The sequence below is a fragment of the Bradyrhizobium sp. SZCCHNS3016 genome (genome assembly GCF_032484535.1).
Classification (GTDB): domain Bacteria; phylum Pseudomonadota; class Alphaproteobacteria; order Rhizobiales; family Xanthobacteraceae; genus Bradyrhizobium.
In genome coordinates this window covers 1-56838 of the sequence record NZ_JAUETE010000008.1, presented here as the reverse complement: position 1 = coordinate 56838, position 56838 = coordinate 1, and the positions used below count along the sequence as shown (strand labels likewise).

The following is a 56838-nucleotide window of genomic DNA, read 5'->3' as shown; positions in this document are numbered from 1 at the left end:
CTCCTTCATACGCCGGCGCATCGAATCGATGATCGCGCCGCGCGTCATGATGTTCTGGTGCAGCTTCTCGCGACGCAGATCGAGGAAGCGGTATTTCAGCCGGATGTCCTCGGGGTACTCCTGCTCGCCGAACACCGGCAGCGGCAGCTCGTCCGCGGGGCCGAGCACCTCGATGTCGGAGACGTACAGCTCGATCTTGCCGGTCGGCAGATCGTCATTGTCGGTGCTCTTGTTGTCGGCGCCGGCCGGGCGGCGGCGCACCTTGCCCTCCATGCGCACGACCCATTCCGAGCGCAGCTTCTCGGCCAGGCTGAACGCCGGCGAGTCCGGATCGACCACGCATTGGGTGATGCCGTAATGGTCGCGCAGGTCGACGAACAGGACGCCGCCATGGTCGCGGATGCGATGGCACCAGCCGGACAGCCGGACCGTCTCTCCGATGTTGCTCTCGCGGAGCGCGCCGCAGGTGTGGGTCCGGTAGCGATGCATGGTCGTCCTGAATGGTCGTCGTGAGGAGAAGGAATCGGCGCAGCCCTTAAAGGCGCGCTCCGAATGCGCGCAGGGTTTAGCCGAGCCGCCCCGGCGCGGCAACCGCAGGAACGGCTCCTTTTCCGCCTCGCAGCGGGGAAAAGGCCGCCTCGCTCGAGCCAGCGATGCAACCAGGCGCGCTGCCGCCGAATTGAGCTGGCGCTGAAACGCTCATCTGGCGGCCGTTTGGGCTCGAAAAGCGGCCTCCTCGCGCCTATCTTAGAAGGTATGACCGTGCATTTCCCCTTCCAGAACTCCTACGCCACGCTGCCGGACAATTTCTTCGCCCGGGTGGCGCCGACCCCCGTCGCAGCGCCCCGTCTCATCAAGCTGAACCGGCCTCTCGCCGCGGAGTTGGGGCTGAACCCGGCCGAGCTGGAGACGCCGGAGGGCGCCGCGATCCTGGCCGGCAAGACCGTGCCGGAGGGCGCCGAGCCGATCGCGATGGCCTATGCCGGCCACCAGTTCGGGCATTTCGTGCCGCAGCTCGGCGACGGCCGGGCGGTCCTGCTTGGCGAGGTGGTCGACCGCAACGGCGTGCGCCGCGACATCCAGCTCAAGGGCTCCGGGCCGACCCCGTTCTCGCGCCGCGGCGATGGCCGTGCCGCGCTGGGGCCGGTGCTGCGCGAATACATCGTCAGCGAGGCGATGGCGGCACTTCGCATCCCGACCACCCGATCGCTGGCGGCGGTCGTCACCGGCGAGCAGGTCTATCGCGGCACGGCGCTGCCCGGCGCGGTGCTGACGCGGGTCGCCACCAGCCACATCCGGGTCGGCACGTTCCAGTATTTCGCCGCGCGCCAGGACACCGACGCCGTGCGCCGGCTCGCCGACCACGTCATCAGCCGGCACTACCCTGACCTCGCCGGCACCGAGCGGCCCTATCACGCCCTGCTCGATGCGGTGATCGCGCGCCAGGCCCGGCTGATCGCCGACTGGCTGCTGGTCGGCTTCATCCATGGCGTCATGAACACCGACAACACCTCGGTGTCCGGCGAGACCATCGATTACGGCCCCTGCGCCTTCATGGACGGCTATGACCCGAAGCAGGTGTTCTCCTCGATCGACGAGTTCGGCCGCTATGCGTTCGCCAACCAGCCGCGCATCGCGATGTGGAACCTGACCCGGCTCGCCGAATGCCTGCTGCCGCTGTTCGGCGACGACAAGGACCAGGCGATCAAGGAGGCCGAGGCGGCGCTCGACGGCTTTGCCGCCCAGTTCACCGACGCTCACCAGGCGGGGCTGCGCCGCAAGCTCGGCCTGTTCATGCAACGCGAGGGCGACCAGCCGCTGGCGCAAGCATTGTTCGATGCGATGGCGGCGGCCCGAGCCGATTTCACGCTGACGTTCCGCCGTCTCAGCGACGCCGCCGGCAGCGGCGATCTCAGCGAGGTCCGCGCCCTGTTCGAGGATCCCACGGACTTCGACGAATGGGCTCAGCGCTGGCGCCGGCGCCTCGCGGAGGAACCGCAGACCGCGGCGGAGCGGGGCGAGGCCATGCGCAAGGTCAATCCGGCCTTCATCCCGCGCAACCATCGCATCGAGGCGATCATCACCGCGGCGGTCGAGAACGACGACTACGCGCCGTTCGAGGAGCTGCATGCGGTGCTGGCCCGGCCGTACGACGACCAGCCGGACCAGGCCGCCTATGCCGAGCCGCCGCAGCCCCAGGAACGCGTGCTACAGACGTTCTGCGGCACGTAAACGGCAAGTTCCCTGCCTTAACCTCGCGTCCACCATCGCCGGCGTCACGCCCGGGTCCTTAAGAAACGATCAACGCAGCCCCGACAAGTTGAAGCAACAAGTCGGGAGGTCGCGCACGTGGACGCGCTGGTGTTCGAATTCATGGGTCTGGCGATGATCGCCTTGTGCCTGATCGTGCTCGCGGTGCCCTCGGCGCGGCGGCCGTCGGGCCGCGTCCGGCATCACTGAGGCCCCCCCCGGACCGCCCATCGTCAACCATAGAGCGATCAGCTGACACCGGAGCGCTTGCGTTCCGGGCGGATTGGGCCGACAAGCGAGGACGAATTTCGTTCCTTCCCCTTTGCCGACACCCTTGACTTGTCAGCGTTTTCGGACGACGGCGTAAGTGCCTCGTCATGGATCGTTCATGGACTTGATCACCACCACCGCGGACCTCGCGGCCGCCTGCGCCCGCCTCGCCCAGCACCCGGTCGTCACCGTCGATACCGAGTTCCTGCGGGAGACCACCTACTACCCCCTGCTCTGCGTCGTGCAGATGGCGAGCCCGGACGAGGCCGTGGTGATCGACGCCCTTGCCGAGGGCATCGATCTCAAAGCCTTCTTCGAGCTGATGGCGAACGAGAAGGTCCTGAAGGTCTTCCACGCCGCCCGCCAGGACATCGAGATCATCTGGCACCGCGCCGGCATCGTGCCGCACCCGATCTTCGACACCCAGGTCGCCGCGATGGTGCTGGGATACGGTGACAGCATCGCCTACGACCAGCTGGTCGAGCGCATCACCGGCCACCGCCCCGACAAGACCCACCGCTTCACCGACTGGTCGCGGCGGCCGCTGACCAAGGAGCAGGCGCATTACGCCGAGGCCGATGTCACCCATCTGCGCGACGTGTTTGCCGCGCTCGATGCCGACCTGAAGAAGCGCGGGCGAAGCGACTGGGTCAGCGAGGAGATGGAGATCCTGACCTCGCCGAAGACTTACGACTTCCATCCCGAGCGCGCCTGGGAGCGGCTGAAGACGCGGGTCCGCAAGCCGAAGGAGCTCGCGGTGCTGATCGAGGTCGCGGCCTGGCGCGAGCAGGAGGCGCAGAGCCGCGACGTGCCGCGCAGCCGCGTGATGAAGGACGACGCGGTCGGCGACATCGCCACCCATGCCCCGACAACGATCGAGAAGCTCGGCAATCTGCGCTCGCTGCCCAAGGGCTTCGAGCGCTCAAGATGGGGCTCCGACATCGTCGCCGCCGTGCAGCGCGGGCTGGCGCGCGATCTCGCCGCCCTGCCCAAGCTGGAAAAGCCGCGCAACAACTCCAATGGCGCTGCGATCGTCGAGTTGCTCAAGGTCCTCCTGCGCATGACCTCGGAGCGCCATGCCGTGGCGAGCAAGGTCATCGCCACCGTCGACGATCTCGAGCAGATCGCCGCCGACGACAATGCCGACGTTGCTGCGCTGCAGGGCTGGCGCCGCGAGCTGTTCGGCGAGGCCGCGCTGGCGCTGAAGCACGGCAAGCTCGCGCTCGCGATCGAGAAGGGCCGCGTCGTCCGGGTCGACCGGGCCTGACGGGCATCGCAGCGGCTACGGCCGGCTACGTCTTCCGGAGTTTGCCCAGTTGATTGCAGCAGGCGGCACGGCCGCCCATAATACTGCCCATCATTCGGCGCTGGTCTGCCCCCTCAACTCCGCCTCGATTGTCTGAGACACCTCAACCAGAGCCATCGAAAGAATGTAGGCGCTGGTCGGCAGATTGAGCTGGCGCGCTTTCGCGATGGCCGCCTGGAGGCTGCTCGCCAGCTCTTTGAGCTCTTCCTCTCGGGTCATGTCGTGGTCTCGGTCCTGGAGCTGCCGCGTGAGCAAAGACGATTGCGAACCGCCGGAACAGAAGCTGCTGCGGCTGCTCAGCGAGAATCCGGTCGACCTGCACGTCGTCGAGGCCCTTCGCCTCGTCGTCGCATTCAACAAGATCAGCGATCCGGCCGATCGCCGTATGATTATCGATCTGGCCGAACGACTCGCCTCAGGATGATACCGCCAATATCCGCCGCGGTCACACCGCGAGCCGGCCGCCGGCGCCGATAAGCTCGGCACTGTCGAGGACGCCGGCAAAATTGCCAATCACCTTGGTTACAACCAGCTTGTACAACGCAGCGTCGCCGGCGCAAGCCAGCCGGCATGCGACGGCGTCTCCGATCACCTGATAGCGGTGGCTGCGGTGAAAACCGTCCACCACCGTCGAGAGAATCGTCTCGTCCAGCGAGAAGCCGAGCAGCACGCAGCGCATGCTGCGCATGTTCGCCATGTACTCGGCGAACCGAGCCGAGCTATAGGCCGACGGCAGTGGATGCTCGAACGCAAGCTCCCCCGGGGTCGGCTTGAAGTCCGGAAGCCAGTTCGTCAGGTTGGAGGCCGGGTTGAACCAGGCCGCCTGTGCGATCCGCTTGAGATGGACGACCGGCCACAGGTTGTCGCGCCAGAGCGCGATCAATTGCCGGCACCGCGCCGTGACGACGTCGCCATCGGCGATCAGATGCCTGCGTCCCTCGGCGAGATATTCGCATTGCAGATCGGCGCAGACGAGAACCGGCGGATCCACCTCGGTGGCACCGAACAGATCTCGGCTCGACATCACTGTCTCGCTGCGGCGAAGTCGCGCAAGGGCGAGGACGCCGGCCGGCCGGCCGAGAGATCGAGCACGCCCGGCCGGTCCCAGTCCCCTTCCGGACGAATGATCATGTAGGGATCGCTGTCGAGCGTGATCGCATCGTCGCACGGCTCGAGGTCCAGCACCATCTCAGTGTATGAGAAATCCGAGAATGTGAGCTTGCGATTATGGCCGAGCGGCTTGGCGCCGAAATGCGCCCAGAAATCGACGAGACGATCCTGCGCGTGGCCATAGGCCTTCTTGAAGCCCTTGCGCCTGCAATAGTCGAGCGCCTCGCGAACCAGCTTGAACGACAGTCGCGAGCGCCGGTACTGATGGCGCACCGCGAGCCGCTCGACCTTGGCGAAGTCGCCGAAGAAGCGCACGCGCACGCATCCAGCCGGCTCGTTGCCGACGAAACCGAGGAAGTGGGCTGCAACCAGATCGTTGCCGTCGAACTCCTCTTCCATCGGACAATCCTGCTCGGTCAGGTAGACCGCCGAGCGGATCGCCGTGACGAGCATGAGGTCATTCGGATCACGCGCGATGCGCACCGTGATCGCGCGCGGATTTGTCTTTGCCGCCCTGGCCGAACTAATGCTTTGCATCCGCAATGCTCCCTTGTCCGAAACTCTTCATCGACTGGATCGAAGGCGCGATCATCTCGGGCAGCCGGTTCCACGGCCGCTGATACCACCAGAGATCGGGCTGAAAGCTTGGAACCGGCGTGAAGCCGAGTGCGCCGAGAAACGCGCGCCCTTCCGGACTCGACGGTTGTGCGTAGTAATCGGCGGCGCGAAATCTCGCGCCTCGCAGCGCCTGCGCGACGTTGCCGAGGCCGATAGCTCCTCGCCCTTGCGCGACGAGCGCCCAGACATAGATGGCAGCTACGTCTTCGTCCGGCCGCGCCAGAAATCTGCGCGGCGGATCATTCAAATTGAACTCATCCAGGAGCAACGCATCGAGGCCTGAGCAGTTGAGATAGAGGAAGGCGATGCCGCCGAGCAAGTTCCTGCCGCGGTAGAGCGCGAAGATCGAGTCCGAATCGTGCCGCAAGAACTCCGCAAGTTCGTGTTCCGAGGCACGAACGCCCGGTATTTCCCGGCGTGCGAGCGCCGCGAGCTCGCCGAGCCGATCGAGCGTGACCGCCTGAGCCGTGACCCGATCCGTCCGCGGCAGCGCGTCGAGCTGATGTCGCAGCGTGAATTCTGTGCTTCCGCGGTGCAGGTTCTGCATCTATGTTTCCAGCTTGGCTTTGATAACGTCATCATACTTGTCGGGGCTGGAGTGTATGCGGCAACATTTGCATCGGGGTGCTGCATCCACGCAGCACAGGAAGTCTGACGAAACGCTTAACCCTTCATGGGAGGATTTGAGAGCATTTCTGCTTTGTACGCGTCACCGCAGCTTCCGAAACGCGGCGGATGTTCTCGGACTGACCGGCACAACCCTGATGCGCAAGATCGACCGGCTCGAGGACGAGCTCGGATTCAAGCTCTTCATCCGTGATCAATCCGGCCTGTCGCTCAGCGACGAGGGACGATCGTTGCTGTTCGACGTCGAGCAGATGGAGCGGCTGAGCTTCAACATCTTCCGGCGCGCCTCGCTGTCGACCGACACTCAGGGGTCGGTGCGCGTCGCCGTGACCGAAGGCCCCGGCAATTTCTGGATCCTGCCGCGACTGATCGATTTCCAGAAGACCTATCGCAGGATCACGGTCGATCTGAGCTGCGCGATGCAGCAGGCCGACGTGTCGCGGCTGGAGGCTGACATCTCGATCCAGTTCGAACGGCCGACCAACCCCGACGTGATCGTTGTGAAGCTCGGCCGTCTGCACATCTACGGCTTCGTGTCGGAAGCCTATCGCGACGCGCATGGATTGCCGACATCGCTGGCGGATCTCAAGAACCACCGCATCATCAAGCAGCACGGCATGCAGCTCGACGAGACGGGCTATGCGCGCATCCTCGGCTTGGAGTCGCTCGAGGGCATCGTCGGCATCTCCACCAATTCCAGCGTTGCCGTGCTCTACGCGGTCGAGCGCGGCGCCGGCATCGGCTTCCTGCCGACATCGGCGGTCGCGCTCGGGGCGCCGCTCGTTCCGGTCGATCTCGGCATCAACTACCACATGGATCTGTGGCTGACTTATCACAAGGAGTTTCGCAACTCCGACCGGCACAAGGTCGTCATCGACTGGCTGAAGCGCATCTTCGATCCGAAGGTCCATGCCTGCTTCCGGGACGAGTTCATCCATCCGCTGGAGCTCGTGCCTCTGATGGCGTCCGCGCGGGATGTCGTCGGCTTCGGCGGCTACGTCGCGCCGAAACCGGTCTGACGACCTACCACTTCAACTCGACGCCGAGCGTCCCCTGATGCGACTGCAGCGCCGAACGCAGCTTCGCATCGTAGTTCAGATAGAGGCGTGACGTTCGGTTCAGGGATAGCGACAGTGCCGCGCCGGCGTCGGCGCCGTAACGGCCCTCGCCAAGGCCCTGCAGCGTGATGCTCTGCGGACCGAGGCTCACGGTCACCGCGCCGAGATTCTGGCTGAAATTGTCGACGAGCTTGCCATAGGCCGAGACGTCGAGGACCCTGCCGTCGACGATGAAGTAGTGGCCGAATTCGGCGCCGACGAGAACGCGGGCGCGCTCCAGCGACGTGCCGCTGACCGACAGCGGATCGAGCCCGCCCGATTCCTGGAATGCCGCGGTCGTGGCGCGGGTGTATTCGAAGGCGAGCTTCGGAACGATCCGGCTCTCACCGATGCTCCAGTAGTAGTCGAGCTCGCTCAGCACGCCCGTGATGTGGGCGCCGTAGACTGACGTCGCCGCACCGAGGCTGGTGTCGCGCCGCGCATTGATCCCGCCGAAGCCATGGACGATCGCGATCGCCCAGGTCCAGGGTCCCTGGTCGACCGAGGCGTTGAACCCGAACTGTGTGACATCGAGCGTCGCCGATTGCAGCGCCAGCGGCACATCGACCCTGGTCCGGCTCTGGTCAACGGATAGTCCGACGTTCACGCCCGGCACGAGGCGCATGCCGATACCGGCGACCCCGCCCCAAGTCGTCCTCTTGTCGCCGACGAAGTCGCCTTGCGCATTGCTGCGGACCGTCACGCCATACGTCTCGCCCCAAGTCCGGAACCGAGGCTGTCCCGAAGCCTCCGGCGCACCACCGCCCCCCGGATTGCTCCGCTGCAGCCGGGTGACGCCCTGCGTGGCCTGGGTGCCGAGCCGTTCGAGGAAGCTCGAGCCGAGATCGAGCACGGCTTGGCCGGACGAGCGTTCGGAACTGATCGCGCCGGGTGCAGGACTGGGCAATGGGCTCGGCGTTGGTGTCGGGCTAGCGGCTATGCTCGGCAGGCTGGCCTGCGCGGCGCACGGCGAAGACGCGACGGCCATACCGAAGGCGACGATGGCCAGCAGCGCCGCCCCGGGTACACGGGTGCACTGTCGCCTGCCCCGCTTGGCCTGAGATGCCCCGCGCATCGATGCCCCGTTCGCCGCCCGCTCGAATTCGCCTCAATATTGCCGCGTCGATTTGTCCGCAGTTCCCGATCACGGTCAATGAGATTGACCATGCCGCGGCTGCACCGCAAGGATTTGTGGTTCCAGCGCCACAAGCCACGCAGTTGCAGCAGCAGCCGGTGACGCGACGTCGCGACGCGTTCTCATCGGTCCGCCAAACTTGATATCGGCGGAAAATCGTGTTGCAATCTTCAGTACAATCGGATTGGCCGTTCGACTGTGCGTTTCGCGACTTCGGAAATTGAGCAGATCCCCGGAAGCCCGTTTGTGGCGTGGCACGCGTGGGCGTGGCCGCGTCTTTTTTTTGTCTAGACGAGGAGACAGCGATGCCGACCTACAAGGGCAGCGTGAAGTGGTTCAACCCGACCAAGGGATATGGCTTCATCAAACCGGCTGGCGGAGACAAGGACGTGTTCGTCCATATCTCGGCCGTGGAGCGTGCTGGACTGACCACGCTCAACGAGAACCAGACGATCGAATATGATCTGGTGGAGAGCCGCGGCAAGACGTCGGCAGAGAACCTGAAGCTCTCGTGAGCATCGTCCCGGCGGAGGGCGCCACAGCGCGCGTTCGCAAGCCAACTCACGAGCTCCGCGTCACGCTCGCTCGCCGCGGATGATCAGACTTCGTCAACCTTGATGTACCCCGGCCCCGCCGGGGATTTTTTTCGTCCGGCGCAAGCTAACGGACGACGGGCCAGATCAGCGCGTCATCGGCCTGCACCACCGACGACGTCCGGCAGAGATCGCCTTCGAGCTGCACCAGGCCCTTGGCCAGCAGCTTCAGCGCCTCGGGATAGATGCGATGCTCGACGCCAAGAATGCGCGTCGACAGCGTGTCCGGCGTATCGTCGTCCCTGACCACGACCGCGCCCTGCATCACGATCGGACCTGCATCCGTCTCCGGAATGACGAAATGCACGGTGGCGCCTGACAGCTTGACGCCGGCACGCAGCGCCTGGCCGTGCGGATCGAGGCCGGGGAACGATGGCAGCAGCGACGGATGAATGTTGAGCATCCTTCCGTACCAGCGCTGCACGAACTCCGCCGTGAACAGGCGCATGAAACCGGCCAGGCAGATGATCTCGATGCCGCGTGCATCGAGCGCCTGCTGCAGTCTGGCTTCGAACCCTGCGCGGTCCTTGCCGAACGGCTTGCTCTCGATGATTTCGATCGCGACGCCGCTCTCCTGCGCTTTCTGCAGTCCGGCCGCATCGGCTCGGTTGGAGATCACGATGGCGACCTCGGCCGGAAAATCCGGCTGCGCCGCCGCGTGGATCAGCGCGGCCATGTTCGACCCACGGCCCGAGATCAGGATGGCGACGCGGCGCTTCATCGGCTCACTCGTCTCACAGAGCCAGATCGAGGGCGCCGGTGTAGATCACCCGCTCGTCGCCTGTCGCAGCAACGACCTCGCCGAGCCGGGCGACGTGCTCGCCATTGGCGGTGAACACCTCGATGACGGCCTCGACGGCCTCGGCCTTGACGATCGCGATCATGCCGATCCCGCAATTGAAGGTGCGCAAGAGCTCGCGCTCGGCAATGCCGCCCTGCTCCGCCAGCCATTTGAAGACCGGCAGCACCGGCAGGCCCGTCAGATCAATCGAGACGCCGAGATGCTTCGGCAGCACGCGCGGAATGTTGTCGGTGAAGCCGCCGCCCGTGATGTGCGCGAGCCCCTTGACCGCACCGGTCTCGCGGATGGCGCGAAGGCACGACTTCACATAGAGCCGGGTCGGCGTCAGCAGCGCCGCGCCGAGAGTCAGGACCGGCGCGAACGGTGCCGGCGCATCGAAGCCGAGGCCGGACTGGGCGACGATCTTGCGCACCAGGGAGTAGCCGTTGGAATGCACGCCGGATGAAGCGAGGCCGAGGACCACGTCGCCGGCCGCGATGTCCGGCGACGGCAGCAGCGTGCCGCGCTCGGCGGCGCCGACCGCGAAACCGGCAAGATCGTAGTCGCCGTCCTTGTAGAGGCCCGGCATTTCCGCGGTCTCACCGCCGATCAGCGCGCAGCCGGATTCCCGGCAACCTTCGGCGACGCCGGCGACGATCGAAGCCGTCGCCTCCGGGTCGAGCTTGCCGCAGGCAAAGTAGTCGAGGAAGAACAGCGGCTCGGCGCCCTGCACGACGAGATCGTTGACCGACATGGCGACCAGGTCGATGCCGATGCCGCCATGCAGCCCGGTCTCGATCGCGATCTTCACCTTGGTGCCGACGCCGTCGGTCGCGGCGACGAGCACCGGATCCTTGAATCCGGCGGCCTTGAGGTCGAACAGGCCGCCAAAGCCACCGATCTCGGCATCCGCGCCGGCGCGGGCGGTTGCGCGCACCATGGGCTTGATCAGATCGACCAGACGGTTTCCGGCATCGATATCGACGCCCGAATCTGCATAAGTGAGCCCGTTCTTGCGCTCGGTCATGGTAAAAACCCCTAATCTGGCCGCTGGTTACGTCGGAATCCGGCCGCGCGCAATGGCTCGCAAGGGGCTCGTCCCCATACTATCTAGGAACCGTACCGGTTCGCCTTGTTTCGGAATCGGGTTGTCTTTTGATCGTTGTCGTCGGGACCCGCTGCGTGACCATTCCCCACAGTATCCCCAATCTGATCACGCTCGGTCGAATCCTGCTGGTTCCGATCGTCGTCTGGGCCATTGCGGCCGGCGAGATGGAGATCGCGTTTCTGGTCTTCGTGGTCGCGGGGGTGAGCGACGCCGTGGACGGCTTCCTGGCCAAGCGCTTCAACCTGCGGTCCGAACTGGGAGCCCTGCTCGATCCCCTCGCCGACAAGGCGCTGCTGGTCTCGATCTTCGTCACGCTTGGCATCTGGGGCGCGATCCCGCGCTGGATTGTCATCCTGGTGGTCTCGCGCGACATCATGATCGTCTCGGCGGTGATCGTGTCCTGGCTGTTCGACCGGCCGGTCGCGATGAAGCCATTGATGGTGTCCAAGCTGAACACGGTCGCCCAGGTGGGATTCGCAGCGCTCGTGCTGGCCTCGCTCAGCTTCGGCTTCGAGCCCAAGCCCTACGATGTGGTGCTGATGGCGCTGGTCACGGTCTTTACCCTCGTGTCGGTCGGGCTGTATCTCGTCGACTGGGTGCGCCACATGAGCACCATCGAGGTCCGGTGATCCTCCGCTGAGAGCCCGTCCTGACCTCACGCACCCCACGATACGGAGCAATTCGACCTTGGCCGGCCATATCCCCCCTCGTCAGCTGGCCTTCGCACTGCCGCATGCGGAGAGCCTGACGCGGGACAATTTCTTCGAAGGTCCAGGCAACGCGGCCGGGCTCGCTCTGGTCGACGCCTGGCCGGAATGGCCGGCGCGGACCATGTTCCTGGTCGGCCCCGACGGCTCCGGCAAGAGCCACCTCGCCGCGATCTGGGCCGAGCAGGCTGGAGCCCGATCCCTGTCCGCGCATGCCCTCGAGGCGAGCGCGGTCCCTGGGGCGCTCGCCACCGGCGCGCTGGTGCTGGAGGATCTGACGGCAACCGATCTCGACGAGCGGGCGCTGTTTCACCTGCTGAACCTGGCCCGCCAGGACGAGGCTTTCGTGCTGATCACGGCGCGCGAGGCCCCGGCGGCCCTGCCCATCGCCTTGGCCGATCTGAGGTCGCGCCTGCGCGCCGTCCCGGTCGTCACGCTGCTACCGCCCGACGACCAGCTGTTCCGCGCCTTGATCGTCAAGCTGGCCGCGGACCGGCAACTGGCGATCGACGAGACCGTGGTCAGCTATCTCGCAAGCCACATCGAGCGCTCCTATGCGGCGGCACGCCAGACCATCGCGCTGCTGGACAACGAGTCCCTGCGGCTCGGACGGCCGGTCACCCGGGCGCTGGCGGCGGAGCTGCTCCGGCCACTGTGACCGGCGGCTATCTTGACGGCGGTTGGTGACGGAACCTCAATGGTGCCGGCAACGTCATCCCCTGGTTACCCAGATTGGGCTACGGTCGACCATTCGCGACTGGATGGATATGGATCGAATTCCGATGGATACCGAGCAAGTTACTGAAATTTCAGAGAAAGAACCGGTCGCGGCGCCGTCCTTCGAGATTGCCTCGAGCCCCGAGCGATTCATCAACCGGGAACTGTCCTGGCTTCACTTCAACCGCCGCGTTCTGGAGGAATCGGTCAATCCGCGCCATCCCGCCTTGGAGCGGGTGCGCTTCCTGTCGATTTCCGCCAACAACCTTGATGAATTCTTCATGGTCCGCGTCGCCGGCATCCGCGCCCAGGTCCGCGAGGGCATCGCCGAGCGCAGCCCGGATGGGCTGACACCCACCGAGCAGTTGAAGCTGATCAACGAGACCGTCTCACAGCTCGCGATCGACCAGCAGGCGATCTGGCGCGACCTGCGCAAGTTTCTCGGCGAGCTCGGCATCGTGCTGGTCGACGGCCAGGACGTCACCAAGAGCGAGCGCGCCTGGATCGAGGATCACTTCCTCGCCAACATCTTCCCGCTGCTGACGCCGCTGGCGATCGATCCGGCGCATCCGTTCCCGTTCATCCCGAGCCTCGGCTTCACAGTGGCGCTGCAGCTGATCCGCTCCGCCGACGGGCGTCCGATGAACGCCCTCATCCGAATGCCCGGCAAGATCGACCGCTTCATCCGCTTCCCCGGCTCCAAGGATGGCGTGATCCGCCTGATCACCCTCGAGCAGGCGACCGGCCTGTTCATCGGCCGGCTGTTTCCGGGCTACACCGTGAAGGGCCAGGGCGCCTTCCGGATCATCCGCGACAGCGAGATCGAGATCGAGGAAGAGGCCGAAGACCTGGTGCGGCTGTTCGAAACCGCGCTGAAGCGGCGCCGTCGCGGCTCGGTGATCCGGCTCGAGATCGAGGCCAACATGCCGGAGGAGCTACGCCGCTTCGTGCAGAATGCGCTCTCGACCACCGATGACGAGGTGTTCCTGGTCGACGGCGTGCTGGCGATGAACGAGCTGTCGCAACTGACGCGGGTCGACCGGCCCGACCTCGAATTCGTGCCCTATGTGCCGCGCCATCCTGAGCGTGTCCGCGACCATGGCGGCGACATCTTCGCCGCCATCCGGCAGAAGGACCTGATCGTCCATCACCCTTACGAGTCGTTCGACGTCGTCGTGCAGTTCCTGCAGCAGGCGGCGCGCGACCCGGACGTCGTCGCGATCAAGCAAACGCTGTACCGCACCTCCAACAACTCGCCCATCGTGCGCACGCTGGTGGAAGCTGCCGAAGCCGGCAAGTCGGTGACGGCGCTGGTCGAGCTCAAGGCGCGTTTCGACGAGGAGGCCAACATCCGCTGGGCCCGCGATCTGGAGCGCGCCGGCGTGCAGGTGGTCTACGGCTTCCTGGAGCTGAAGACGCATGCCAAGCTGTCGATGGTCGTACGCCGCGAGGGCGGCAGCCTAACGACCTATGTCCACACCGGCACCGGCAACTATCACCCGGTGACGGCGCGCATCTACACCGACCTGTCCTACTTCACCTCCGACCCGGTGATCGGCCGCGACGTGACGCGGGTGTTCAACTACATCACCGGCTATGCCGAGCCGATCGACATCGAGAAGATGGCGGTGTCGCCGCTCACGCTTCGCAAGCGCATGATCGAGCACATCCACGGCGAGACCAGCTTCGCCCGCCAGGGCAAGCCCGCCGTGATCTGGATGAAGATGAACTCGCTGGTCGATCCCGACATCATCGACGCGCTGTATGAGGCCTCGCAGGCCGGCGTGTCGATCGAGCTGATCGTGCGCGGCATCTGCTGCCTGCGTCCCGGCCTCCCCGGACTGTCGGAGAACATTCGCGTCAAATCGGTGATCGGCCGCTTCCTCGAGCATGGCCGCATCTACTGCTTTGGTATGGGTCAGGGCCTGCCGAGCGCCAAGGCCGCCGTCTACATCTCCTCGGCCGACATGATGCCGCGCAATCTCGACCGCCGCGTCGAGGTGCTGTGCCCGCTTCAGAACCCTACCGTGCATCAGCAGGTTCTGGAACAGATCATGGTCGCGAACCTCAAGGACACCGAGCAGAGCTGGCAATTGTTGCCGGATGGGTCGTCAACGCGTATGAAGGCCGCGAAGGGCGAGGAGCCGTTCAACCTGCACAATTACTTCATGACGAATCCGAGTCTGTCCGGCCGTGGAAAGTCGCTCAAGGAATCATCGCCGCGCCGGCTCACGCGCCGGAATGAACGCCCTCCTTCATAGGGGCTGTCTGCACCAGGGCCTTCTGCAACGGGACATGCCGTGGTGAAGCGGCCCGGCACGAGGGCCGCGAGCGTCGGTGTCATCGACATCGGCTCGAACTCGGTCCGTCTCGTCGTCTACCAGGCGATGGAACGCAGTCTCGTCACCGTGTTCAACGAGAAGGCGCTGTGCGGACTCGGTCGCGAGGTCCAGACCACCGGCCTGCTCGCGGCCGATGCCGTCGACAAGGCGCTGACCGCGCTGAAGCGCTTCCGCGCGTTGTGCAAGGTGCAGCGGGTGGGGCAAGTTCATGCCATCGCGACCGCCGCCTGCCGCGATGCTTCGAACGGCGCTGATTTCATCGCCAAGGCCGAGAAGATCTGCGGCGCCCCGATCCAGATCCTCACCGGCCCCGAAGAGGCGCGCTATTCGGCGCTCGGTGTCATCTCCGGCATCCACAAGCCCGACGGCATCGTCGGTGATCTCGGCGGCGGCTCACTTGAGCTGATCGACGTGCGCGGGCACCAGGTCCGCAGCGGCGTCACCCTGCCGCTCGGCAGCCTGGCGCTGCAGGATCTCGCCGAGAAATCGCTGAAGAAGGCGGAGCGGATCGCGCGCGAGGCGCTGACCGACCTGCCGCAACTGCTGGCCGGCCAGAACCGCACCTTCTACGCGGTCGGCGGCACTTGGCGCGCGCTGGCGCGCATCCACATCATCCAGAGCGGCTATCCGCTCGGGGTGATGCACGGCTATGCGATTCCGGCGGCCGATGCGCTGGCCTTCGTGCGCCGGCTGCGCCGTCTCGTCGCCGCCGACATGCTGGCCGACATCGAAGCGATCGCCGAGGCGCGGCGCCCGCTGCTTGCCTATGCCGCGCTGGTGCTCGAGCACATCATCCGCGTCGCCAGGCCGACGACCGTCGTGTTCTCGACCTTCGGCGTGCGCGAGGGCCTGCTCTACTCCAAGCTTCCCGACGCCGAGCGCGCCAAGGACGGGCTGCTCTGCGCGGCGCAGGGCCTCAACGAGCTGTTGTCGCGCTCGGCCCAGCATGCCCGCGAGCTGATCGACTGGACCGACCGCCTGTTCCGCGTGATGCACATCCGCGAGACCGAGGACGAGCGCCGGCTGCGGCACGCCGCCTGCCTGCTGTCCGACATCGGCTGGCGCATGCATCCGGACCATCGCGGCGAGCAGACCTACGGCATCGTTCTGAACGGCAATTTCGGCTCGATCAACCACGAGGGCCGCATCTTCGTCGCGCTGTCGGTGTTCTTCCGCTACGAGGGCCTGCGCGACGAGGCGGCGGCGCCTGCCCTCACCGAGCAGCTGAGCCCGGCCCAGATCGATCGTGCGCGCCTGCTCGGCACCGCGTTTCGGGTCGCGCATCTGATCTCGGCGGCGCGGCCCGGCGTGCTGCCCGCAACGCATTTCCGCACCCAGGATCGCAAGCTGATGCTGGTGTTCGAGCACCAGATGGTCGACCTCGTCGCCGATCGTGTCGGCGGGCGCTTCAAGCAGCTCGCGCGTCTCGTCGGCCGCTCCGGCTCGATCGTGCGCAGCTAGATCCGGATCAGGGCCGCCGAGCGCCGACCGAAATTGCGATCATCCGCTGGGCGATGATGCCGTAGACCTTGCGCCAGGCCTGCTCCACCTCATCATTCCAATGCGGACCAAGCCCCTTGGCGAGGCTCCACAGCAGCGCCTCCCCGACCACCGGATAGTACTCCGGCTTGACGCCGTAGCGCGCATGATTGCGGCCGAGGATGTCGGTGCTCGACAGAAGTCCGGTCATCTGATCGAGGCTGCCGACGAGCACCGCGAGCGTCGCGATGAAATCGCGCTTCAACACGTCCATGTCGGCTGGAAACATCGCGCGGCATTCCGGCAAGAGCTCGAACACGCGATCATAGAACGTCGTCGTCATCTGTGTGGCATTGGCAAATACCAAGTCGAACGACGACTTGACGTGCGCAATCTCATCTGCAGTCAACATGCGCAAGTCCAATTCGAAACAATTCCAATCAGGGCCCGACCAGTGGAGCTCGACGTAGTGGTGTCGCGGCGACGCGAACGGGTTCATTATAAGAAACAGACGACCACGCCCCGCGGTACTTGTCAAAGGCGCGGCACCGTGCCGCAGCACTGTGGATTGGCTTGCGATCCTGCCGCGACGATTGCTGACCGACTCAGCGATCGGAGACGGCAACGGCAACAAACACGACGGCCATCGCGCTTCTCACAGGCCATCGGAGACGCCGACACGCCGGCCGCCGACCGGCGCCAAGGCCGACTGATCCGTTGGATCGCGCAGACGGCCGCCGATGCGAATGGCGGCGGTCCGCGTCAACCGACGGTTGGATCACACCGCGAGGTTCATCCAGACGGACTTCGGCTCCGTGAAGTTGTCCAGCGCGGCCGTGCCGTGCTCGCGGCCCAGTCCGGAGTCACGATCGCCACCCCAAGGCAGCCGCACATCGGTGTAGCCATAGGTGTTGATCCACACGGTGCCGGCGCGCAGGCGCTTAGCGAAGCGATGGACGCGCCCCATGTCGCGGCTCCAGACACCCGCGGCCAGGCTGTAAGCCGTGCCGTTCGCCATCCGCAGCGCCTCGGCCTCGTCCCTGAACTTGATCACGCTGACCACGGGTCCGAAGATCTCCTCCTGCGAGATCCGCATGTCGTGCGTGACGCCAGCGAAGACGGCGGGGCTGACGAAATAGCCGCGGGCGGCCGCGCGCTGGCCGCCGGTGACGAGCGTGGCACCTTCGTTGCGTCCGATGTCGACATAGTCGAGGATCGTCTTCATCTGCCGTTCGGAGATGACCGGTCCGAGCGAGGTGGCGCGATCGAGCGGATCGCCGATCCGCAGCGCCTGCGCCCGCGCAGTCAGGCGATCGACCACCTCGTCATACACGCGCTCGTGCACGAGCACCCGCGATCCGGCCGAGCACACCTGCCCGGTGTTGAAGAAGATGCCGCTGGCCGCAGCCTTCGCGGCGGCCTCGATGTTCGCATCGTCGAAGATGATGTTGGCCGACTTGCCGCCGAGCTCGAGCGACACCCGTTTGAAGTTGCCGGCCGCCGCCTTCATGATGCCGCGGCCGACGCCGGGCGAGCCGGTGAACGTGACCTTGTCGACATCGGGGTGGTTGACCAGCGCCTCGCCGACGGTGCGCCCGGGGCCGGTCACGATGTTGAGAACACCGGGCGGCAGTCCGGCTTCGAGCGCGAGCTCCCCGATCCGCAGCGCCGACAGCGACGTCAGCTCGGCGGGCTTCATCACGACGGTGCAACCGCAGGCCAGCGCCGGCGCGAGCTTCCACATCCCGATCATCAGCGGGAAATTCCACGGCACGATTGCCGCGACCACGCCGACCGGCTCGCGCACGGTATAGGTCAGCGCATCATCGCGCGTAGAGACGACTTCACCGCTGATCTTGTCGGCCCATCCGGCGTAATAAGTGAGCGTATCGATGGCGGCGGGAAGATCCTGGCGCTGGATCGCCGACACGGGCTTGCCGGCATCGAGGCTTTCGAGCTCGATGATCTCGTCGGCATAGTCGCGCAACAGCTGCGCCCATTTCAGCAGGATCGCGCCGCGCTCCGCCGCACGCATCGTTCGCCACGGCCCTTCGAAGGCCTTGCGGGCCGCGGCGACCGCGAGATCGACATCCTCGGCATTGCCCTCGGCGACCGTCGCAATCGCCTGCTCGGTTGCAGGATTGAGCGAGGTGAAGGTGCGTCCCGAAACCGAGGGAACATGCCGGCCGCCGATCAGGAGCTGGAGCGGCTTCGTCAGATAAGACGTCGTCCTCGAGCCGCGCTCGTAATCATATGCAATCGACATCATATTTCCTCCGTTTGTTGTATACCAATGAAGGTAAGAACAAATATCTGTTCGTAAATATGATATCTGTTGCCTATGGCCGGCGGTCATATGAAGCCGACTTCACAAGCGGGCCCTGATGTTGCGGATCGCGATCGAACCTGTCTGGCGTTTCTACAAGGACGACGGCCCGCAGAGCATCGTCGTGATGCTCCGCGTGCTCAGTGAAATCAGGAGGACGGGTAAGATCACCAGCGCGGCCAGCGACGCGCATCTGTCCTATCGTCACGTCTGGAATCTGATCGAGCAGTGGTCTGAATTCTTCGGCGTGCCGCTGGTCGAGACCCAGCGCGGCAAGGGATCGAAGCTCACCACGTTCGGAGACAAGCTGGTCTGGGCCGGTGAGCGCATGCACGCCCGCCTCGGCCCGCAGCTCGACAATCTGGCGCAGGAGCTGGTGACCGAGATCAAGCCGTTCCTGCAGCCGCATCCCGGCGTGATCCGCGTTCACGCCAGCCACGGCTTTGCCGTCGCCAAGCTGCGCGAGCTGTTGGATCGCGAGCCAGGCGTCGGGGTCGATGTCCGCTATGTCAGCAGCCAGCATTCGCTGGCGTCGCTGGCGCAAGGCGAATGCGACCTGTCGGGACTGCATCTGCCGCGCGGCGAGCTGCGTGCCCAGAACATCCAGGCCTGCAGGGATTGGCTTGATCCCAAGCAGGACTGCGTCATCAGCTTCGTGACCCGTGAAATGGGGCTGATGGTCAAGCGCGGCAATCCGCTGTCGATCCGTTCATTGGCCGATCTTGCCGACGGCAGGGCGCGCTTCGTCAATCGCGATCATGATTCCGGCACCCGCCTGGTGTTCGATCAGTTGCTCGCGTCACAAGGCATCGATGAAGCGCGCATCAATGGCGCGCAGCAGATCGAGTTCACCCACGCAGCCGTCGCCGCCTATGTTGCGAGCGGCATGGCCGACGTCTGCTTCGGCGTCGAGGCCGCCGCGCGGCAGTTCGGACTCGACTTCATCCGTATCCTCACCGAGGACTATTTCTTCGCCTGCCATAAATCGTTTCTGGAAACCGACCCGATGCGGCGGGTGCTCGAGGTGATGAAGGGCGACGAATTCCATCGCGCCGTCGCTGCCCTGCCCGGCTACCAGCCAGCCGCCACGGGATCGGTCCACACCGTTCGCGAATTCCTCGATCGGCTGGATGCGGAGTCCTGACGCCGCCCGGTTGGACCCGACGCCTCCTGACGATCAGCTACGGCAGATCGACGCCGCGCGCCGGCACCAGCTCGCTCTCGGCCTGACGCTGCAGCGCGCGGCCGCGCCAGATCGAGCCGGCGATCAGCACCACACCGGCGCCGATCAGCGACATCAGCGTCTCCATGACATCGACGTGGCTCGCGAGATTGGTCTTGCCGGCGAACAGCGCCGAGGTCGCCTCGATGTTGATGACCACGGTGCCGTCGAGGAGATGGTGCAGCATCGGCTCGATCGCGGGATCGGTCGCGATCACCTCGCCGGCCACCCAGCCGAGCAACATCGCGCCGAGCCAGACCAGCAGCGGGACCCGATCGAGCACAAGCATGATCAGCGCGGCGCCCGCGATGATCAGCGGGATGCTCATGGCGAGGCCGATGATCAGCAGGGACGCCTGGCCGTTCGCGGCCGCAGCCACCGCGATCACGTTGTCGAGGCTCATCACGAGGTCGGCAAGCGCGACGATGCGGACCGCATGCCACAGCGTCGTGCCGGCCGCGATCTCGTCGTTCTCGTCCTCGGGCACCAGCAGCTTGGCGGCGATCACGATCAGCGCCAGCCCGCCGATCAGCTTCAGGTATGGCAGTGCCATCAGGGTGGCGACGATGCCGGTAAAGGCGATGCGCAGTGCGACGGCAATGCCGGAGCCGGCCACCATGCCCCAGAAGCGATGCTTGCCGTGCAGGCCGCGGCAGGCGAGCGCGATGACCAGCGCATTGTCGCCCGACAACAGCACGTTGATCCAGACGATCTTGCCGAGCGCGAGCCAGAAGCCCGGGCTCTGCAGGTCGGCCTCGAATTGAGCGAGCATGTGGCCGAAGCTGGCGGAATCGGCGAGTTGCGATAGCCAGTTCACGGCCGGGCCTTTCAGATAAGTTCAGCGCAGAGCACGAAGGTCGTGCGGCGGAGGGCGCCCTCCGCCGCACGAGGATTGATCAACCGACGATCTCGTTGCCGGAGAAGAACTGCGCGATCTCGATCGCAGCCGTTTCCGCCGCGTCGGAACCGTGCACCGAGTTCTCGCCGATCGACTTCGCATGCAGCTTGCGGATGGTGCCGTCGGCCGCCTTCGACGGATCGGTGGCGCCCATCACGTCGCGGTACTTCAGGATGGCGCCCTCGCCCTCCAGCACCTGGACCACGACCGGGCCGGAGATCATGAAATCGACCAGTTCGCCGAAGAACGGCCGCGCCTTGTGCACGGCATAGAAGGTCTCGGCCTGATCGCGGGTCATGCGGATGCGCTTCTGGGCCACGATGCGCAGGCCGGCCTTCTCGATCAGCGCGTTGATCGCGCCGGTGAGATTACGCTCGGTCGCGTCGGGCTTGATGATCGAAAAGGTGCGCTCAATCGCCATGATATCGTCCTTGGAGGTACGGGATTTCGGTGAGTTGCGGGCTTATATCGACGCGATCGGCCGACGGCAAGCGACCGGGACCCTGCCGGAGGCGCGACGCCTTACGACAATTTCACGATTCTGAACATAGTCTGAAGGGTTCGTGCGACCCGTGTTCAGCTCCCAGGCGTTACGGTCGTTGCCATCGGGCGGGGACGAGCCAGCAATACGACCGGTGGCCGCCCTCTCCCAGCCTCATCCGTCGGACAATTTCGGCGCCACCAACGCTGTCATCCAGGAGACGATCATGTTGCGCAAACTCTCCCTCATCGCGGCGGCCGCCGTTGCCCTCGGCGCAGCCGCCCTCGCCCCGACCGCCGCCTCGGCTCACTGGCACGGTGGGTGGCATGGCGGTGGTTGGCATGGAGGCGGCTGGCATGGCGGTTGGCACCGTCCGTTCTACGGTCCCCGCTTCTTCGTCGGTGGCCCGGTCTACAGCTACGGCTATGGCGGCTGCTACGTGCGCCGCGTGGTTCCGACCCCGTGGGGACCGCGCTGGCGGTTGATCAACCGCTGCTATTGATACGAGCCTCGGCGCGGCACCCGCCCCCCGCCGCACCGAACTCGCATCGCCCCGGCGTCTCCCCCACGCCGGGGCCTTTTTTAGTGCAGTTTCAACCTGATTTCGGGGTATTCCGGTCGGGAGCGGGAAACAAATCGAGCGGTCACGACTTGTTACGGCATCGTCCTGCAACTGCTCGTGGAATTCCGTCATGTCTGGCCGCACCGCCAATTTCAGCGAGGCGCTCGATCGCAAGACCAGCCGATCGATCTGCGAGGCCGTCGGCGAGCGCCTGCAACGCAGCCTGCCGCCGGACGGCTCTCACCTGCCGGCTTCCCTTGCGGACCTGATGAACGAGTTGCGCAAGCGCGACGAGGCCGGGACGAGCCTATCCGGCCGCTGAGACCGCGACAAAGCGGTTGCCTTTGGCCGCGCGTGCGGTGACAAGGCGCGCATGCTTTCCATCACCGACATCTCCATCCGCCTCGCCGGACGGCTTCTCATCGACCAGAGCTCAGTGCAGATTCCGCCGGGCGCGCGCGTCGGACTGGTCGGCCGCAACGGCACCGGCAAGTCGACCCTGTTCAAGGCGATCCGCGGCGAACTGTCGCTGGAGACCGGCAGCATCAGTGTGCCGCCGCGGTGGCGCATCGGCAGCCTGGCCCAGGAAGCCCCGAGCGGGCCCGAAAGCCTGATCGAGGTGGTTCTCCGGGCCGACCTCGAGCGGCATGCGCTGCTGCAGGAGGCCGAGACCGCCCATGACGCACACCGCATCGCCGAGATCCAGACCCGGCTCGTCGACATCGATGCGCATTCCGCGCCGGCGCGCGCGGCCGCGATTCTCAGCGGCCTCGGATTTTCCGCCGCGGATCAGGCGCGAGCCTGCGCCGAATTCTCCGGCGGCTGGCGCATGCGGGTCGCCCTCGCGGCCACGCTGTTCGCCGCACCCGACCTGCTCCTGCTGGACGAGCCGACCAACTATCTCGACCTCGAGGGCACGCTGTGGCTCGAGGATCATCTGGCGCACTATCCGCGCACGGTGATCGTGATCAGCCATGACCGCGATCTGCTGGAAACCTCCGTCGACCAGATCCTGCATCTCGACCGTTGCAAGCTCACGCTGTATCGCGGCAGCTATTCCTCCTACGAGGAGCAGCGCGCCACCCGCGAGATGCTCGATGCCAAGGCGGTCAAGCGCCAGGAAGCCGAGCGCGCGCGGCTTCAGGCCTTCGTCGAGCGCTTCAAGGCCAAGGCCTCGAAGGCGCGCCAGGCGCAGTCCCGCGTCAAGATGCTGGAGCGGATGAAGCCGATCACCGCGCTCGTCACCCAGGACGTGCACGAGATCACCTTCCCCGCACCGGAGCGACTGCTGTCGCCGCCGATCATCGCGGTCGACAACGCCTCGGTCGGCTACGACCCCGCGCAACCGGTGCTCAACCGCGTCACCTTACGCATCGACAATGACGACCGCGTCGCATTGCTCGGCGCCAACGGCAATGGCAAGTCCACGCTGGTGAAGCTGCTGGCCGGCCGGCTCGCGCCGTTCTCCGGCAAGGTCACGCGCGCCGACAAGCTGTCGATCGCCTATTTCGCCCAGCACCAGCTCGATGAGTTGGACGAGACCGGTTCGCCGTATAGTCACGTGCGCAAGCTGATGGGTGACGCGCCGGAGTCGAAAGTGCGAGCGCGCGCCGGTGCGATCGGGTTTTCCGGCAAGGCCGCTGACACGCTGGTGAAGAGCCTGTCGGGCGGCGAGAAGGCGCGGCTGCTGCTCGGGCTCGCGACCTTCTTCGGCCCCAACATGATCATCCTGGACGAGCCGACCAACCATCTCGACATCGACAGCCGCGCCGCGCTCGCCGAAGCGATCAACGAATTTCCCGGCGCCGTGATCATGGTCTCGCACGACCGCTATCTGATCGAGGCCTGCGCCGACCGCCTCTGGGTCGTCGCCGACCGCACGGTGAAGACCTACGATGGCGATCTCGATGACTACCGGCGCATGGTCCTGTCGTCACGCAGCGGCGCCGGCACCCGAGAGACCGAACGTACGCAGGTGACCGAGAAAGCAGAGCGGCCGCGCGGCGACAACAGGCGGAGCGGGCTGAAGCAGAAGATCACGGCGGTCGAAGCCGAGATCGCCCGCATCACAGAGATCATCGCCAAGATCGACGGCGCGCTGTCGCTGCCCGACATCTTCACACGCGACCCGAAACAGGCGGCGCAATTGTCGAAGGCACGGGCCAATGCCGCCGACGCGCTGGCGCGCGCCGAGGAGCAATGGCTGGAAGCGAGCGCGTTGTATGACGAGGCAACCGGCTGATCGAGCAATCCGCGACGAACCAATGTTCGTCCGACGAACTACTCTCTCGGCAACTTCAGCGCACACTCAGGTCGCGCGCTTCTTCGCCTTCGGCTTGACCGTCTTCGGCGCGGGTCCCGGATCGGGCGCTCGCTCGACCGAGGTCAAGCGGCCGGAGCTGAACGTGTAGACGCCGGCGCGCGCGCCGCGCAGCCAGGTCACCGTGGCCACGCGCTCACCGCCATTGCTCGAGACGTTGACGTTGTCGGGTGCACCGATGCCGCGCACCACGTCGCATTCGGTATGGCCGAGTGCGACGGTGCCGCCGCCGGCTGGCGTTGCGGCGGCGGGATCATTCGCCAGCGCGTTCGCGCCCGCAGCACCGGCCGCAGGCGCCATGCCCGGGCATGCGCCTTCGGCGCTCACAAGATCCTCAGCGGTGACCGGCTTATCCGGCGTCAGCGGCGGCGCGTCGATCGAGATGTTTCTGATGAACAGGCGCTGCGGCCGGTTGAACCACTCGGCGTCCTTGGACAGGAAATCGGGCGTGCTCGAGCATCCGGCGACGACCGGGGCAAGCACAAGGAACGCCAGAGCGCGCGTCAGCTGTTTGTTGTGGTCTCGCACGATGAACCTTGCTGAATTGCAACCTGTGGACACTCTAACGTGTTGTCCCAACATCACTTTGCGGCACGTTCGTGACTTTGCCAACGCTCTGCCGGTAAATCAGCAGTTTATCATGAATCGCGCCGCGCGGCCATCATTGGCGCTTCACGGACTTCCGCATCATTGCCGGCGCTGCCAACGCCCCCGCTCATCCGCCTGCCAGTAGGTGACCTCGAATCCTCGCGATTTGCAATCGGTCCACGCCGATCTCGCAGCCGCGAGCGCGTCCGCATCATCGCCGTTGAATACGAGCACCATGCGCTCGTAGCTGTGCGAGTCCGATGGCAGCGGCGCGTTGTCCACGAGGAAACGGACGTTTGCGCCGTTGGGATTGCTCTCTTCCACCGCGAGCACGATCGGCTGGTCGGCCACATCAGCCACCCGCCAGGTGGCATGCGGCAGAAACGAATCGTCGCGATAGGTCCACAGATGCGCATCGAGCGCATCCGCGCGCTCCTCCGACGTCGACTGCACCACGACGCGCCAACCGCGCTCGAGCGACTTCTCGAGCAGCGGCGGCAGCACGCCTTCAATGGTCATGTTCTGCAGATGGTAGAACAGGACTTCTGTCATCGTCCCGCGTCACGCCTTGGCGCCGGACTTGGCTTCAGCTTTGGCGTCGGATTTGGATTCGTACGAATCCCACACCAGCCGGTCGAGCAGCCGGACGCCATAGCCCGATCCCCAGCTCTGGTTGATCTCCGATTTCGGCGCGCCCATCGCGGTGCCGGCGATGTCGAGATGCGCCCACGGCGTGTCGTTGACGAAGCGCTGCAGGAATTGCGCAGCAGTGATCGAGCCGCCATGGCGTCCGCCGGTATTCTTCATGTCCGCGAACTGCGAATCGATCAGCTTGTCGTATTCGTGGCCGAGCGGCATGCGCCAGACCTTCTCACCCGTCTCCTGCCCCGCCTTGAACAGCTTGTCGGCGAGATCATCATTGTTGGTGAAGAGGCCGGCATGCTCGGTGCCGAGCGCGACCATGATCGCGCCGGTCAAGGTCGCCAGGTCGATCATGAACTTCGGCTTGAACTTGGTCGCGACGTACCACAGCACGTCGGCGAGCACGAGCCGGCCCTCGGCATCGGTATTGATGATCTCGATGGTCTGGCCGGACATCGAGGTGACGATGTCGCCCGGACGCTGGGCGTTGCCGTCCGGCATGTTCTCGACCAGGCCGATGGCACCGATCACGTTGGCCTTGGCCTTGCGTGCGGCGAGTGCATGCATCAGGCCGACCACGCAGGCCGCACCGCCCATGTCGCCCTTCATGTCCTCCATCGAGCCGGCCGGCTTGATCGAGATGCCGCCGGTGTCGAAGCACACGCCCTTGCCGATGAAGGCGACCGGCTGCTCGCCGCGCTTGCCGCCATTGTAGTGCATCACGACGGTGCGGCTCGGCCGTGCCGAGCCCTGGCCGACGCCGAGCAGCGCGCCCATGCCGAGCTTCTTCATCGCAGGCACGTCGAGGATCTCGACGGTGACGCCGAGCTTGCGCAAGGCGGCGGCGCGCTTGGCGAACTCCTCAGGATAGAGCACGTTCGGCGGCTCGTTGACGAGATCGCGCGCCAGTATCACCCCGTCAGTGACGTGGGACCGCGGCGCGAACGCCTTCTTGGCCGCCGCGGCATCCGCCACGGCGATCGAGACATTGGCGCTGACGGCGCCCTCCTCGTCCTTCTTCTTGGTCTTGTAGCGATCGAACCGATAGGCCCGCAGCCGGATCCCGGCGGCCAGCGAGCTGACCTGATCCGGCAACAGCGGTCCCGAAGGCAACTCGGCCAGCACCGCGACCGCTTCAGTTCCGGAGTTCAGCTTTCCGGCTAAAGTGCCGCCGTATTTAAGAAAATCCTTGTCCTTGAGGTCTGAGCCCTTGCCGGTGCCAATGACGATCAAGCGCTGAATCTTGATTCCCTCAGGAGCCAGCAGGTCCAGCACCGCGCCATCCTTGCCCTTGAACCGGGCTGCGGCGGCCGCGCGCTTGACCAGGTCAGAGGCTCCCCCAAGGGCCTTCTCGGTCGCGACTCCGAGTCGCAGGGTGTCATCGCAGAACGCCACCACGATGCCGCGCGGGGCGGTCGACAGCGGGACGAAGCCGACCTTGACGGCGTCGGACATCAAGCAATCCTCCAAATTTCGACGTGATGAGCCGCCACGTCCGGCCGAAAACCTCAAGGACCAGACGCGGATGGCGGCAGTTCGGAACCCAACTTGGCAGCAGTATGACCTGCCCGGGCGGCGGCTGCCAAGCGCCGCGTGGCGGGCCAGTCACAATCATGAAATTTTGACCGTATTTTCGGGGCGCCACGCCACAGCCATTTTGTCGACGGATCAACGAGATGGTAATGATATTCACTGCTCTTGGAACGTCACGGCGACAGCGGCCTTGGGGGACCCGTTTCAAGGGGGCTGCAGCGCTCGTTCCGGGACTGCTGATTGGGGATCGAGCGCAGACGATGGGGTCCATCGACAGGTACATCTTTCGCACGACGCTGGCGTCGTTCGCGTTGGTCCTGATCAGCCTCACCGGCGTGATCTGGATTACGCAGGCGCTGCGCGGCATCGACCTGATGACCAGCCAGGGCCAGACGATCCTGACCTTCCTCGGCATCACCGGTCTCGTGATTCCCTCCCTGCTCGGCGTCATCGCGCCAATTGCGCTGATGATCGCGGTCTCGCACACGCTGAACAAGCTCGCGACCGATTCGGAGATCATCGTCATGAACGCGGCCGGCATGTCGCCGATCCGGCTGTTCGTGCCGTTCGCCTATGCCACCTGCGCGGTGGCCGTGCTGGTGACGGTGATCGCCGCCTTCTTCGCCCCCGACGGCCTGCGCCGGATCAAGCAGTGGGATGCCGAGATCACCGCCGACGTGCTCGCCAACATCCTGCAGCCCGGGCGGTTCGCGCAGCTCGACCAGAACCTGACCATCCGGATCCGCGAGCGCCAACCCGGCGGCGAGCTGTCCGGCATCCTGATCGACGACCGCCGCGACCCCAAGGAGCGAATCACGATCATCGCCGAGAAGGGCACCGTCGTGAAGAATGCCGACGGCTCGTTCCTGGTGCTCGAGGACGGCAATCTGGAACGCTTCGAGCTCGGCAAGCGCGAGCCGGCGATGGTCGCGTTCGCTCGCTACGCCTTCGACATGTCGAAGTTTTCGAATCAGGGCCGCGACGTCACGCTCGGCATCCGCGAGCGCTATCTTTGGGAGCTGATGGCCCCCGCCGAGAACGATCCGATCTACAAGCAGATCCCGGGACAATTCCGGCAGGAATTGCACGACCGCTTCCTGGCGCCGATCTATCCGTTCGCCTTCGCAGCCCTCACCTTCGCGTTCCTGGGCGCGCCGCGGACGACGCGCCAGAGCCGCAACTTCTCGTTCGGCAGCGCGATCCTCGCCGTCTTCGGCGTGCGCATGGCGGGCTTCGCCTGCTCGGTCATGACGGTGAAGACGCCGATGGCGGCGCTGGTGCAGTACCTCATGCTGTTCGGCGTGCTCGGCCTCAGCATCTGGATCATCATCGGCGGCGTGGTGGTCGAGCCGCCGGCGCGGCTGATGGAAGCCATCAACCGCTCGAACGCGCGGATCGCGCGGCTGTTCGGAAGGCCGGCCACCGCATGAGCATGGTCACCAACACACTCGGACGCTATTTCGCCGGCCGCTTCCTGGTCTCGGCAGTCGGCGTGTTCGCGAGCATCTTCATCCTGCTCGTGCTCGTCGACTACATCGAGATGGTGCGCAAGACCTCCGGGCTCGCCTCGGCCTCGGCGCTGATGGTGGCGGAGACGTCGCTGTTCCGGGTGCCGCAATTGCTCGAGAAGATGATGCCGTTCTGCGTCCTGATCGGCGCCATGACCTGCTATCTCGCACTGTCGCGCCGGCTCGAGCTCGTGGTGGCGCGCGCAGCCGGGGTCTCCGCCTGGCAGTTCATCGCGCCGGCGCTGGCAAGCGCCATCGTGCTCGGGCTGATGGCCACGACCCTCTACAACCCGATGTCGGCCAATCTGCGCGAGCTCTCCAAGCGCATGGAGGCCGAGCTGTTCGGCGCGGCCCCCGGCGGCGGCGTGCAGGATGCGGCCGGCTTCTGGCTCAACCAGATCAACCCGGACGGCTCCGTGATCATCAATGCCGCCCGCAGCGAGCAGCAGGGCGTCCGCCTGACCGGACTGACCCTGTTCCGTTTTGATACGGACAAGCACTTCAAGGAGCGAATCGAAGCCCGCGAGGCGACCCTCGAAGAAGGCCGGTGGGTCTTCCGCTCGGTGCGCCGATTCTCCCTCGATGCGCCCCCTGTCGACGAACCGACGTTCATTCTTCCGACCAGCCTGACGCCGGCGCAGGTCCGAAACAGCTTCTCCACCCCCGAAACTGTGTCGTTTTGGCAACTGCCGACATACATCCGTTCGTCGGAGAGCTCAGGCTTCGCGACCGCGGGGTACCGACTGCAGTATCATAAGCTGATCGCGCAGCCGTTTTTGCTGGCTGCGATGGTCATGCTCGCTGCGTCCGTGTCGCTCAGGTTCTTCCGAATGGGTGGCGTACAGAAAATGGTTTTGAGTGGCGTGGGCGCCGGGTTTCTGCTCTACGTTCTGTCGAAAGTAACTGAAGATTTGAGCAAGGCTGAGTTGATGAATCCGATCGCTGCGGCGTGGCTGCCGGTGTTCGTCGGCGGCCTCACCGGTTTCATGGCTTTGCTCTACCAGGAGGACGGCTAGTGTCGTTCGTTGCCGTCCGTCAGACAGCGCTCGCCGCGCTTCGGCAGCATGCCGTTGCGCGCCGCGGTTGCGTGCGCGTGCGTCGCGCCGAGTCTGGCGTGCTTGGATTCGTTTTGGCCTGCGGGCTCGGCCTGATGGTTGCGGCTGCGACCGGGGTCGTGGCGCCGAGTCCTGCCGCCGCGCAGGGCTTCACCTACAATCCGCGCCCGCCCAAGGCGCCGCCGCCGCGCGTCGCCAACGACAACCAGATGCTGGTGCAGGCGACCGAGGTCGATTACGACTACAACAACTCGCGCGTGTCGGCGGTCGGCAACGTGCAACTGTTCTACAACGGCACCTCGGTCGAGGCCGACCGGGTGATCTACGACCAGAAGACCAAGCGCCTGCATGCGGAAGGCAACATCCGCATGACCGATGCCGACGGCAAGATCACCTACGCCAACAGCCTCGATCTGTCCGACGATTATCGTGACGGCTTCGTCGATTCGCTGCGCGTCGAGACCGAGGATCAGACGCGGATGGCGGCGACCCGCGCCGACCGCTCCAAGGGGAATTACACCGTCTTCGAGAACGGCGTGTACACCGCCTGCGCGCCTTGCAAGGACGATCCGAAGAAGCCGCCGCTGTGGCAGGTCAAGGGTGCGCGCATCATCCACGACCAGACCGAGAAGATGCTGTATTTCGAGAACGCCCAGCTCGAGTTCTTCGGCGTTCCCCTGGCCTACATCCCCTACTTCTCGACGCCCGATCCGACCGTGAAGCGCAAGAGCGGCTTCCTGATGCCCGGCGTCACCCAGACCGGCGGCTACGGCTTCGGCGTCGACATCCCCTATTACTGGGCGATCGCGCCGGATTACGACGCGACCTTCACGCCGCGCATCACCTCCAAGCAGGGCGTGCTGCTGCAGACCGAGTTCCGCCAGCGCCTCAGCAATGGCGGCTACCAGGTGCGCCTGTACGGGATCGATCAGCTCGACCGCAAGGCCTTCGCCGGCCAGCCGGGCGATCGCCAGTTCCGCGGCGGCGTCGACACCAAGGGCCAGTTCGCGCTCAACGACAAGTGGGTCTGGGGCTGGGACGGCATCCTGCTGTCCGACTACATGTTCCTGTCGGATTACCGGCTGGCGCAGTACCGCGACCCGTTCAACTCGTTCATGAGCCTCCCGACCGAGGCGATCTCGCAGTTGTATTTGACCGGCGTCGGCAGCCGCAGCTTCTTCGACGTCCGGGCGATCCACTATCTGAGCTTCTCAGGCAACCAGCAGACCGTGCCGGTGGTCTATCCGGTGCTGGATTACTCGAACGTGCTGAACTACCCCGTGTTCGGCGGCGAGTTCAGCTACAAGACCAACTTCGTCAATCTGAGTCGCCAGACGGCGGTGTTCGACCCGATCACGACCACCGCCAACACCGCCGGACTGTGCACGACGGTATCCGCCGATCCGCGTGCGCGCCTGCCCAACCAGTGCCTGCTGCGCGCCACCCCCGGCACCTACACCCGCCTGACTGCGCAGGCGGAGTGGCGGCGCTCGTTCACCGATCCCTACGGCCAGATCTGGACGCCGTTCGCGATCCTGCGCGCGGATGCGATCAACGCCAACGTCTCGAACCAGCCGGGCGTGGGCAACTTCCTGCAGACCGGCGACACCCAGGCGCTGCGGCTGATGCCGACGGTCGGCCTGGAATATCGCTATCCGTTCATCAACGTTCAGCCGTGGGGCACGACGACGATCGAGCCGATCGCGCAAGTGATCATCCGGCCGAACGAGACCTACGCCGGCCGGCTGCCGAACGAGGACGCCCAGAGCATGGTGTTCGACGCCAGCAACCTGTTCAGCGTCGACAAGTTCTCCGGCTACGACCGCGTCGAAGGCGGCGGCCGCGCCAATGTCGGCGTCCAGGCGACGACGCAGTTCGACCGCGGCGGCACCATCAACGTGCTGTTCGGCCAGTCCTACCATTTGTTCGGGATGAACTCGTTCGCGGTGCAGGACGCCAACAACACCGCCATCGGCTCCGGCCTGGACAAGAACGTCTCGGACTACGTGGCGCGTGTCGATTACTCGCCGAACCGCACCTACACGTTCAGCATGCGCAGCCGGTTCGACCAGCAGACCCTGAACATCCAGCGCTTCGAGGCGGAAGCCAAGGCGAACTTCGACCGCTGGTCGGTGGCCCTGACCTACGGCAACTATGCCGCCGATCCGGCGCTCGGCTATCTCGACCGGCGTGAGGGCATCCTCGGCAGCGGCTCGGTCAAGGTGGCGCCGAACTGGGTCGTCACGGGTGCAGCACGCTGGGATCTGGCAGCCAACAAGATCAACCAGTATGTGATCGGCGCCGGCTATGTGGATGATTGTTTCGTGCTGGCCGCCAACTATGTAACGTCGTATAATTATACGGCAGGCACCACTCCCCCCGTTCTGAGCCATGCCTATATGCTCCAGATCGGACTCCGGACGCTGGCCAATTCCTCGTCCACGGGAACCGGGGCTGGGGGCCTTCAGTAGCGCGCGCCAGTCTCCGACGGGCCGCTCCGTGGGGTTCGAAAGTCCCTCGTCGGGAGCCGTGGCGCGGTTTCCAGTTGGATCAATAGCGACAGCGAAGCTTGGTCATGACGATCGCGTTCTCTCCTCGCCTTCGGGCCCTGGCCATCTGCACTCTTGCCGCACTCGTCTGCGGCATCGGAACGATGTCGGCTCGCGCCCAGAGCATCGTCGTCATGGTCAATGGCGATCCCATCACCGACTATGACATCGAGCAGCGCACCAAGCTGAACTTCCTGAGCACTCGCAAGCATCAGACCCGCCAGGAGATCATCAACGAGCTGATCGACGACAAGGTGAAGATCAAGGAAGGCAAGAAGTACGGCGTCGAGCCGTCCGCCTCCGACGTCGACCAGTCGTTTGCCGGCATGGGCTCTCGCATGCGGCTCAACCCGGAACAGTTGACCAAATCGCTGGAGAGCCAGGGCGTGCGGCCGGAGACGCTGAAGGCCCGCATCAAGGCCGAGATCGTCTGGAGCAGCCTGGTGCGCGGCCGCTACAAGGAGCGCCTGCTCGTCTCCGACAAGGACGTCGCCGCGGCCGTCGCCGCCACCGGCGGCGACGGCGATCAGCAGGGCCAAGCGTTCGAGTACAAGATGCAGCCGATCGTGCTGATCGTGTCGAACTCCTCGAACCAGGGTTTGATGGAAGCACGTCACAAGGAGGCGGAGGCTCTGCGCTCGCGGGTGCAGACCTGCGCCGAAGCCAACAACATCTTCAAGACGACGGCGAACGCGGTCATCAAGGAGATCGTCGTCAAGACGTCCGCCGACATTCCGCCGAATCTGCGCAAGCTGCTCGATGATACGCCGATCGGCCATCTGACTCCGCCGGAAGCGACGCGGCAGGGCATTCAGATGGTGGCCCTCTGCTCGCGGACTCCGACCACGATCGACACGCCGAAGAAGCGCGAGATCAAGGAGCAGATGTACACCAAGAAATACGAGGCCACCTCCAAGGCCTATCTGCAGGAAGTCCGCAAGGCGGCGATGATCGAATATCGCTGATGACGAAGCCGCTCGCGCTGACCTTGGGGGAACCGGCAGGCATCGGCCCCGACATCACCCTGCAGGCGTGGCTGCGCCGCACCGAGCTCGGACTCCCCGCCTTCTACGTGCGCGGTGATCCGGCCTTCCTGGCTCAGCGCGCCAAGCTGCTCGACCTCCCCGTCACTGTGGACGAGGTTCGTCCCGAACAAGCGGCGCAGGCGTTTGCAACCGCGCTGCCCGTGGTCTCCACCGGGCAAGCCGTGACGGCCCTGCCGGGCCGCCCGGACATGACGAGTGCCGAGGCGGCCATCGGCTCGATCCGGGAGGCCGTGGCCGACGTGAGGGCCGGACGCGCCAGCGCCGTCGTGACCAACCCGATCGCCAAGGCCGTGCTCTACCGTGCCGGCTTCTCGCATCCCGGCCATACCGAATTTCTCGCCGAGCTCGCCGCCGATGGCGGCGCGATCCCGCAGCCGGTCATGATGCTGTGGTCACCGATGCTCGCCGTCGTGCCGGTGACGATCCACGTCGCGCTGCGCGACGCGATCGAGCAGCTCACGAGCCCGCTGATCACCTCGACGACACGCATCGTCGCGGCGAGCCTGCGCCGCTATTTCGGCGTGTCGCGGCCACGCATTGCAATGTCGGGCCTCAATCCGCATGCGGGCGAGGACGGCACGCTCGGCACCGAAGAGGACACGATCATCGCGCCGGCGATCGCGACGTTGCGCAACGCCGGGCTCGACGTGAAGGGACCGCTGCCGGCAGACACGATGTTTCATGAAGCTGCGCGCAAGACCTATGACTGCGCCATCTGCATGTACCACGATCAGGCACTCATCCCGATCAAGACGCTGGCGTTCGACGAGGGCGTCAACGTCACGCTCGGCCTGCCCTTCATCCGCACCTCGCCCGACCACGGCACGGCCTTCGACATTGCCGGCAAGGGCACCGCCAATCCGGCGAGCCTGATCGCGGCGCTCGAGCTCGCGGCGCGCATGGCCAGCCAGTCGTCATGAGCGCGATCGACGACCTCCCGCCGCTGCGCGAGGTCATTCGCGAACATCAGCTGTCGGCGCGCAAGGCGCTCGGTCAGAACTTCCTGCTCGATCTCAATCTCACGGCCCGCATCGCGCGGGCCGCAGGTCCGCTGGAGGACGCCACCGTGGTGGAGATCGGCCCGGGACCGGGAGGCCTGACGCGGGCGCTGCTCGCGCTCGGCGCGCGCCACGTGATCGCGGTCGAGCACGACGAGCGCGCGATCCCGGCGCTGCAGGCGATCGCCGCGCGCTATCCGGGGCGGCTCGAAATCGTCTGCACCGACGCCCGCACCTTCGACGTCCGGCCCTACCTCGGCAGCACCAAGGCGAAGATCGTCGCCAACCTGCCCTACAACATCGCGACACACCTGCTGATCGGCTGGCTCTCGGCCGAGCCGTGGCCACCCTGGTACGACATGATGGTGCTGATGTTTCAGCGCGAGGTCGCCGAGCGGATCGTCGCGCGCGAGAACGAGGACGCCTATGGCCGGCTCGGCGTGCTCGCCAACTGGCGCTGCGAGACCAAGATCCTGTTCGACATCTCGCCGTCCGCCTTCGTGCCGCCGCCGAAGGTCACCTCGTCGGTGGTGCGGCTGGTGCCGCGCCTTTCGCCCGAACCGTGCGACCGCCGCGCACTCGAGCAGGTCGCGGCCGCCGCCTTCGGCCAGCGCCGCAAGATGCTGCGGCAGAGCCTGAAGTCGCTGCCGGCGGATCCCGCGCGGCTCGCGGCCGCCGCAGGCGTCGATCCCACCCGCCGCGCCGAGACCATTCCGGTGTCGGGCTTTGTTGCCATGGCCCGCGAATTGACCAATAGTCGCAACGAGAACAAGTCTTAATCAACAAGCATTTCAGGGAGTTTCATCATGGCGTTGATGCGCCGTCAGTCGCTCGTCAAGTTCGACGCACCGCTGTGCGAAACCATCGTCGAGACGCCGAAGCCGCAAGGCCGGGAAGTTCTGGTTCGCATCGAGCGCTGCGGCCTGTGCCACTCCGACCTGCATATCCAGGACGGCTATGCCGATCTCGGCAATGGCAGGCGACTCGACACCACGCGCGGCATGACCCTGCCCTTCACGCTCGGACACGAGATTGCCGGCGTCGTCGACGAGGTCGGACCCGACGTGCCGAAGGAACTGATCGGCGCGCGCCGCGCAGTGTTTCCGTGGATCGGCTGCGGCCAATGCCGCGACTGCGCCAATGGCGACGAGAATTTGTGCGCCAAGCAGCGCTTCCTCGGCGTCTCGATCGACGGCGGCTTCGCCACGCACGTGCTGGTGCCCGACGCGAAATATCTGCTGGAGTATGATCCGCTGCCAGTCAATCAGGCCGCGACCCTGATGTGCTCCGGCGTGACCGCCTATGGCGCGCTAAAGCGCCTCGTCGACCGCCCGCGCCAGCGCAATCTGCTGCTGATCGGGCTCGGCGGCGTCGGCATGATGGGCCTGTCGTTCGCGCAGGCGATGTTCAAGCAACCGATCTCGGTGGCCGACCTCTCGGCGGCCGCGCGCGAGACCGCGCTGAAGAATGGCGCCGCGACGGCCTACGATCCGGCCGAGCCGGATGTGATCAAGCGCATCCTCAAGGAGACCGAGGGCGGCTTCGACGAGGTCGTCGATTTCGCCGGCAACGAGAAGTCGATGGCCTTTGCGGTGTCCGTCGTTGCACGCGGCGGCAAGATCGTCGTCTCCGGACTGATGGGCGGCCAGTTCACCCTGCCGATGGTTCAATGGGTGTACAAGCGCATGACCATCGAGGGCTTCATGGTCGGCACGCTGACCGAAGCGCACGAGTTGATGGCGCTCGCGCGCGCCGGCAAGATCAAGCCGCCGCCGATGCGCGAGGAGCCGATGGCCGACGTACAGAAGTGGATCGATGCGCTGCGCGCCGGCCATGTGGTCGGACGTGTGGTGCTGACGAACTGATCCGTCGCCTGTTGCGACATCGGACGCGGCGGCGGTGCTGCACCGCTGCCGCTGCTGCCAATCATTTGTCCACAAACGCAGAGGTTGTCGGTGTGACGCCCTTGATCCCTGAAGGTGAAAAACCAGGTCCATCTTCATCGATGTGACCGATTTGGCGCGATAGCGCGGCCAAAATCGCGGCGCGATGCAAATCCTCTTGTGGGAAAAAAGCCGCACTCGGACACGAAAGGATCGAGACAGAATTAATCCGGAATTGCGGCTCATTGCCACCCAACTTGTCTCCGAGAACGCGCCGTTGCGTAAGCGTATCCGGAGTCTTCAATGGCAAGCCGAACGGCAGGAGTTGCATTTGCCATTGCTGCCGGAATCGCTGGCACCGTCGTGCTCGTGCTGCCGCGCGTCGTCTTGGCGGCGGAGGAATGTCTGACCGAGCCGACGGGAGAGAAGTCCGACGCGCAACGCTGGTACTATCGTTTCGATCGTGGCACCAATCGGCGTTGCTGGTATCTGAAAGACGCCAACGGCAACCCCCGTGACGCCGCGGCACCGATACGGGCGACGCAGCAGCCGGCTCCCTGGGACTTCGCCCAGCCCGCTCCACCCAAACTGACGCCAAGACGCACCGATGGCCCGGTCGTTCGCACCAGCGACGCCCTCGCAGAAGCGCCGCAGCCGCGGCTGCGTACCGATCTCGCCGTGCGAGGCACGCCGAAGCCGCAGACCCTCGCCACACGGACGACGCTGACGGCGTCGGACGCCAGCCTGCCGCGCAGCCTCGATACCTCGCCCTGGCCCTCTGCCCCGCCGCAACAGGCTGACCCGATTGCGGCCGATGCGCCACCGCCGGCAATGGCCGACGACGGCAATGTGGAGCCGGACGCGAACGCGGCGCCGGCTGCCGACGGGCCGATCATCGCACCCAAGCCGAGCAAGCCCGAAGCGCCCATCCATGTGCTCATGCTCGTGGTCATCGGCGCACTCGCGATTTCAGGACTGCTGGCGAGCGCGCTCTATCGGCTCAGCCGGATGGGACGGCGGCAACGGCGCAACGGCAGCTGGCACGCGGACGCAGTACGGATGCGCCGTAGTCGCATCAAACCACGGTCCAAGGCGCCGCAGGGCGGGATGCGTGCGAACCGCGGCAGCATGCCGGCGGCACCATCCCATCCAGGCGGCGGCCGCGGCTCTCAGCCGGCTTCGGCGCTCGACCTCGCCAGCGCGCGGCTGTCCGCTTCAACGGACCAGATCGACCCCCGTGCGCAGCGACCGGCGCCGTCTCCCCAGCATCAGGATCACCCGGCCGTGGCCGCTCGCCGACGCGACCGGGACGCGGCTGCGGAGATGCAACGGTCGCAGTCCACCGACGCAGTGTGGCAGGCGGTCGATGAGCTGGTGGATCGCGCAGCGGTGCGCCGGGCTGAGCCTTCCGGGGCACAGGCCGCTGCGGCCAACGTGCAGCCATCGCCGGTTGCCGCAATTGCTCCATCGCCTGCTGCTCCGGCGCAAGCACAACTGACGGCTGCCCAGATGGCCGCGGCGCAGGCCGCTGCCACCAAGATTGCAGCAGCCCAGGCGAGCGCCGCTGCCGCAGCCGCCTCGCAGCGCTCGCCGACCTATGCGGGGCCGACCGCACCCGCCGAGCCATGGCCGGCTGCGCAGCGAGTTGAACCTGCGAATCCCACCCGCGTCCAGGCGGCCGTACCGATGCCGCCACCCGCCCCGCCACCGACGCAGGCTGCCGCGACCGCCGCCCCTGTCGACGTCAGCGAAATCGTGTCGGCGCTGCGCAAGGCCCGCAGCAGCGAAGCCGCGTCCCCCTCTGCCGGCGCCCCGGTCGACGCCGCCAAGGTGATTGCCGCGCTGCTGGTATCGCGCGCGGCCAAGCGGCGTACCACGCAACCCGGCGAGGCTGGCGATGCTCCGGCTGCAGCGGTCCTCGCTGAGACGGCTCCGCCAGCGCGTGAGGACGCGGCACCCCAGACCACGCCGGCGTCGCAACATCTGACGGATCGTCTGCGTGGCGGCCAGCCGGCCGCTCAGCCCGTTCCCGCGATGCCCGATCAACCCACGCGCGCGCCGTCGACGGCACCAGCCGATCCAGCGGCCGCACTGATCGAGACGCTTCGCGCGCATGCGGCACGACAACCGGCCCCTCAGCCTGACGATGACATCGCCATGGCCGGACCCGCGATGATGTCGGAGGCCCCTGCCGCCGAAGACGATGAGCTCGACGATCCCGCGGCGGCGCTGATCAACCTTCTGCAGTCGCGCTTTTCATTGCCCGAAGACGAGCTGCAGGCTGAGCCGCAGCAGGAGGAGCACGAGGAGTTCTCCGTCGAGGCTCAGCAGAACGTCGCGCACATGCATGATGATCCCGCGGCCCGACTGATGAGTCTCCTGGAATCGCGGTCGTCGATCCCCGCCGCGCTCCCCATCGACAGACCGCAGGCGCAGCGGCCGCAGCAGCAGCGCCCCCTGTTCGTGCCGACGCCGTTCGAGGACCCGGCGACCCCGCCGCTCGACTTCATTCCGCGGCCGCCGGCGCTGCGGCCGCGGCCGCGCAACATTCAGCAGGATGAGTCGCTCGACGGCATCCAGGACATCCTGGCGCGCCTCGGCCGACGGGCGTGACAGGCGCCTCAGCTTTCGAGCTGGCGCTGCAACTCGCGGACGAAGGTCGTCAATCCGGTCCGGCGCTCGCGCTTCAGGCGCTCTGCCTTGAGGATCGACTGCACCTCGGCAAACGCATCGTCGACGTTGCGGTTGATGACGATGTAGTCGTACTCCGCCCAGTGGCTCATCTCGTGACTGGCGCGGCTCATGCGCCCGCGTATGACCTCATCGGAGTCCTGCGCACGCGTATGCAGCCGCTTCTCGAGATCGGCGGCGGACGGCGGCAGGATGAACACGCTGACGACGTCCTGCCGCGCCTTCTCGCGCAGTTGCTGCGTGCCCTGCCAGTCGATGTCGAACAGCACATCCTGGCCGCCGGAGAGCGCCGCTTCGACCGGCGCGCGTGGCGTGCCATAGCGGTTGTCGAACACGGTGGCCCATTCGAGCAGCTCGTTGCGCTTGGCCATGTCCTCGAAGCGCGCCCGGTCGACGAAGTGATAGTCGCGGCCGTCAATCTCACCGGGGCGCATCGGACGCGTCGTCGCCGATACCGACATCCGCAGGCCCGGCATGCGCTCGATCAGCAGGCGCGACAGCGTCGTCTTGCCCGCCCCCGAAGGCGATGACAGCACGAACATCAGGCCGCGCCGCTCGACCCCATCGAAGCTTCCGTCGTGAGCCACCATGGATCACTCCAGATTCTGAACCTGTTCGCGGAACTGCTCGACCACGGTCTTCATCTCGAGGCCGATGTTCGTCAGCTCGATGTCGTTCGACTTCGAGCAGGTGGTGTTGACCTCGCGATGGAATTCCTGGGCGAGGAAGTCGAGCCGGCGGCCAACGGGCCCGCCCTTGCCGAGCATCTCGCGCGCCTGCGCGATGTGCGAGGCAATGCGATCGAGCTCCTCGCGCACGTCGGCCTTGGCCGCGATCAGCAGCGCCTCCTGCGCCAGGCGATCGGGATCGAAACGATCGGAGGTCTCGAGCAGGGCTGCCACCTGCTCGGCCAGCCGCGCCTTGATCGCCTCGGGCTTGCGGCCCGGCGATGCCTCCGCCTTTTTCGCCAGCGCCTCGATCTCGTCGACGCGCTGATTGAGGATTTGTCCGAGTGTGTCGCCCTCGCGCCGGCGCATCTCGACGAGATGCTTCAGCGCGGTCTCGAACGCCGCGATCGCCGCCTCCTTGGCGGCCTTGTCCTCGGCCTCGTCACTCTCCGGCTCCGCTACCTCGATCACGCCCTTGATCGACAACAGCCCATCGATGCTCGGTGCGACCGCGTCGATCCGGCCCGCAAGCGAGCTCGCCATCTTCACCACCGCAGCCAACACGTCCTCGTTGATTCGCACCGTCGACCCGGTCTCGGTGCGCTTGACGGTGAGATTCGCATAGACGGTGCCGCGCGACAGGACTTCCGTTGCGCGCTTCTTGGCGAAGGCCTCGACCTCGTCCCAGCCCTGCGGCAACCGCACCCGGATGTCCAATCCCTTGGCGTTGACCGACTTCAACTCCCACTCGAACGAGTAGGGACCGCTTGCTCCGTGGCTACGGGCAAAGCCGGTCATGCTCGACAGCGCCATTTCGTCCATGTCTCCGGCACATTGGGAACGGGGACAGACTCAGCCCCCGCCAAAAGTGCGCGAACCTTACGGCCTTTTGGGCAAATGTTAAGCCCGGTTCTGCGCGGCCGACATGCGTGGGAAATTATTGCTGAACGACCGGCGGGCTCGGCTGCGCCGCTCCCTGACGGGCGCCATTGCCAGGTGCGGCCCCCGGTGCAACTCCGCCGGTGGCGCGGTTGGCCGGCGGCTTCTTTGCCGCTGCGGGAGCCCGTGGGGCCGCCGCTCCGGCCGCCGGATCGGCCGCGCCGCCCGCGACGGCAGGCGGCGCCTCGTCGGGCTCGACCGTGTCGTTCTGGGTCTGCCGCTCCATCGCCCTGAGCTTGGCGACGTTCTTCTGGTGCAGGTCGTAGGTTTCAGTGAACGCATGGCCGCCGGTGCCGTCGGCGACGAAATAGAGATCGCGCGTGCGCGCCGGATTGGCCGTCGCTTCCAGCGAGGCGCGGCCGGGGTTGGAGATCGGTCCCGGCGGCAGGCCCTCGATCACATAAGTGTTGTAGGGCGACGGCTGGGTGATCTCGCTGCGCTTGATCGGACGGCCCAGCGTGCCCTTGCCGCCAACCAGACCATAGATGATGGTCGGATCGGACTGCAGCTTGATCCTCTGCTTCAGCCGGTTGACGAATACGGCGGCCACCCGGCTGCGCTCGTCGGGCTTGCCGGTCTCCTTTTCGACGATCGAAGCCAGCGTCACCAGCTGCTCCGGCGTCCTGACCGGCAGATCCGGACTACGCCGTTCCCAGATCTCGGCCAACACCCGCTTCTGCGCCTGCTGCATGCGTTGCACGACCTGATCGCGGCTGGTGCCGCGCGGGAACTTGTAGGTCTCCGGCAACAACGTGCCTTCGCGCGGAATCTCGCGGACGCTGCCGGTGAAGATCTCGTTTTCGGACAGGCGGGCCACGATCTGCTCTGACGTCAGGCCCTCGGGCACGGTCACCGAATGCTGCACGACCTTGCCTTCGACGATGACGCCGATCACGTCGCGCAACGATGCATTCTTCTGGAACGCATACTCGCCCGGCTTGAGGTCGGAACTGGCCTTCAGGGCATAGACCCCACCAATGAAGATCCACGGATTGACGTCGATCACGCCTTCACGCGCGAGTACGTCGGCAATATCGCGTTTACCCGCGCGCTGCGGGATATTGACGATCTTGTCCTCCTGCAGCGGTCCTGCCGCTTCGAGGATCTGCCGTCCATAATAGTAGGCCGCGCCCACGCCGAGCATGGCCAGGATGAGCAAGGTGATGATCGCATTGCCGACCACCACGAACGGATTGCGGGCGCGGTCGGAGCGGCGCGGCGGCGGCGGCACGCGTTCCGGCTCCAGCGCTGCGCGCGGGCTGCGGGGTGAGATGGGCGGCCGTTCACTCATCGATGCAACCTTCAGTCCTGTCGCTCTCGTCGTGGCCGTGCGCTCCCCAACGCAAGCGACCTGAAGTCCACGCCCAATTTAACGATTCGTCATGTCGTCATCGAATACGGCGAAAAGGTGTTTTCGCCGGGCCTCACCGCCATGCGCATCCACTTACCGCATCGGCGCCGAAGGCCGACCTGCGAAGGACACGCGAAGTCTTGGGTTCTAGTGTGGCTGCAGTCGGATATCCACGTGACCAAGCGACAATCGGCCCGAGCGGCATCCGTCCTTCCGCACTAGTTCGCCACGCGCCGCAAAACCACCGACGCGTTGGTGCCGCCGAAACCAAACGAGTTCGACAGCGCCACGTTGATCTCGCGTTTGCGAGGCGCATGCGGCACGAGGTCGATCGCGGTCTCCACCGACGGGTTCTCCAGGTTGATCGTCGGCGGAGCGATGTTATCCCGAATCGCGAGAATGCTGAAGATCGCTTCGACGGCGCCCGCAGCTCCCAGGAGATGACCGATCGACGATTTGGTCGAGGACATCGAGATCTTCGACGCGGAATTGCCGAGCAGACGCTCGACGGCGCCGAGCTCGATCTCGTCGCCGACCTGCGTCGAGGTGCCGTGGGCGTTGATGTAGTCGAGATCGGCTGCCGTGATGCCGGCACGCTTCAAGGCGGCACTCATGCTGCGAAAGCCGCCGTCGCCGTCCGGAGATGGCGAGGTGATGTGATAGGCATCTCCAGACAGTCCGTAGCCGGAGACTTCGGCGTAGATCCGCGCGCCGCGTGCCTTGGCGTGCTCATACTCCTCGAGCACGACCACACCGGCGCCCTCGCCCATCACGAAGCCGTCGCGGTCCTTGTCGTAAGGGCGCGATGCCCGCTCGGGCGTCTCGTTGAATCCGGTCGACAGCGTGCGCGCCGCGCAGAACCCGGCCATGCCGATTCGGCAAATCGGCGATTCGGTGCCGCCGGCGACCATGACATCGGCATCGCCGAGCGCGATCAGGCGGCTGGCGTCGCCGATCGCATGCGCGCCGGTCGAGCAGGCGGTGACCACCGAATGATTGGGGCCCTTGAGCCCGTGCTCGATCGAGACATAGCCCGAGGCGAGGTTGATCAGACGTCCGGGAATGAAGAAGGGCGACACTTTGCGCGGACCACGCTCCTTCAGGAGGATCGCAGTGTCGGCAATGCCCGAGAGGCCACCGATGCCGGACCCGATCAACGTGCCGGTGGCGCAGCGGTCCTCTTCCGTTGCCGGATGCCAGTTGGCGTCATCGAGCGCCTGACGCGCCGCAGCCATCGCGAAAATGATGAAATCGTCGACCTTGCGCTGGTCCTTCGGCTCCATCCACTGGTCGGCATTGAAGGTGCCGTCGGAGCCATCGCCGCGCGGCACCTGACAGGCCACCTTGGCGGGAAGATCGGAGACGTCGAACGACTCGATCAAGCGCGCACCGCTCTTGCCCTGAAGGATGCGCTGCCAGGTCGTTTCCACACCACAGCCAAGCGGCGAAACCATGCCAAGGCCAGTGACGACAACCCGCCTCATGTTCGTTTCTCCAGACCCGACCTTGAGCGCTTGTGGATCGGCTGACTGCCGTCGCCGCACCTCGGGTCAATTGTTCGAGTAACACGTTCTGGCCAGGCAGCGCGTCCGAATCGTCCGTCGCCGGCCGCCAGATGACGGCTCATCGCGACGCCGCCAACAGCAAGAAACCGGTCGACCGCACAAGACGGATCGGCCGGTTTCGCGCAACTTCGCTAGAGCGTCAGCTCTTGGCGTTCTTCTCGAGGAACTTGGTGGCGTCGCCGACAGTCAGGATCGTCTCCGCGGCGTCGTCCGGAATCTCGCAACCGAACTCTTCCTCGAAGGCCATGACGAGCTCGACCGTGTCGAGGCTGTCAGCACCGAGGTCGTCAATGAAGCTCGCGTTGTCGACCACTTTCTCGGGCTCGACACCAAGGTGTTCGACCACGATCTTCTTAACCCGCTCGCCAATCTCACTCATCGTTCAACCTCGTGCTTGTTCCTTTAAGACCCGACCCCCGGATGATCCGCATCACCCCGGCCGCTAAACTTCCTTCGCGATCGCGCAAAACCAGATTTGCCCCGCAGCGCCCCTTTACCGAAATTTGGCGGACGACTTGCGGTCCGAAAACTTCGGAAACGGGGCCACTCACAAACTCCAATCCACACTCTCCATGAGGCCGGTACGCCTCCGATCCAGAGCGCTCAAACAGAAACCCGGATCAGCAGCACCAGCCGACGGAGGCCCGGCGAACGATGGCAGCTCGCCCCGCCAATATACAGGGTTTGGAAATCCTGCAATGGCGTTCTTCGTGCCCCCATCAGCCGCCCGGTTACCATACACGCGAATCATTGACCACACGGCCCGGTATGGTGGTCGCGACGTCTTTTCGCCGCATTCCGAGCCGCGGCAGAGCCTAGATCATGGCCATGCCGCCATTGACGTGGATGGTCTGGCCCGTGACATACGCCGCCTCGTTGGAGGCGAGGTACACCGCAGCTGCAGCAATGTCCTCGGGCGTGCCCAACCGCGCCGCCGGCACCTTGGCGAGGATCGACTCGCGCTGCTTCTCGTTCAGCGCGTCGGTCATCGGTGTCTTGATGAAGCCTGGGGCGATGCAGTTGGCGGTCACGCCGCGCTTGGCATATTCGGCGCCGAGCGTCTTGATCATGCCGATGATGCCGGCCTTGGACGCCGTGTAATTGCCCTGCCCCGGATTGCCGGTGACGCCGACGATCGAGGTGATCGCGATGATGCGGCCGAAGCGCTTGCGCATCATCAGCTTGGTGGCGGCACGCGAGAGGCGGAATGTCGCGGTCAGGTTGACCTTGATCACTTCGTCCCAATCCTCGTCGCGCAGCTGCACGAACAGGTTGTCGCGGGTGATGCCGGCGTTGGCGACGAGAATGTCGACCTGCCCCATGGCCTGTTCGGCGGCCGGTACCAGCGCCTCGACCTCGGCCGTATCCGACAGATTGCAAGGCAGCACGTGCACGCGGCTGCCCAGCTCGCCCGCGAGGGTCTCGAGCACCTCGCGCCGGGTGCCGGAAACGGCCACGGTCGCTCCCTGGGCATGCAATGCCTTGGCGATCGCATTGCCGATGCCGCCGGTCGCGCCGGTGACCAGCGCGGTCCTGCCACTCAGATCGAACATCAAACTCTCCTCAATGCCGCTGCACGCAGCCCTTTACGACGTTTTGGCCGCGGCCAAGGCATCCTTGGCGGCCGCGATGTCCGCCGGCCCGCCGACGGCGACGCCGACCGCACCATCCGCGATCCGCTTGACCAGGCCGCTCAGCACCTTGCCGGCGCCGATTTCGAAAAACCGCGTCACGCCCTGGCTCGCCATGTAGGCGATCGATTCGCGCCAGCGCACCGTACCCGTGACCTGCTCGACCAGGCGACGGCGAATCTCGTCGGGATCACTGATCGGCGCCGCGAGCACGTTCGAGACCAGCGGCGCGGCCGGCGCCTTGATGGTGACCTTGGACAGCGCCTCCGCCATGACGTCCGCCGCCGGCTGCATGAGCTTGCAATGGAACGGCGCGGAGACCGGCAGCAGCATGGCGCGCTTGGCGCCCTTGCCGCGCGCGATCTCGACCGCGCGGTCGACGGCGGCCTTGTTGCCCGAGACCACCACCTGCCCTCCGCCATTGTCGTTGGCGGCCTGGCAGACCTCGCCCTGGGCCGCCTCTTCGGCGACCGCCACGGCGGCCTCGTAATCCATCCCGAGCAGCGCGGCCATGGCGCCGACGCCCACCGGAACGGCCTTCTGCATGGCGAGACCGCGCGTCCGCAGCAGGCGGGCGGTGTCGGCGATGGTCAGGCTGCCGGCAGCCGCGAGTGCCGAATATTCGCCGAGGGAGTGGCCGGCGACGAAGGCCGCATCACGCCCGACCGAGAACCCCGCCTCGGCCTCCAGCACCCGCAAGGTTGCCATCGAAACCGCCATCAGGGCGGGCTGGGCGTTCTCGGTCAATTGCAGGGTTTCGGCCGGGCCTTCCCAGATGAGGGCGGTCAGCTTCTCGCTGAGGGCGGCGTCGACCTCCTCGAACACGGAGCGGGCGACCGGGAAGGCGTCCGCGAGCGCCTTGCCCATGCCGACGGCCTGGGACCCCTGCCCCGGAAAAGTGAATGCTGCCGTCATGGCCGCCCCCTGAACGTTCCAAAATCCCTGGAATTGAGTAGCTTTGGCCGGAAAGACACTGGCAAAGGCCGGGATGTCAAGCGCGTGACGGGCGCAATTCGACCACTTTCCCTTGCCTTGGCGCCGAAAATCGGTATAAGGCCCGCCATCCGTGGATCCCGAGCCGGGAGCTGAACGGACGGTCCCAGCAAATTAACCTTGCGCGATCCTGGGGATGTATCTCCTCCAGGATGTCCAGGCGACTTGATGGGGCAGGGCCAGTCGGCCCGTCGTCCCGTGTTCCCGCCTTCTGAGCTGACGTCTGCGAGTCCTTTCCACAAGGGCTCGAAGGGCTTGACGCCGGGATCTGCGCCAACATGGAAAGGACAGCCATGCCTCTTTATGAGCATGTTTTTCTCGCGCGTCAGGACGCGAGCACCCAGCAGGTGGAAGAACTGACGGCCCAGATGACCGGCATCGTCGAAGGTCTCGGCGGCAAGATCACCAAGACCGAGAATTGGGGCGTTCGCTCCCTCACCTACCGCATGAACAAGAACCGCAAGGCGCACTTCGTGCTGCTCAACATCGACGCGCCTTCGGCGGCGATCGCCGAGATCGAGCGTCAGGAGCGGATCAGCGAGGACGTGATCCGTTACCTGAGCGTCCGCGTCGACGAGCTCGAGGAAGGTCCGTCGGCGATGATGCGCAAGGCCGATCGCGACCGTGAGCGCGACGACCGCGGCGGCGGCTTCCGCGGTGAGCGCGATGGCGGCGGTTTCCGCGGTGATCGTGGCGACCGTGGTGATCGCGGTCCCCCGCGCCGTCCCCGTGACGAAGAAACTGCGGACGAGGAGTAAGATCAATGGCTGAAGCCCCCGCACGTCGCCCGTTCTTCCGCCGCCGCAAGACCTGCCCGTTCTCCGGGCCGAACGCGCCGAAGATCGACTACAAGGACTCCAAGCTGCTGATGCGCTACGTGTCCGAGCGCGGCAAGATCGTGCCGAGCCGCATTACGGCCGTCTCGGCAAAGAAGCAGCGCGAGCTCGCGCGCGCCATCAAGCGCGCCCGCTTCCTCGGCCTGCTGCCCTACGTCATCCGCTGATTGCGGACCTCGGACCGGCGGCCCCGCGCCGCCGGGTCCTCTCGTTGAATTCTCATAAGGCTTCCGGGTCGTCCGGTCGCCGATGGTTGGGGCCACCACGCCTCTAACCGCTCGAAGGGAGCGGGACAGCTGATGATCGGAACGCTTCTCATCGCGCTCGCGGCAGGTGCTGCCTCCGCGGTCATGTTCGCCTCGACCGGGTCGGGCGTGATGACGGCGCTCGTGCTTGCGCTGCTCGCGCCCGTGCCGCTGCTGGTCGCCGCAATCGCCTGGGGCCGGCTTTGCGCTGTCATCGGCGGTCTCGTAGCAACCGCTTGCGTGCTGGCCATCTTCGGCTTCGATCGCGCTCTCGCCTTTGCCATCTCCGTGACGCTGCCGGCCTGGTGGCTCGGCCACCTCGTCCTGCTCGGCCGTCCGACGACCAGCCCGTCCGGCCAGGATGGCATCGAATGGTATCCGCCCGGCCATATCCTGCTGTGGATCGCGGTGATCGCGGCGCTGGTCGCCGCGTTCTCCTTCGGCACCGACATGACAGCCACCAATCAGGGTCTCAGGCGGCTGCTGTCGCGCGTGCTCGGCAATACCGTCACGTCGACCGATGCGGTCGACATTCCCCGGCTGATCGAGCTCTTGGTCTTCATGGCGCCGCCCATGGCCGCGGTGATCATGACCACGATCCTATCGCTCAACGTTCTGGCAGCCGCAAAGATCACGGCGATCTCCGGCCGGCTGATGCGCCCATGGCCTCGCCTGCGTGACACCAAGCTGCCGCTGATGACGCTTCCGGCGCTGTTTGCGATCATCGCCTTCTGCTTTCCGGGCGGACTGATCGGCATGTTGGCGCGGATCGCCGCCGCAGCGCTGCTGACCGCCTATGCACTGACCGGCTTCGCGGTCCTGCATACGCTGACCTTGCCGCTGCGCACCCGGCCGCTCTGGCTCGGCCTCGCCTACGCGCTGATGCTGACCTTCATCTGGCCGATCCCCATGCTGGCGATGATCGTCCTCGGCCTCGCCGACGCCGCCTTCGACCTCCGCCGCCGTTTCGGCCCGCGGCAGCCGCCGCCTTTGCCGGTGCCGTAAAGGCTCAACCTCACACCAACCGCTTCCGAACATTACAAGGAGAACATCGATGGAAGTCATTCTGCTGGAACGTGTCGCCAAGCTCGGCCAGATGGGCGAGATCGTGAAGGTCAAGGACGGGTTCGCCCGCAACTTCCTGCTGAAGCGCAAGAAGGCGCTGCGGGCGACGGCCGAGAACAAGGCCAAGTACGAGGGCATGAAGGCCGATCTCGAGGCCAACAATATCAAGGCCAAGGGCGAGGCGGCCAAGGTCGCCGAGAAGATCGACGGCCGCGACATCGTCATCATCCGCCAGGCCTCCGAATCCGGCCAGCTGTTCGGCTCGGTCTCGGTGCGTGACATCGTCGCCGCGCTGGCCGCCGACGGCATCGCCGTCAGCCGGCCGCAGGTCTGGCTCGACGCCCCGATCAAGACGATCGGCAAGCAGACGATCACCATCGCGATCCACCCGGAGGTCGAGACCTCGGTGACCGTGACGGTCGCCCGCAGCGCCGACGAGGCCGAGCGCATCAAGCGCGGCGAGGACATCTCGACCCGCCAGGAGGACCGCGACGCCGCCGCCGAAGCGATTGCCGCCGCCGGCGAGTTCTTCGATCCGGAGGCCCAGGACGAGGGCGCTGCCGGCGAGCCCGCGCAGCAGTAAGCGCGCTCAGCCCATTTGCGGAAAAGCCCGGCTCAACGAGCCGGGCTTTTTCATTTTTTCATTGTCGTCTCACCGCGAGGGCGAGGACGGAACCGAGGGATCCGACGGCACCGACTGGGTCGTGGCCGGCGCCGGCGTCACCGGTGGGACCGGATCGGCCCGCAGCGCCGGGGCGGCGTCGCTCGATCTCGCCGGCTCGACCCGCGGCGGCTCGGAGCCGGCGGCGCTGTCCTCTCGCGACGGCGACGGCCGGGTCGCACCGGTCGGCTCGCCGCGCGTCTCCTCCGCAGCCGAGCCCTCCTGGGCCGGCTTCTTGCGCTTGCCGAGCCTGCCCTTCTTCGCGGGCGCGCCCTCGCCATCGGCCGGCGCAGCGGTTGGATCCGCTGCCGCGTCGGGCTTCGCCTCGGCCGGCGCGGAGCGCTTGGAGTGATGACCCGAACGGCGGCGCGGCTCGCCTGGGCTGGCAGCAGCATCCGCGGCGGCTGGCTTCGCCTCCGACGGCTCGGTGGCGGCCGACCGGGCGCGGCGCTCGGACCGCGTCTCCTTGCCGTCCTTGGCCGAATGGCCCGTGTAGCGCGCATCCGCAGCGCCGTTCGCAATCAGGTAGTTGGCGAGCACGCCGGCCATCTCGGGGCTCGTCGTATAATGCTGGCGCAGAAACCCGGGCAGCGAGCCGGCCGAGGTGTTCTTGACCAGGCCGCGCGGCGACTTGTGGCAGACCACGCAGGTCCCGTTGTAGATCTGCGCAGGACTCTTGCCCGCATCGAGATTTTCCTGCGCAACGGCGGCCCCCGCAAAGCCCATGCAGAACACCGCCACCACCGTCGCCAAATTGAGCGCTCGGCCCACCATTCTCATTCTCCAGCTATGGTTTCGCCCACACGGCGCCGCCCCCGCGCGACATCCGCTGCCGTGTTTCCTCTCGCTATCAGCCGAACGTGACAGCGGACGTTGCGGTCGCTCCACGCCCTCGATGGCGATTCCTTCAGACCTCGTCCGGCGGTCAGATGCCGGACACCGGCCAAAAGGCCGGCGGCCGCGGCCTTTTTAACGGATTGCGGAGCGAATGAAAGCGCACAGATGTTCCTGCGCTGAGATGTCCATCGATCAATGACATGACGGAATATCGGCGTTGTGTTCATGGCAGTGGCGTCGGCTTGTGCCCGCTGAGTAACATAACAAGGTGATGATAGGGAACCAATCGGTTCTCGATGCGTCGAGTGCGACGGCCGGGAAAGTCAGCAACTCACGGGATGGCTCGTTGGGTGGTGTGGATGGACCGTTTGCTGCGAAGTCTGTTGAGTAGCTTCATCTGCCGTGGGTCGATCAGCTTTACGACCGCCAGCGGCACGACGTTCAGCTGCGGGGATGGAACCGGTGTTCCCGTGGCGGCACGATTTCTGACCCATGAAGCCGAGCGCCGGCTTCTGGCCAATCCCGAGCTCGCGCTCGGCGAGATCTATATGGACGGCTCGTTCGTGGTCGAACGGGGATCGATCGCGGATCTGCTATCGATCGTGATGAGCCAGCCGGCCGTGGTGCCCGACTGGGCAAAACCGCAATGGTGGCTGCGCTACCTGGCCCGCCATCTGCGCCAGCTCAACGTCAGGGGACGCGCGCGCCGCAACGTCGCCCATCATTACGATCTCGACGGCCGGCTGTATTCGCTGTTCCTCGATGCCGACCGGCAATATTCCTGCGCCTATTTCGAGACGTCGGACGCGACGCTGGACGAGGCCCAGCTCGCCAAGAAACGTCATCTGGCGGCCAAGCTGCTGATCGGCCGCCGCCATCGCATCCTCGACATCGGCTGCGGCTGGGGCGGGCTTGGACTCTACCTGGCCGAGATGTGTGATGCCGACGTGACCGGCGTGACCTTGTCGGCCGAGCAGTTGCAGGTTGCCGAGGCCCGCGCGGCCGAACGTAACCTCTCCGCCTCCGCCCGCTTCCTGCTGCAGGATTATCGCGACGTGCCCGGCACCTTCGACCGCATCGTCTCGGTCGGCATGTTCGAGCATGTCGGGGTCGCCTTCTACGACACCTTCTTTCGCCGCTGCGCCGAGCTGCTCGCGGACGACGGCGTCATGCTGCTGCATTCGATCGGACGCTCCGGGGGGCCGGATGCGACCAATCCATGGATCGCCAAATACATCTTCCCCGGCGGTTACATCCCAGCCCTCTCGGAGGTGCTGCCGGCGATCGAGCGCGCCGGGCTGCTCGTCTGCGACATCGAGGTCCTGCGGCTGCACTACGCGGAGACCCTGAAGGCGTGGCGCGAACGCTTCATGGCCCGGCGCGACGAGGCCGTGCAGCTCTATGACGAGCGCTTCGCGCGAATGTGGGAGTTCTACCTGGCGATATCGGAGATGGCGTTCCGCAAGCAGAACCTGATGAATGTCCAGATCCAGCTGACGAAGCGCCAGGGCGTCGTGCCGATGACGCGCGACTACATTCCCCGTGAGGAGACGCGGCTGCGGGCGCGCGAGCGCGGCAGCCGTCCGGCGCTGCGGATGGCGGGGGAGTAGCGCGCGCGGCCCGGAACGACAGCGGAGGGCGGCGTCAGTGCGATGGTCTTGCAGAGACGGATGCCCGCATTCGCTCGGCAGCGCCCCGCCGGGCTCGGGTTCAATTTTGAGATGCGCGGTGGACAGGTTGCGTCTCGCGCGCGAGATCATGCCCATCCGACTCAAATTTTCAAACAAGTCGTGCGGTCTGTGAACTGGCTCACAGACCCCGGGGAAGCCTGGCCGTAGTGTCCCCGCATGTCCCAGAGCCCCACCAGAGCCATGTTGGAACCGCAGACCGACTTCAGCACCGACTACGCGCTGATTGCCGCCGGCGTGGGTGCATCCCTCCTCGCCCTCCTCTATCTGCTGCTGGTCTGACGTCCCGCGCGGATCCGCTTGCGGCCGTGGCGCGCCTGGGCGTGCCGGCTCCCGTTCCCATATCGCAGAACTGTCGAACGATCGCGTTCCCTGATTGCAGCGGCGCGTCGCTCCCGCCTGCGCGGCGTTGAGTCCCGCCGGTTCCGTCAAGCGCGACATCTGGCGAGTCCGGATTCATCCACCAGATTTACCGGACGGTGAATAGCGCTCAGCTTTCGCTTCCGCTTCGCGCGCGACTGGCGCTTTATCCCCTCCCCTTCAAAGCTGCTAAACACGCGGTCATGGCACTCACCGATTCGAACGTTCACAAGCTGGCGCCGGCTGACGCAGCAACGCCGGCCTATCGCAGCGCTCCTCACAACATCGAGGCGGAACAGGGTCTGCTCGGCGCGATCCTGGTCAACAACGACGCGTTCTATCGCGTGTCCGACTTCCTCGAGCCGAAGCATTTCTTCGAGCCGCTGCACCAGACCGTGTTCGAGACCGCGTCCAGCCTGATCCGGATGGGCAAGGTCGCGACGCCCGTGACCTTGAAGACGTTCCTGCCCGCCGACGTCGACATCGGCGGCATGACCGTCGGGCAATATCTGGCGCGGCTCGCGGCCGAAGCGACCACGATCATCAACGCCCAGGACTATGGCCGCACCATCTACGACCTGTCGTTGCGCCGCGACCTGATCGGCATCGGCGAGGACATGGTCAACGTCGCCTACGACGCGCCGGTCGACTTCGCGCCGCGCAACCAGATCGAGGACGCCGAGCGCCGGCTGTACGAGCTCGCGGAGTCCGGCCGCTACGACGGCGGGTTCCAGAAATTCTCGCAAGCCCTGACGACCGCGCTCGACATGGCCGCCAAGGCGTTCCAGCGTGACGGCAAGCTGTCCGGCATCTCGACGGGCCTGCGCGATCTCGACGCCAAGATGGGCGGCCTGCAGCACTCCGACTTGATCATCCTCGCCGGCCGTCCCGGCATGGGCAAGACCTCGCTCGCGACCAACATCGCCTACAACGTCGCCCAGGCCTATGTGCCCGAATTGCAGCCCGACGGCACCTATCGGGCCGCCCAGGGCGGCGTGGTCGGGTTCTTCTCGTGCGAAATGAGCGGCGAGCAGCTCGCCACCCGTATCATCGCCGAGCGCAGCGGCATTCCGTCGAGCCACATCCGCCGCGGCGGCATCACCGAGGCTGATTTCGAGAAGCTGCGCGAGTGCTCGATCGAGCTGCAGTCGCTGCCGTTCTATGTCGACGAAACCGGCGGCATCTCGATCGCGCAGGTGATGGCGCGCGCCCGCCGCCTGAAGCGCCAGAAGGGCCTCGACCTCCTGGTGATCGACTACATCCAGCTGCTGTCGGGCTCGGGCAAACGCGGCAACGACAACCGCGTCCAGGAAATCACCGAGATCACCACCAGCCTGAAGGCGCTGGCCAAGGAGCTCAGCGTTCCCATCATCGCGCTGTCGCAGTTGTCGCGCCAGGTCGAAAACCGCGAGGACAAGCGGCCGCAACTGTCGGACCTGCGTGAATCCGGCTCGATCGAGCAGGACGCCGACGTGGTGCTGTTCGTGTATCGCGGCGAATACTATCTGGCCGCCAAGGAGCCGCGCCCCGGCACCGAGGAGCACCAGAAGTGGCAGATGGAGATGGATCTGGCGCTCGGCAAGGCCGAGGTGATCATCGGCAAGCAGCGCCACGGTCCGACCGGCACGGTTGAATTGCACTTCGACGCCTCGGTCACGCGCTTCGGCGACCTCGCCCATGACGGCCTGCCGCCGCAGCATCACGACTATTGACCGTGTGCTGTTGAACCGGGACGCTGCACCGCGTAAAAGCGCGACATGAGCGTTCCCGATCTGAAACCCGCCGCTGATCAGCCCGCCCCCCGTCCTGAGGAGGTCCAGGTGCCCGCCAGCGCCACCGGCGTGCTGACGATCGATCTCGACGCGCTCGCCGCCAATTGGCGCAAGCTGGAAAAGACCGCGGTGCCGGCCGAATGCGCCGGCGTGATCAAGGCCGACGCCTATGGCTGCGGCATCCCGCAGGTGGCGCGCACGCTCGCGGACGCCGGCTGCAAGACCTTCTTCGTCGCGACGCTCGCCGAGGCCAAGGTCGCCCGCGCGGCCCTGCCCGACACGGCCGCGCTCTACGTGCTTGACGGCTTCTTCCAGAACACCGGCGACGACTACGCCGCGATCAACTGCCGCCCGGTCATCGGCGAGCTCAACGAGCTCGCCGAATGGGACATGTTCTGCCGCCGCACCGGCTGGAAGGGCGGCGCCGCCGTTCATGTCGACACCGGCATGAACCGGCTCGGCCTCACCCCGATCGATGCGCAGGGCATGATCCCGCGCATCCAGAGCGGCGACCACGGCATCACGCTGGTGATGAGCCATCTGGCCTCGGCCGAGCAGATCAACAGCCCGTCGAACGCGCGCCAGCTCGCGACATTCCGCGAGGTCGCCAGCGTCTTCACCGGCGTGCCCGCCGCGCTTGCCGCCTCCTCCGGCATCTTCCTCGGCGCCTCGTTCCAGTTCGACATGGTGCGGCCCGGTGCAGCGCTCTACGGCGTCAACCCGACGCCGGAGGCCGACAATCCGATGCAGCCGGTCGCCGAGATAAGAGCGCGCATCGTGCAGCTGCGCGACCTCGCGCGCGGCGACACGGTCGGCTATGGCGGCACCTGGACGGCGCGCCGCCCGACAAAGATCGCGATCCTCTCCGCCGGCTATGCCGACGGCTATTTCCGCGCGGCGAGCTCCAACGACGGCACCCGCGGCGCCGACGTCATCATTGCCGGCCAACGCTGCCCGATCGCAGGGCGCATCTCGATGGATCTGATCGCGGTGGATGTCACCGACCTGCCGCCGAAGGCCGCCCGCCGCGGCCACTTCGCCACGCTGCTCGGCGAGGGCATCACGGTCGACGAGCTCGCGCATCATTTCGGCACCATCGGCTACGAAGTCCTGACCAATCTCGGCCGGCGCTATCATCGCATCTACAAGGGCGGCGCGGCGGCAATCGCCGAGGGCTGATCGCGCTGCGCTCCCTGATTGTGGTGCGCACGACCGCTGCCACACCGTGGATAGATATCGCCACGCGGTTACGACAAATCGCGCTGCCGTAGCCCGGATGAGCGCAGCGACATCCGGGGTCCCACGCGCCGTATCGGCGAACCCGGATATCGCTGCGCTCATCCGGGCTACGAAATCGGCGCTGCGCTCGCAATGGCGGTGCTTTGACATAAGCCATCGTTCTCGCGGCATGAAACGCCCGAGGCTTGCATCTCGTTTTCACCCTCTTCGAAAAACGAGGGCGCAGGGAATGCCGGGTGCTGGCCGCAACCCATGGCCCGCCTGCAGAAAAAAAGCAGGCGGCAGTCACCACAGGTCCAGCCGGTCAACCGGCATTCCCTGCGCGATGGCTTTACGTCTTATGCGTACTCTCCCCGGGGACCGGGCTGTCTTGCCCCCGTGACCGGCGGATCATCATCACCACCGGCGTAGCATCAGCGTCGGGATGCCAGGACCATACGTTTTCAACGTGCGCCTTAAGCCGTTCGTCCGCACAGCATCAGCCATGCTGCGACCCAAAGCGCCCACCGCATCCCACCCCGCGTGCCGTGACGATCGCGATACGCCCCTCGTGCCGAGGCGGGACGGAGGGATAGAAACACGATTTCTGTAAAAGCGAAAGACAATTATTTTTCGCAAGGGGACTGGACAGGATGTGACGCGTTGAGATTGCTTGAAAAGTTCGTATTTTTACGCAGAGGGTCCGGGCGGAGCGTGAGGCAAAATGTCGGTCCCAATATTGTTCTATCTTCAGAGCGTTCGCCTACTCCAGGTTCCCCGATTGGCAGCGCCAACCGATTGCGGATCCAACGATTGATCTGAGGACACAGCCTAAACGGGTATTGCGTTAGCAAATCGCCGCATACAGAAGTATGGGCAATGTCAAAGACCAGAAACAATCACTATGTACCGCAATGGTATCAAGAGGGGTTCTTCGAGCCCGGCCGCAACACGCTTGCTTACCTGGATCTGACCCCGCCTCAGAAGACATTGGATGATGGTCGTGTGATTAGGGAAAGGGACTTATTCCATGCCCCCACTTCCCGAGCGTTTCGGCAGATTGACCTATACTCGACCTTTTTCGGCACATCGGTCAACGACGAGATCGAGCGACATCTGTTTGGCGACATAGATGCCAAGGGCTCGCTAGCCATCCGGGCATTTGCTGGGAACGACGTCGGGGAATGGCACCTCCATTTTCAAAAACTCTTCGAATACATCGACATCCAGAAAATTCGCACTCCGAAGGGATTGGATTGGCTGAGAACTCAATATCCCACCATGACGCAGAATGAATTGATGGTCGAGATGCAGGGTATCCGCATGATGCACTGCACGATTTGGACGCAAGGCGTGCGCGAAATTGTTTCGGCCGAAGATGCCGATGTGAAATTCATCATTAGCGACCATCCAGTGACTATCTACAATTACGCAGCGCCACCCGCGGCGTCGATGTGCACCTACCCGAACGATCCTACGATCGCTCTTAAGGCTTCACAGACGATCTTTCCGCTGTCCCGTGATTACTGCCTGGTTTTTACAAACCTTGAGTATGCAAACGATCCGGCGACGGGCCCTCTCGATAAACGGACCTTCGCCCGCAACTATCGTAATTCGATGGCCCGAACGGACGCGTTTATCCGCACGCGCAAGCTCTCGGTCAGAGAGATTGCACAGATCAACTATGTCCTAAAGGCTCGCGCGCATCGCTATGTTGCTGCAGGCCGCAAAGAGTGGCTATTTCCCGAAAAGACCATCACAGAAACATGGGCGGAGTTGCGTGAGACGCTTTTGCCGCCCAAGGAACAACTCTGGCACTTCGGCGGCGAGATATTTGCGCGGTTCGAAAGCGGCGACGCATATTATCAAGACCAATTCGGCAGGACAGAGAAGGAACGCGATTTCCTTAAGAAGCAGCCGGCTAACAACCCACGCCCAGGCGACTGGTGCGGCTGCGGCTCTGGACGTCGCTTCAACGGATGCTGCGAACTGAAACCCACTTCGCTGCGTCCAACCTGGACCGAGGCCAGCATACGTGAACGAAACATGATGCTGTACAATGGCTTGGTCAACGTTCTTGGCCTGGAGCCGGACAAAGATTGGGTTACGGTCCGCCGCGAGCTAACTGACGAAAAGATCAGCTTGATCTACCAACTTTACGAAGGGCTGTGGCCGCTCGAAACCGATCTGCTCCATCTACTACCAAAACCCGATGGATTTACCCGTGGGGTCTTTACCGGCTCGCTTCACCCCGACACCATTGCGGACTTTGCGCTCGGGGCCTCTCTTTACCTAGGAGAAATGATCGTTGAGCACCCTTTCCTGCATGCCGGAACGGTAAAGAAGGAATTTAGCCCAGTCGAAAATCCGAGGTCTTATCGGCAGGAGACCATCAAAACACTCGTCTTCTTTCTCACCGTGATGCCGCTGATCGAGCGGGGACTCATCAACTTGGTTCCCGATCCCTGCATTTTTGATAGTCATCTGCGGGTGACCTTGCCCCCAAGTTTTATCCAGATCTGAGTTCGTTCGGGCGGTTTGATGTGCCCATCTGGGCGGTCGTAGCG

General features: G+C 65.4%; 53 protein-coding genes (1 of these 53 only partly in view). 29 read left to right on the top strand and 24 right to left on the bottom strand.

Annotation, left to right across the window (positions count from 1 at the left end; all coding sequences use genetic code 11):
* Positions 1–489 carry the 5' end (the start) of an aspartate--tRNA ligase gene (gene aspS, locus QW881_RS16605; RefSeq protein WP_315712352.1) on the bottom strand. Its footprint begins 1299 nt before the window's first position, so only the first 489 of its 1788 coding nucleotides appear in the window; its start codon is at positions 487–489; its stop codon lies beyond the left edge, outside the window.
* Positions 490–756: 267 nt separating this feature from the next.
* Here aspS and QW881_RS16600 point away from each other — a divergent pair, with 267 nt between their 5' ends.
* Positions 757–2232: a protein adenylyltransferase SelO gene (locus QW881_RS16600; protein WP_316158552.1), complete on the top strand. Its 1476-nt coding sequence runs from the start codon at positions 757–759 to the stop codon at positions 2230–2232.
* Positions 2233–2638: 406 nt separating this feature from the next.
* Positions 2639–3787, top strand: coding sequence for a ribonuclease D (gene rnd, locus QW881_RS16595; protein ID WP_315739434.1), 1149 nt, complete (start codon positions 2639–2641; stop codon positions 3785–3787).
* 90 nt (positions 3788–3877) lie between these two features.
* Here rnd and QW881_RS16590 read toward each other — a convergent pair whose 3' ends face one another.
* Positions 3878–4045, bottom strand: coding sequence for a hypothetical protein (locus QW881_RS16590; protein ID WP_315739433.1), 168 nt, complete (start codon positions 4043–4045; stop codon positions 3878–3880).
* Positions 4046–4073: 28 nt separating this feature from the next.
* Between QW881_RS16590 and QW881_RS16585 the strand changes: the two genes are divergently transcribed.
* Positions 4074–4250 (top strand): hypothetical protein, encoded by a 177-nt coding sequence (locus tag QW881_RS16585; RefSeq protein ID WP_315739432.1) that lies wholly within the window; start codon positions 4074–4076, stop codon positions 4248–4250.
* Between the two features lie 21 nt (positions 4251–4271).
* On the opposite strand, the gene QW881_RS16580 is transcribed toward QW881_RS16585, so the two are convergent.
* Genes QW881_RS16580 through QW881_RS16570 form a run of 3 tightly spaced genes read right to left on the bottom strand, consistent with a single transcriptional unit; the run spans position 4272 to position 6101 of the window.
* Positions 4272–4850, bottom strand: coding sequence for an isochorismatase family protein (locus QW881_RS16580; RefSeq protein ID WP_315755722.1), 579 nt, complete (start codon positions 4848–4850; stop codon positions 4272–4274).
* Complete coding sequence (locus QW881_RS16575; RefSeq protein ID WP_315739430.1) at positions 4850–5473, bottom strand: GNAT family N-acetyltransferase; 624 nt, start codon at positions 5471–5473, stop codon at positions 4850–4852. Before QW881_RS16575 ends, QW881_RS16580 begins: the two co-directional genes overlap by 1 nt.
* Entirely contained in the window at positions 5460–6101 is a 642-nt protein-coding gene (locus tag QW881_RS16570; RefSeq protein WP_316158553.1) for a hypothetical protein, read from the bottom strand. The genes QW881_RS16575 and QW881_RS16570 overlap by 14 nt, the downstream gene beginning before the upstream one ends.
* A gap of 55 nt (positions 6102–6156) precedes the next feature.
* On the opposite strand from QW881_RS16570, the gene QW881_RS16565 reads away from it, so the two are divergent.
* Entirely contained in the window at positions 6157–7200 is a 1044-nt protein-coding gene (locus tag QW881_RS16565) for a LysR family transcriptional regulator (protein ID WP_316158554.1), read from the top strand.
* Between the two features lie 4 nt (positions 7201–7204).
* Here the strand turns inward: QW881_RS16565 and QW881_RS16560 are convergent, their stop codons facing one another.
* A complete protein-coding gene (locus QW881_RS16560; RefSeq protein ID WP_410052033.1) occupies positions 7205–8185 on the bottom strand; it encodes an autotransporter outer membrane beta-barrel domain-containing protein in 981 nt (326 codons plus the stop codon).
* Between the two features lie 533 nt (positions 8186–8718).
* Between QW881_RS16560 and QW881_RS16555 the strand changes: the two genes are divergently transcribed.
* A complete protein-coding gene (locus tag QW881_RS16555; RefSeq protein ID WP_315712366.1) occupies positions 8719–8928 on the top strand; it encodes a cold-shock protein in 210 nt (69 codons plus the stop codon).
* Positions 8929–9073: 145 nt separating this feature from the next.
* On the opposite strand, the gene purN is transcribed toward QW881_RS16555, so the two are convergent.
* Both purN and purM read right to left on the bottom strand, forming a co-directional pair.
* Positions 9074–9727: a phosphoribosylglycinamide formyltransferase gene (gene purN / locus QW881_RS16550; RefSeq protein ID WP_316158556.1), complete on the bottom strand. Its 654-nt coding sequence runs from the start codon at positions 9725–9727 to the stop codon at positions 9074–9076.
* A gap of 13 nt (positions 9728–9740) precedes the next feature.
* Positions 9741–10814 carry a phosphoribosylformylglycinamidine cyclo-ligase gene (gene purM, locus QW881_RS16545; protein ID WP_316158557.1) on the bottom strand — a complete coding sequence of 358 codons (1074 nt, stop codon included), beginning with the start codon at positions 10812–10814 and terminating at the stop codon, positions 9741–9743.
* A gap of 155 nt (positions 10815–10969) precedes the next feature.
* Here purM and QW881_RS16540 point away from each other — a divergent pair, with 155 nt between their 5' ends.
* From QW881_RS16540 to ppx, 4 genes are all read left to right on the top strand, one after another.
* Positions 10970–11524: a CDP-alcohol phosphatidyltransferase family protein gene (locus tag QW881_RS16540; RefSeq protein WP_315739423.1), complete on the top strand. Its 555-nt coding sequence runs from the start codon at positions 10970–10972 to the stop codon at positions 11522–11524.
* Positions 11525–11582: 58 nt separating this feature from the next.
* On the top strand, positions 11583–12260 hold the full coding sequence (locus QW881_RS16535) for a DnaA ATPase domain-containing protein (protein WP_315739421.1): 678 nt from the start codon (positions 11583–11585) through the stop codon (positions 12258–12260).
* 124 nt (positions 12261–12384) lie between these two features.
* Complete coding sequence (locus tag QW881_RS16530) at positions 12385–14580, top strand: RNA degradosome polyphosphate kinase (protein WP_316158558.1); 2196 nt, start codon at positions 12385–12387, stop codon at positions 14578–14580.
* Positions 14581–14622: 42 nt separating this feature from the next.
* Positions 14623–16122, top strand: a complete 1500-nt coding sequence (gene ppx / locus QW881_RS16525) for an exopolyphosphatase (RefSeq protein ID WP_315755820.1) — start codon at positions 14623–14625, stop codon at positions 16120–16122.
* Positions 16123–16129: 7 nt separating this feature from the next.
* On the opposite strand, the gene QW881_RS16520 is transcribed toward ppx, so the two are convergent.
* Positions 16130–16552, bottom strand: a complete 423-nt coding sequence (locus tag QW881_RS16520) for a globin family protein (protein WP_315755728.1) — start codon at positions 16550–16552, stop codon at positions 16130–16132.
* A 366-nt stretch (positions 16553–16918) separates the two neighbouring features.
* Positions 16919–18406: an aldehyde dehydrogenase family protein gene (locus QW881_RS16515; RefSeq protein ID WP_315755821.1), complete on the bottom strand. Its 1488-nt coding sequence runs from the start codon at positions 18404–18406 to the stop codon at positions 16919–16921.
* Between the two features lie 118 nt (positions 18407–18524).
* Here QW881_RS16515 and QW881_RS16510 point away from each other — a divergent pair, with 118 nt between their 5' ends.
* On the top strand, positions 18525–19610 hold the full coding sequence (locus tag QW881_RS16510; protein ID WP_315755729.1) for a substrate-binding domain-containing protein: 1086 nt from the start codon (positions 18525–18527) through the stop codon (positions 19608–19610).
* A gap of 37 nt (positions 19611–19647) precedes the next feature.
* Here the strand turns inward: QW881_RS16510 and QW881_RS16505 are convergent, their stop codons facing one another.
* Together QW881_RS16505 and ndk are read right to left on the bottom strand one after the other, a co-directional pair.
* A complete protein-coding gene (locus QW881_RS16505; RefSeq protein WP_315755730.1) occupies positions 19648–20505 on the bottom strand; it encodes a TerC family protein in 858 nt (285 codons plus the stop codon).
* 79 nt (positions 20506–20584) lie between these two features.
* Positions 20585–21007, bottom strand: coding sequence for a nucleoside-diphosphate kinase (gene ndk / locus QW881_RS16500; RefSeq protein ID WP_315712380.1), 423 nt, complete (start codon positions 21005–21007; stop codon positions 20585–20587).
* Between the two features lie 286 nt (positions 21008–21293).
* Here ndk and QW881_RS16495 point away from each other — a divergent pair, with 286 nt between their 5' ends.
* The 3 genes from QW881_RS16495 (at position 21294) to QW881_RS16485 (ending at position 23871) form a co-directional block, all read left to right on the top strand.
* The gene (locus tag QW881_RS16495) at positions 21294–21569 is read left to right on the top strand and encodes a sulfur globule protein precursor (RefSeq protein WP_315755731.1); all 276 of its coding nucleotides are present in this window, start codon (positions 21294–21296) and stop codon (positions 21567–21569) included.
* Positions 21570–21759: 190 nt separating this feature from the next.
* Positions 21760–21951 carry a hypothetical protein gene (locus tag QW881_RS16490; RefSeq protein WP_315739415.1) on the top strand — a complete coding sequence of 64 codons (192 nt, stop codon included), beginning with the start codon at positions 21760–21762 and terminating at the stop codon, positions 21949–21951.
* A gap of 51 nt (positions 21952–22002) precedes the next feature.
* Positions 22003–23871 (top strand): ABC-F family ATP-binding cassette domain-containing protein, encoded by a 1869-nt coding sequence (locus QW881_RS16485; protein WP_315755733.1) that lies wholly within the window; start codon positions 22003–22005, stop codon positions 23869–23871.
* Between the two features lie 66 nt (positions 23872–23937).
* Here the strand turns inward: QW881_RS16485 and QW881_RS16480 are convergent, their stop codons facing one another.
* The 3 genes from QW881_RS16480 to QW881_RS16470 form a co-directional block, all read right to left on the bottom strand.
* Positions 23938–24432 (bottom strand): hypothetical protein, encoded by a 495-nt coding sequence (locus QW881_RS16480; protein WP_315755822.1) that lies wholly within the window; start codon positions 24430–24432, stop codon positions 23938–23940.
* Positions 24433–24636: 204 nt separating this feature from the next.
* Complete coding sequence (locus QW881_RS16475; protein WP_315739413.1) at positions 24637–25089, bottom strand: DNA polymerase III subunit chi; 453 nt, start codon at positions 25087–25089, stop codon at positions 24637–24639.
* Positions 25090–25098: 9 nt separating this feature from the next.
* The gene (locus QW881_RS16470; protein ID WP_316158559.1) at positions 25099–26634 is read right to left on the bottom strand and encodes a leucyl aminopeptidase; all 1536 of its coding nucleotides are present in this window, start codon (positions 26632–26634) and stop codon (positions 25099–25101) included.
* Between the two features lie 338 nt (positions 26635–26972).
* Between QW881_RS16470 and lptF the strand changes: the two genes are divergently transcribed.
* The 7 genes from lptF (at position 26973) to QW881_RS16435 (ending at position 35733) form a co-directional block, all read left to right on the top strand.
* The gene (gene lptF / locus QW881_RS16465; RefSeq protein ID WP_315739411.1) at positions 26973–28142 is read left to right on the top strand and encodes an LPS export ABC transporter permease LptF; all 1170 of its coding nucleotides are present in this window, start codon (positions 26973–26975) and stop codon (positions 28140–28142) included.
* Complete coding sequence (gene lptG, locus QW881_RS16460) at positions 28139–29236, top strand: LPS export ABC transporter permease LptG (protein ID WP_315739410.1); 1098 nt, start codon at positions 28139–28141, stop codon at positions 29234–29236. Before lptF ends, lptG begins: the two co-directional genes overlap by 4 nt.
* The gene (locus QW881_RS16455; protein WP_315755735.1) at positions 29236–31746 is read left to right on the top strand and encodes an LPS-assembly protein LptD; all 2511 of its coding nucleotides are present in this window, start codon (positions 29236–29238) and stop codon (positions 31744–31746) included. The genes lptG and QW881_RS16455 overlap by 1 nt, the downstream gene beginning before the upstream one ends.
* A 104-nt stretch (positions 31747–31850) precedes the next feature.
* A complete protein-coding gene (locus tag QW881_RS16450) occupies positions 31851–32789 on the top strand; it encodes a SurA N-terminal domain-containing protein (RefSeq protein WP_315755736.1) in 939 nt (312 codons plus the stop codon).
* The gene (gene pdxA, locus QW881_RS16445; protein ID WP_315755737.1) at positions 32789–33790 is read left to right on the top strand and encodes a 4-hydroxythreonine-4-phosphate dehydrogenase PdxA; all 1002 of its coding nucleotides are present in this window, start codon (positions 32789–32791) and stop codon (positions 33788–33790) included. Before QW881_RS16450 ends, pdxA begins: the two co-directional genes overlap by 1 nt.
* Positions 33787–34647: a 16S rRNA (adenine(1518)-N(6)/adenine(1519)-N(6))-dimethyltransferase RsmA gene (gene rsmA, locus QW881_RS16440; protein WP_315755738.1), complete on the top strand. Its 861-nt coding sequence runs from the start codon at positions 33787–33789 to the stop codon at positions 34645–34647. The genes pdxA and rsmA overlap by 4 nt, the downstream gene beginning before the upstream one ends.
* A gap of 27 nt (positions 34648–34674) precedes the next feature.
* Positions 34675–35733, top strand: a complete 1059-nt coding sequence (locus tag QW881_RS16435) for an alcohol dehydrogenase (protein WP_315755739.1) — start codon at positions 34675–34677, stop codon at positions 35731–35733.
* Between the two features lie 61 nt (positions 35734–35794).
* Here QW881_RS16435 and QW881_RS16430 read toward each other — a convergent pair whose 3' ends face one another.
* A complete protein-coding gene (locus QW881_RS16430) occupies positions 35795–36082 on the bottom strand; it encodes a hypothetical protein (protein WP_315755740.1) in 288 nt (95 codons plus the stop codon).
* Between the two features lie 32 nt (positions 36083–36114).
* Between QW881_RS16430 and QW881_RS16425 the strand changes: the two genes are divergently transcribed.
* Positions 36115–38364, top strand: coding sequence for a hypothetical protein (locus QW881_RS16425; RefSeq protein WP_315755741.1), 2250 nt, complete (start codon positions 36115–36117; stop codon positions 38362–38364).
* A gap of 8 nt (positions 38365–38372) precedes the next feature.
* Here the strand turns inward: QW881_RS16425 and gmk are convergent, their stop codons facing one another.
* The 7 genes from gmk to fabD all read right to left on the bottom strand — a co-directional run bounded on the left by gmk (position 38373) and on the right by fabD (position 45511).
* Positions 38373–39032, bottom strand: coding sequence for a guanylate kinase (gmk, locus tag QW881_RS16420; RefSeq protein WP_315755742.1), 660 nt, complete (start codon positions 39030–39032; stop codon positions 38373–38375).
* Positions 39033–39035: 3 nt separating this feature from the next.
* The gene (locus tag QW881_RS16415; protein WP_315755823.1) at positions 39036–39923 is read right to left on the bottom strand and encodes a YicC/YloC family endoribonuclease; all 888 of its coding nucleotides are present in this window, start codon (positions 39921–39923) and stop codon (positions 39036–39038) included.
* Between the two features lie 124 nt (positions 39924–40047).
* A complete protein-coding gene (gene mltG / locus QW881_RS16410) occupies positions 40048–41340 on the bottom strand; it encodes an endolytic transglycosylase MltG (protein WP_315755743.1) in 1293 nt (430 codons plus the stop codon).
* Positions 41341–41618: 278 nt separating this feature from the next.
* A complete protein-coding gene (gene fabF, locus QW881_RS16405) occupies positions 41619–42884 on the bottom strand; it encodes a beta-ketoacyl-ACP synthase II (RefSeq protein ID WP_315739400.1) in 1266 nt (421 codons plus the stop codon).
* A 220-nt stretch (positions 42885–43104) separates the two neighbouring features.
* Positions 43105–43344 carry an acyl carrier protein gene (locus QW881_RS16400; protein WP_006610957.1) on the bottom strand — a complete coding sequence of 80 codons (240 nt, stop codon included), beginning with the start codon at positions 43342–43344 and terminating at the stop codon, positions 43105–43107.
* A 436-nt stretch (positions 43345–43780) separates the two neighbouring features.
* Entirely contained in the window at positions 43781–44518 is a 738-nt protein-coding gene (fabG, locus tag QW881_RS16395) for a 3-oxoacyl-[acyl-carrier-protein] reductase (protein ID WP_315739398.1), read from the bottom strand.
* A 33-nt stretch (positions 44519–44551) separates the two neighbouring features.
* Positions 44552–45511 (bottom strand): ACP S-malonyltransferase, encoded by a 960-nt coding sequence (gene fabD / locus QW881_RS16390; protein WP_315755745.1) that lies wholly within the window; start codon positions 45509–45511, stop codon positions 44552–44554.
* 371 nt (positions 45512–45882) lie between these two features.
* Between fabD and rpsF the strand changes: the two genes are divergently transcribed.
* From rpsF to rplI, 4 genes are all read left to right on the top strand, one after another.
* Complete coding sequence (gene rpsF / locus QW881_RS16385) at positions 45883–46347, top strand: 30S ribosomal protein S6 (RefSeq protein WP_315739396.1); 465 nt, start codon at positions 45883–45885, stop codon at positions 46345–46347.
* Between the two features lie 5 nt (positions 46348–46352).
* The gene (rpsR, locus tag QW881_RS16380) at positions 46353–46592 is read left to right on the top strand and encodes a 30S ribosomal protein S18 (RefSeq protein ID WP_008963441.1); all 240 of its coding nucleotides are present in this window, start codon (positions 46353–46355) and stop codon (positions 46590–46592) included.
* A 132-nt stretch (positions 46593–46724) separates the two neighbouring features.
* Positions 46725–47675, top strand: coding sequence for a hypothetical protein (locus tag QW881_RS16375; protein ID WP_315755746.1), 951 nt, complete (start codon positions 46725–46727; stop codon positions 47673–47675).
* Between the two features lie 49 nt (positions 47676–47724).
* The gene (gene rplI / locus QW881_RS16370; RefSeq protein ID WP_315755747.1) at positions 47725–48318 is read left to right on the top strand and encodes a 50S ribosomal protein L9; all 594 of its coding nucleotides are present in this window, start codon (positions 47725–47727) and stop codon (positions 48316–48318) included.
* A 69-nt stretch (positions 48319–48387) separates the two neighbouring features.
* Here the strand turns inward: rplI and QW881_RS16365 are convergent, their stop codons facing one another.
* Entirely contained in the window at positions 48388–49170 is a 783-nt protein-coding gene (locus QW881_RS16365; RefSeq protein WP_315755748.1) for a hypothetical protein, read from the bottom strand.
* A 422-nt stretch (positions 49171–49592) separates the two neighbouring features.
* On the opposite strand from QW881_RS16365, the gene QW881_RS16360 reads away from it, so the two are divergent.
* The 4 genes from QW881_RS16360 (at position 49593) to QW881_RS16345 (ending at position 56794) form a co-directional block, all read left to right on the top strand.
* The gene (locus QW881_RS16360) at positions 49593–50843 is read left to right on the top strand and encodes a cyclopropane-fatty-acyl-phospholipid synthase family protein (protein WP_315755749.1); all 1251 of its coding nucleotides are present in this window, start codon (positions 49593–49595) and stop codon (positions 50841–50843) included.
* A gap of 641 nt (positions 50844–51484) precedes the next feature.
* Positions 51485–52993, top strand: coding sequence for a replicative DNA helicase (locus tag QW881_RS16355; protein ID WP_315755750.1), 1509 nt, complete (start codon positions 51485–51487; stop codon positions 52991–52993).
* A gap of 45 nt (positions 52994–53038) precedes the next feature.
* A complete protein-coding gene (gene alr / locus QW881_RS16350) occupies positions 53039–54232 on the top strand; it encodes an alanine racemase (RefSeq protein WP_315755751.1) in 1194 nt (397 codons plus the stop codon).
* Positions 54233–55150: 918 nt separating this feature from the next.
* Positions 55151–56794 carry a DUF4238 domain-containing protein gene (locus QW881_RS16345; protein ID WP_316158560.1) on the top strand — a complete coding sequence of 548 codons (1644 nt, stop codon included), beginning with the start codon at positions 55151–55153 and terminating at the stop codon, positions 56792–56794.
* Positions 56795–56838 lie beyond the last annotated feature (44 nt).

Coding starts and splice junctions, on each gene's coding strand:
- QW881_RS16600 (WP_316158552.1), top strand. CDS start 757: ATGACCGTGCATTTCCCCTTCCAGAACTCCTACGCCACGCTGCCGGAC.
- rnd (WP_315739434.1), top strand. CDS start 2,639: ATGGACTTGATCACCACCACCGCGGACCTCGCGGCCGCCTGCGCCCGC.
- QW881_RS16590 (WP_315739433.1), bottom strand. CDS start 4,045: ATGACCCGAGAGGAAGAGCTCAAAGAGCTGGCGAGCAGCCTCCAGGCG.
- QW881_RS16580 (WP_315755722.1), bottom strand. CDS start 4,850: ATGTCGAGCCGAGATCTGTTCGGTGCCACCGAGGTGGATCCGCCGGTT.
- QW881_RS16575 (WP_315739430.1), bottom strand. CDS start 5,473: ATGCAAAGCATTAGTTCGGCCAGGGCGGCAAAGACAAATCCGCGCGCG.
- QW881_RS16570 (WP_316158553.1), bottom strand. CDS start 6,101: ATGCAGAACCTGCACCGCGGAAGCACAGAATTCACGCTGCGACATCAG.
- QW881_RS16565 (WP_316158554.1), top strand. CDS start 6,157: ATGCGGCAACATTTGCATCGGGGTGCTGCATCCACGCAGCACAGGAAG.
- QW881_RS16555 (WP_315712366.1), top strand. CDS start 8,719: ATGCCGACCTACAAGGGCAGCGTGAAGTGGTTCAACCCGACCAAGGGA.
- purN (WP_316158556.1), bottom strand. CDS start 9,727: ATGAAGCGCCGCGTCGCCATCCTGATCTCGGGCCGTGGGTCGAACATG.
- purM (WP_316158557.1), bottom strand. CDS start 10,814: ATGACCGAGCGCAAGAACGGGCTCACTTATGCAGATTCGGGCGTCGAT.
- QW881_RS16530 (WP_316158558.1), top strand. CDS start 12,385: ATGGATACCGAGCAAGTTACTGAAATTTCAGAGAAAGAACCGGTCGCG.
- QW881_RS16520 (WP_315755728.1), bottom strand. CDS start 16,552: ATGTTGACTGCAGATGAGATTGCGCACGTCAAGTCGTCGTTCGACTTG.
- QW881_RS16515 (WP_315755821.1), bottom strand. CDS start 18,406: ATGTCGATTGCATATGATTACGAGCGCGGCTCGAGGACGACGTCTTAT.
- QW881_RS16510 (WP_315755729.1), top strand. CDS start 18,525: ATGTTGCGGATCGCGATCGAACCTGTCTGGCGTTTCTACAAGGACGAC.
- ndk (WP_315712380.1), bottom strand. CDS start 21,007: ATGGCGATTGAGCGCACCTTTTCGATCATCAAGCCCGACGCGACCGAG.
- QW881_RS16495 (WP_315755731.1), top strand. CDS start 21,294: ATGTTGCGCAAACTCTCCCTCATCGCGGCGGCCGCCGTTGCCCTCGGC.
- QW881_RS16490 (WP_315739415.1), top strand. CDS start 21,760: ATGTCTGGCCGCACCGCCAATTTCAGCGAGGCGCTCGATCGCAAGACC.
- QW881_RS16485 (WP_315755733.1), top strand. CDS start 22,003: ATGCTTTCCATCACCGACATCTCCATCCGCCTCGCCGGACGGCTTCTC.
- QW881_RS16475 (WP_315739413.1), bottom strand. CDS start 25,089: ATGACAGAAGTCCTGTTCTACCATCTGCAGAACATGACCATTGAAGGC.
- QW881_RS16470 (WP_316158559.1), bottom strand. CDS start 26,634: ATGTCCGACGCCGTCAAGGTCGGCTTCGTCCCGCTGTCGACCGCCCCG.
- lptF (WP_315739411.1), top strand. CDS start 26,973: ATGGGGTCCATCGACAGGTACATCTTTCGCACGACGCTGGCGTCGTTC.
- lptG (WP_315739410.1), top strand. CDS start 28,139: ATGAGCATGGTCACCAACACACTCGGACGCTATTTCGCCGGCCGCTTC.
- QW881_RS16450 (WP_315755736.1), top strand. CDS start 31,851: ATGACGATCGCGTTCTCTCCTCGCCTTCGGGCCCTGGCCATCTGCACT.
- pdxA (WP_315755737.1), top strand. CDS start 32,789: ATGACGAAGCCGCTCGCGCTGACCTTGGGGGAACCGGCAGGCATCGGC.
- rsmA (WP_315755738.1), top strand. CDS start 33,787: ATGAGCGCGATCGACGACCTCCCGCCGCTGCGCGAGGTCATTCGCGAA.
- QW881_RS16435 (WP_315755739.1), top strand. CDS start 34,675: ATGGCGTTGATGCGCCGTCAGTCGCTCGTCAAGTTCGACGCACCGCTG.
- QW881_RS16430 (WP_315755740.1), bottom strand. CDS start 36,082: ATGCAACTCCTGCCGTTCGGCTTGCCATTGAAGACTCCGGATACGCTT.
- gmk (WP_315755742.1), bottom strand. CDS start 39,032: ATGGTGGCTCACGACGGAAGCTTCGATGGGGTCGAGCGGCGCGGCCTG.
- QW881_RS16415 (WP_315755823.1), bottom strand. CDS start 39,923: ATGGCGCTGTCGAGCATGACCGGCTTTGCCCGTAGCCACGGAGCAAGC.
- mltG (WP_315755743.1), bottom strand. CDS start 41,340: ATGAGTGAACGGCCGCCCATCTCACCCCGCAGCCCGCGCGCAGCGCTG.
- fabF (WP_315739400.1), bottom strand. CDS start 42,884: ATGAGGCGGGTTGTCGTCACTGGCCTTGGCATGGTTTCGCCGCTTGGC.
- QW881_RS16400 (WP_006610957.1), bottom strand. CDS start 43,344: ATGAGTGAGATTGGCGAGCGGGTTAAGAAGATCGTGGTCGAACACCTT.
- fabG (WP_315739398.1), bottom strand. CDS start 44,518: ATGTTCGATCTGAGTGGCAGGACCGCGCTGGTCACCGGCGCGACCGGC.
- fabD (WP_315755745.1), bottom strand. CDS start 45,511: ATGACGGCAGCATTCACTTTTCCGGGGCAGGGGTCCCAGGCCGTCGGC.
- rpsF (WP_315739396.1), top strand. CDS start 45,883: ATGCCTCTTTATGAGCATGTTTTTCTCGCGCGTCAGGACGCGAGCACC.
- rpsR (WP_008963441.1), top strand. CDS start 46,353: ATGGCTGAAGCCCCCGCACGTCGCCCGTTCTTCCGCCGCCGCAAGACC.
- QW881_RS16375 (WP_315755746.1), top strand. CDS start 46,725: ATGATCGGAACGCTTCTCATCGCGCTCGCGGCAGGTGCTGCCTCCGCG.
- rplI (WP_315755747.1), top strand. CDS start 47,725: ATGGAAGTCATTCTGCTGGAACGTGTCGCCAAGCTCGGCCAGATGGGC.
- QW881_RS16365 (WP_315755748.1), bottom strand. CDS start 49,170: ATGGTGGGCCGAGCGCTCAATTTGGCGACGGTGGTGGCGGTGTTCTGC.
- QW881_RS16360 (WP_315755749.1), top strand. CDS start 49,593: ATGGACCGTTTGCTGCGAAGTCTGTTGAGTAGCTTCATCTGCCGTGGG.
- QW881_RS16355 (WP_315755750.1), top strand. CDS start 51,485: ATGGCACTCACCGATTCGAACGTTCACAAGCTGGCGCCGGCTGACGCA.
- alr (WP_315755751.1), top strand. CDS start 53,039: ATGAGCGTTCCCGATCTGAAACCCGCCGCTGATCAGCCCGCCCCCCGT.
- QW881_RS16345 (WP_316158560.1), top strand. CDS start 55,151: ATGTCAAAGACCAGAAACAATCACTATGTACCGCAATGGTATCAAGAG.